This is a genomic window from Brevibacterium sp. NPDC049920 (genome assembly GCF_040656435.1).
GTDB classification, from domain to species: Bacteria; Actinomycetota; Actinomycetes; order Actinomycetales; family Brevibacteriaceae; genus Brevibacterium; species Brevibacterium pityocampae.
Window position 1 is genome coordinate 194,509 of record NZ_JBFAMF010000006.1, and the last position, 55,764, is coordinate 250,272.

General features: G+C 70.7%; 49 protein-coding genes, 3 pseudogenes and 1 riboswitch (1 of these 53 only partly in view). Of the genes and pseudogenes, 26 read left to right on the forward strand and 26 right to left on the reverse strand.

The genetic code is table 11. From position 1 onward, the window contains the following. Nucleotides 1–203 precede the first annotated feature (203 nt). Together AB0I45_RS08095 and AB0I45_RS08100 are read right to left on the reverse strand one after the other, a co-directional pair. Entirely contained in the window at nucleotides 204–1,028 is an 825-nt protein-coding gene (locus tag AB0I45_RS08095) for a hypothetical protein (protein WP_345029511.1), read from the reverse strand. Between the two features lie 26 nt (nucleotides 1,029–1,054). Next, nucleotides 1,055–1,387 carry a hypothetical protein gene (locus AB0I45_RS08100; RefSeq protein ID WP_345029507.1) on the reverse strand — a complete coding sequence of 111 codons (333 nt, stop codon included), beginning with the start codon at nucleotides 1,385–1,387 and terminating at the stop codon, nucleotides 1,055–1,057. 427 nt (nucleotides 1,388–1,814) lie between these two features. Between AB0I45_RS08100 and AB0I45_RS08105 the strand changes: the two genes are divergently transcribed. From AB0I45_RS08105 to AB0I45_RS08115, 3 genes are all read left to right on the forward strand, one after another. Beyond that, complete coding sequence (locus AB0I45_RS08105; RefSeq protein ID WP_137318802.1) at nucleotides 1,815–2,009, forward strand: DUF3073 domain-containing protein; 195 nt, start codon at nucleotides 1,815–1,817, stop codon at nucleotides 2,007–2,009. A gap of 124 nt (nucleotides 2,010–2,133) precedes the next feature. Beyond that, nucleotides 2,134–2,760, forward strand: coding sequence for a hypothetical protein (locus tag AB0I45_RS08110; protein WP_345029504.1), 627 nt, complete (start codon nucleotides 2,134–2,136; stop codon nucleotides 2,758–2,760). Beyond that, entirely contained in the window at nucleotides 2,757–3,335 is a 579-nt protein-coding gene (locus tag AB0I45_RS08115; RefSeq protein WP_345029502.1) for an OmpA family protein, read from the forward strand. The genes AB0I45_RS08110 and AB0I45_RS08115 overlap by 4 nt, the downstream gene beginning before the upstream one ends. 90 nt (nucleotides 3,336–3,425) lie before the next feature. On the opposite strand, the gene purM is transcribed toward AB0I45_RS08115, so the two are convergent. From purM to AB0I45_RS08145, 6 genes are all read right to left on the reverse strand, one after another. After that, nucleotides 3,426–4,526 (reverse strand): phosphoribosylformylglycinamidine cyclo-ligase, encoded by a 1,101-nt coding sequence (purM, locus tag AB0I45_RS08120; RefSeq protein WP_345029500.1) that lies wholly within the window; start codon nucleotides 4,524–4,526, stop codon nucleotides 3,426–3,428. Nucleotide 4,527: 1 nt separating this feature from the next. Continuing rightward, nucleotides 4,528–6,060 carry an amidophosphoribosyltransferase gene (gene purF / locus AB0I45_RS08125; RefSeq protein ID WP_345029498.1) on the reverse strand — a complete coding sequence of 511 codons (1,533 nt, stop codon included), beginning with the start codon at nucleotides 6,058–6,060 and terminating at the stop codon, nucleotides 4,528–4,530. Then, the gene (locus AB0I45_RS08130) at nucleotides 6,017–6,436 is read right to left on the reverse strand and encodes a hypothetical protein (RefSeq protein WP_345029496.1); all 420 of its coding nucleotides are present in this window, start codon (nucleotides 6,434–6,436) and stop codon (nucleotides 6,017–6,019) included. Before AB0I45_RS08130 ends, purF begins: the two co-directional genes overlap by 44 nt. Nucleotides 6,437–6,539: 103 nt before the next feature. Then, entirely contained in the window at nucleotides 6,540–7,982 is a 1,443-nt protein-coding gene (locus AB0I45_RS08135) for an aldehyde dehydrogenase family protein (RefSeq protein ID WP_345029493.1), read from the reverse strand. A gap of 131 nt (nucleotides 7,983–8,113) precedes the next feature. After that, nucleotides 8,114–8,512, reverse strand: coding sequence for a sterol carrier family protein (locus AB0I45_RS08140; protein WP_137318795.1), 399 nt, complete (start codon nucleotides 8,510–8,512; stop codon nucleotides 8,114–8,116). Continuing rightward, nucleotides 8,509–9,558 (reverse strand): asparaginase, encoded by a 1,050-nt coding sequence (locus tag AB0I45_RS08145; RefSeq protein ID WP_345029491.1) that lies wholly within the window; start codon nucleotides 9,556–9,558, stop codon nucleotides 8,509–8,511. Before AB0I45_RS08145 ends, AB0I45_RS08140 begins: the two co-directional genes overlap by 4 nt. Nucleotides 9,559–9,632: 74 nt before the next feature. Here AB0I45_RS08145 and purD point away from each other — a divergent pair, with 74 nt between their 5' ends. From purD to AB0I45_RS08160, 3 genes are read left to right on the forward strand one after another with little or no spacing between them, the layout of a single operon-like run. Then, nucleotides 9,633–10,946, forward strand: a complete 1,314-nt coding sequence (gene purD, locus AB0I45_RS08150; protein WP_345029488.1) for a phosphoribosylamine--glycine ligase — start codon at nucleotides 9,633–9,635, stop codon at nucleotides 10,944–10,946. A 52-nt stretch (nucleotides 10,947–10,998) separates the two neighbouring features. Continuing rightward, the gene (locus AB0I45_RS08155; RefSeq protein ID WP_345029485.1) at nucleotides 10,999–11,901 is read left to right on the forward strand and encodes a phosphoribosylaminoimidazolesuccinocarboxamide synthase; all 903 of its coding nucleotides are present in this window, start codon (nucleotides 10,999–11,001) and stop codon (nucleotides 11,899–11,901) included. Between the two features lie 31 nt (nucleotides 11,902–11,932). After that, a complete protein-coding gene (locus AB0I45_RS08160) occupies nucleotides 11,933–12,418 on the forward strand; it encodes a hypothetical protein (RefSeq protein ID WP_345029482.1) in 486 nt (161 codons plus the stop codon). Nucleotides 12,419–12,495: 77 nt separating this feature from the next. On the opposite strand, the gene AB0I45_RS08165 is transcribed toward AB0I45_RS08160, so the two are convergent. Both AB0I45_RS08165 and AB0I45_RS08170 read right to left on the reverse strand, forming a co-directional pair. Then, the gene (locus tag AB0I45_RS08165; protein ID WP_345029480.1) at nucleotides 12,496–13,023 is read right to left on the reverse strand and encodes a hypothetical protein; all 528 of its coding nucleotides are present in this window, start codon (nucleotides 13,021–13,023) and stop codon (nucleotides 12,496–12,498) included. Between the two features lie 126 nt (nucleotides 13,024–13,149). Then, nucleotides 13,150–13,764 carry a hypothetical protein gene (locus AB0I45_RS08170; RefSeq protein WP_345029478.1) on the reverse strand — a complete coding sequence of 205 codons (615 nt, stop codon included), beginning with the start codon at nucleotides 13,762–13,764 and terminating at the stop codon, nucleotides 13,150–13,152. Nucleotides 13,765–14,115: 351 nt separating this feature from the next. Here AB0I45_RS08170 and purS point away from each other — a divergent pair, with 351 nt between their 5' ends. From purS to AB0I45_RS08205, 7 genes are all read left to right on the forward strand, one after another. Then, nucleotides 14,116–14,454 carry a phosphoribosylformylglycinamidine synthase subunit PurS gene (purS, locus tag AB0I45_RS08175; protein ID WP_345029476.1) on the forward strand — a complete coding sequence of 113 codons (339 nt, stop codon included), beginning with the start codon at nucleotides 14,116–14,118 and terminating at the stop codon, nucleotides 14,452–14,454. A 38-nt stretch (nucleotides 14,455–14,492) separates the two neighbouring features. Then, the gene (gene purQ, locus AB0I45_RS08180) at nucleotides 14,493–15,233 is read left to right on the forward strand and encodes a phosphoribosylformylglycinamidine synthase subunit PurQ (RefSeq protein WP_345029797.1); all 741 of its coding nucleotides are present in this window, start codon (nucleotides 14,493–14,495) and stop codon (nucleotides 15,231–15,233) included. Between the two features lie 77 nt (nucleotides 15,234–15,310). After that, nucleotides 15,311–16,507, forward strand: coding sequence for a DUF6882 domain-containing protein (locus tag AB0I45_RS08185; RefSeq protein WP_345029474.1), 1,197 nt, complete (start codon nucleotides 15,311–15,313; stop codon nucleotides 16,505–16,507). 91 nt (nucleotides 16,508–16,598) lie between these two features. Beyond that, nucleotides 16,599–16,665: riboswitch (guanidine-III (ykkC-III) riboswitch) on the forward strand. 12 nt (nucleotides 16,666–16,677) lie between these two features. After that, the gene (locus AB0I45_RS08190; protein ID WP_137318788.1) at nucleotides 16,678–16,992 is read left to right on the forward strand and encodes a multidrug efflux SMR transporter; all 315 of its coding nucleotides are present in this window, start codon (nucleotides 16,678–16,680) and stop codon (nucleotides 16,990–16,992) included. Then, complete coding sequence (locus AB0I45_RS08195; RefSeq protein ID WP_137318787.1) at nucleotides 16,993–17,379, forward strand: multidrug efflux SMR transporter; 387 nt, start codon at nucleotides 16,993–16,995, stop codon at nucleotides 17,377–17,379. A gap of 72 nt (nucleotides 17,380–17,451) precedes the next feature. Further along, nucleotides 17,452–18,120, forward strand: a complete 669-nt coding sequence (locus AB0I45_RS08200) for a hypothetical protein (protein WP_247423557.1) — start codon at nucleotides 17,452–17,454, stop codon at nucleotides 18,118–18,120. Continuing rightward, a complete protein-coding gene (locus AB0I45_RS08205; protein ID WP_247423558.1) occupies nucleotides 18,117–18,968 on the forward strand; it encodes a glycosyltransferase family A protein in 852 nt (283 codons plus the stop codon). The genes AB0I45_RS08200 and AB0I45_RS08205 overlap by 4 nt, the downstream gene beginning before the upstream one ends. Before the next feature lie 153 nt (nucleotides 18,969–19,121). Here the strand turns inward: AB0I45_RS08205 and AB0I45_RS08210 are convergent, their stop codons facing one another. Both AB0I45_RS08210 and AB0I45_RS08215 read right to left on the reverse strand, forming a co-directional pair. Then, nucleotides 19,122–20,051 (reverse strand): rhodanese-related sulfurtransferase, encoded by a 930-nt coding sequence (locus tag AB0I45_RS08210; protein WP_345029469.1) that lies wholly within the window; start codon nucleotides 20,049–20,051, stop codon nucleotides 19,122–19,124. Between the two features lie 54 nt (nucleotides 20,052–20,105). Then, nucleotides 20,106–21,155, reverse strand: a complete 1,050-nt coding sequence (locus AB0I45_RS08215) for a Glu/Leu/Phe/Val dehydrogenase dimerization domain-containing protein (RefSeq protein ID WP_345029465.1) — start codon at nucleotides 21,153–21,155, stop codon at nucleotides 20,106–20,108. Between the two features lie 250 nt (nucleotides 21,156–21,405). Here AB0I45_RS08215 and purL point away from each other — a divergent pair, with 250 nt between their 5' ends. Next, a complete protein-coding gene (gene purL / locus AB0I45_RS08220; RefSeq protein WP_137318784.1) occupies nucleotides 21,406–23,733 on the forward strand; it encodes a phosphoribosylformylglycinamidine synthase subunit PurL in 2,328 nt (775 codons plus the stop codon). Nucleotides 23,734–23,918: 185 nt separating this feature from the next. Here purL and AB0I45_RS08225 read toward each other — a convergent pair whose 3' ends face one another. Further along, on the reverse strand, nucleotides 23,919–25,724 hold the full coding sequence (locus tag AB0I45_RS08225; protein ID WP_345029463.1) for a BCCT family transporter: 1,806 nt from the start codon (nucleotides 25,722–25,724) through the stop codon (nucleotides 23,919–23,921). A gap of 498 nt (nucleotides 25,725–26,222) precedes the next feature. On the opposite strand from AB0I45_RS08225, the gene AB0I45_RS08230 reads away from it, so the two are divergent. Next, nucleotides 26,223–27,311, forward strand: coding sequence for a hypothetical protein (locus tag AB0I45_RS08230; RefSeq protein WP_345029461.1), 1,089 nt, complete (start codon nucleotides 26,223–26,225; stop codon nucleotides 27,309–27,311). A 157-nt stretch (nucleotides 27,312–27,468) separates the two neighbouring features. Here the strand turns inward: AB0I45_RS08230 and AB0I45_RS08235 are convergent, their stop codons facing one another. Next, the gene (locus AB0I45_RS08235; protein ID WP_345029459.1) at nucleotides 27,469–27,879 is read right to left on the reverse strand and encodes an SdpI family protein; all 411 of its coding nucleotides are present in this window, start codon (nucleotides 27,877–27,879) and stop codon (nucleotides 27,469–27,471) included. Between the two features lie 29 nt (nucleotides 27,880–27,908). Further along, nucleotides 27,909–30,365 (reverse strand): S9 family peptidase, encoded by a 2,457-nt coding sequence (locus AB0I45_RS08240; RefSeq protein WP_345029457.1) that lies wholly within the window; start codon nucleotides 30,363–30,365, stop codon nucleotides 27,909–27,911. Nucleotides 30,366–30,463: 98 nt separating this feature from the next. Here AB0I45_RS08240 and AB0I45_RS08245 point away from each other — a divergent pair, with 98 nt between their 5' ends. After that, the gene (locus AB0I45_RS08245; RefSeq protein WP_345029455.1) at nucleotides 30,464–30,655 is read left to right on the forward strand and encodes a hypothetical protein; all 192 of its coding nucleotides are present in this window, start codon (nucleotides 30,464–30,466) and stop codon (nucleotides 30,653–30,655) included. A gap of 196 nt (nucleotides 30,656–30,851) precedes the next feature. Then, the gene (locus AB0I45_RS08250; RefSeq protein WP_345029795.1) at nucleotides 30,852–31,391 is read left to right on the forward strand and encodes a DinB family protein; all 540 of its coding nucleotides are present in this window, start codon (nucleotides 30,852–30,854) and stop codon (nucleotides 31,389–31,391) included. 79 nt (nucleotides 31,392–31,470) lie between these two features. Here AB0I45_RS08250 and AB0I45_RS08255 read toward each other — a convergent pair whose 3' ends face one another. Beyond that, nucleotides 31,471–32,124: a GntR family transcriptional regulator gene (locus AB0I45_RS08255; protein WP_345029453.1), complete on the reverse strand. Its 654-nt coding sequence runs from the start codon at nucleotides 32,122–32,124 to the stop codon at nucleotides 31,471–31,473. 135 nt (nucleotides 32,125–32,259) lie between these two features. Here AB0I45_RS08255 and AB0I45_RS08260 point away from each other — a divergent pair, with 135 nt between their 5' ends. The 5 genes and pseudogenes from AB0I45_RS08260 to purU form a co-directional block, all read left to right on the forward strand. After that, entirely contained in the window at nucleotides 32,260–33,477 is a 1,218-nt protein-coding gene (locus AB0I45_RS08260; protein ID WP_345029451.1) for a sarcosine oxidase subunit beta family protein, read from the forward strand. Nucleotides 33,478–33,509: 32 nt separating this feature from the next. Continuing rightward, nucleotides 33,510–34,013: a sarcosine oxidase subunit delta family protein gene (locus AB0I45_RS08265; RefSeq protein ID WP_345029449.1), complete on the forward strand. Its 504-nt coding sequence runs from the start codon at nucleotides 33,510–33,512 to the stop codon at nucleotides 34,011–34,013. Then, nucleotides 34,010–37,081 (forward strand): annotated as a pseudogene (locus AB0I45_RS08270) (FAD-dependent oxidoreductase); the annotation flags it as partial. The gene AB0I45_RS08265 and the pseudogene AB0I45_RS08270, both read left to right, overlap by 4 nt. Nucleotides 37,082–37,564: 483 nt before the next feature. Further along, nucleotides 37,565–37,930: pseudogene (locus AB0I45_RS08275) on the forward strand (sarcosine oxidase subunit gamma family protein); the annotation flags it as partial. 2 nt (nucleotides 37,931–37,932) lie between these two features. Then, nucleotides 37,933–38,793, forward strand: a pseudogene (gene purU, locus AB0I45_RS08280) (formyltetrahydrofolate deformylase); the annotation flags it as partial. A 41-nt stretch (nucleotides 38,794–38,834) separates the two neighbouring features. Here purU and AB0I45_RS08285 read toward each other — a convergent pair. Next, nucleotides 38,835–40,421 carry a ribonuclease J gene (locus tag AB0I45_RS08285; RefSeq protein ID WP_254668923.1) on the reverse strand — a complete coding sequence of 529 codons (1,587 nt, stop codon included), beginning with the start codon at nucleotides 40,419–40,421 and terminating at the stop codon, nucleotides 38,835–38,837. 417 nt (nucleotides 40,422–40,838) lie between these two features. Here AB0I45_RS08285 and AB0I45_RS08290 point away from each other — a divergent pair, with 417 nt between their 5' ends. Continuing rightward, on the forward strand, nucleotides 40,839–42,056 hold the full coding sequence (locus tag AB0I45_RS08290; RefSeq protein WP_137318774.1) for a cobalamin-independent methionine synthase II family protein: 1,218 nt from the start codon (nucleotides 40,839–40,841) through the stop codon (nucleotides 42,054–42,056). Nucleotides 42,057–42,274: 218 nt separating this feature from the next. Here AB0I45_RS08290 and AB0I45_RS08295 read toward each other — a convergent pair whose 3' ends face one another. From AB0I45_RS08295 to AB0I45_RS08315, 5 genes are read right to left on the reverse strand one after another with little or no spacing between them, the layout of a single operon-like run. Next, on the reverse strand, nucleotides 42,275–43,510 hold the full coding sequence (locus AB0I45_RS08295; protein ID WP_345029446.1) for an LLM class flavin-dependent oxidoreductase: 1,236 nt from the start codon (nucleotides 43,508–43,510) through the stop codon (nucleotides 42,275–42,277). An 11-nt stretch (nucleotides 43,511–43,521) separates the two neighbouring features. Next, nucleotides 43,522–44,451, reverse strand: a complete 930-nt coding sequence (locus AB0I45_RS08300) for an ATP-binding cassette domain-containing protein (protein ID WP_345029444.1) — start codon at nucleotides 44,449–44,451, stop codon at nucleotides 43,522–43,524. Then, complete coding sequence (locus AB0I45_RS08305) at nucleotides 44,448–46,304, reverse strand: dipeptide/oligopeptide/nickel ABC transporter permease/ATP-binding protein (RefSeq protein ID WP_345029437.1); 1,857 nt, start codon at nucleotides 46,302–46,304, stop codon at nucleotides 44,448–44,450. Before AB0I45_RS08305 ends, AB0I45_RS08300 begins: the two co-directional genes overlap by 4 nt. Then, on the reverse strand, nucleotides 46,301–47,320 hold the full coding sequence (locus tag AB0I45_RS08310) for an ABC transporter permease (RefSeq protein WP_247423586.1): 1,020 nt from the start codon (nucleotides 47,318–47,320) through the stop codon (nucleotides 46,301–46,303). Before AB0I45_RS08310 ends, AB0I45_RS08305 begins: the two co-directional genes overlap by 4 nt. Then, on the reverse strand, nucleotides 47,317–48,876 hold the full coding sequence (locus tag AB0I45_RS08315) for an ABC transporter substrate-binding protein (protein WP_345029432.1): 1,560 nt from the start codon (nucleotides 48,874–48,876) through the stop codon (nucleotides 47,317–47,319). Before AB0I45_RS08315 ends, AB0I45_RS08310 begins: the two co-directional genes overlap by 4 nt. Before the next feature lie 299 nt (nucleotides 48,877–49,175). Here AB0I45_RS08315 and AB0I45_RS08320 point away from each other — a divergent pair, with 299 nt between their 5' ends. The 3 genes from AB0I45_RS08320 (at nucleotide 49,176) to AB0I45_RS08330 (ending at nucleotide 52,559) form a co-directional block, all read left to right on the forward strand. Beyond that, on the forward strand, nucleotides 49,176–50,594 hold the full coding sequence (locus AB0I45_RS08320; RefSeq protein ID WP_345029429.1) for an aminotransferase class V-fold PLP-dependent enzyme: 1,419 nt from the start codon (nucleotides 49,176–49,178) through the stop codon (nucleotides 50,592–50,594). 20 nt (nucleotides 50,595–50,614) lie between these two features. Then, entirely contained in the window at nucleotides 50,615–51,727 is a 1,113-nt protein-coding gene (locus tag AB0I45_RS08325) for an LLM class flavin-dependent oxidoreductase (protein WP_295690927.1), read from the forward strand. Between the two features lie 130 nt (nucleotides 51,728–51,857). After that, the gene (locus AB0I45_RS08330) at nucleotides 51,858–52,559 is read left to right on the forward strand and encodes a hypothetical protein (protein WP_247423594.1); all 702 of its coding nucleotides are present in this window, start codon (nucleotides 51,858–51,860) and stop codon (nucleotides 52,557–52,559) included. Between the two features lie 169 nt (nucleotides 52,560–52,728). On the opposite strand, the gene AB0I45_RS08335 is transcribed toward AB0I45_RS08330, so the two are convergent. From AB0I45_RS08335 to AB0I45_RS08350, 4 genes are all read right to left on the reverse strand, one after another. After that, complete coding sequence (locus tag AB0I45_RS08335; RefSeq protein WP_247423596.1) at nucleotides 52,729–54,015, reverse strand: adenylosuccinate synthase; 1,287 nt, start codon at nucleotides 54,013–54,015, stop codon at nucleotides 52,729–52,731. Between the two features lie 58 nt (nucleotides 54,016–54,073). Next, nucleotides 54,074–54,913, reverse strand: coding sequence for a type II CAAX endopeptidase family protein (locus AB0I45_RS08340; RefSeq protein ID WP_360317732.1), 840 nt, complete (start codon nucleotides 54,911–54,913; stop codon nucleotides 54,074–54,076). Nucleotides 54,914–55,034: 121 nt separating this feature from the next. Further along, nucleotides 55,035–55,499 carry a DUF3151 domain-containing protein gene (locus AB0I45_RS08345; RefSeq protein WP_137318764.1) on the reverse strand — a complete coding sequence of 155 codons (465 nt, stop codon included), beginning with the start codon at nucleotides 55,497–55,499 and terminating at the stop codon, nucleotides 55,035–55,037. A 78-nt stretch (nucleotides 55,500–55,577) separates the two neighbouring features. Next, nucleotides 55,578–55,764: the 3' portion of a hypothetical protein gene (locus tag AB0I45_RS08350; protein WP_247423603.1), read on the reverse strand. 689 nt of this gene lie beyond the right edge of the window; 187 of the gene's 876 nt are visible here — the last part of the coding sequence; its start codon lies beyond the right edge, outside the window; the stop codon is at nucleotides 55,578–55,580.

Sequence of the window (55,764 nt, forward strand, 5' to 3'; positions counted from 1 at the left end):
CAGCGGCATCGATCTCACCGGCCCCTTCCAGGAAGCCGTTGATTCGATCTTCGCCAACTGACCCCCACCCCTCGAACACCCACCATCCCCGAAAGGCACCCGGTCCCCCGGGTGCCTTTCGCATTCACCTGTGCTTCCTCACCACCCGATCGAGTCGTAAGCGGCACCCGGCTGGTTCTACTCGGAACACCGGACCGCCCGGCTCAGCTGCTGCGGGCGTAGAGCCCGAGCATCTCCCACATCCGGGTGTAGCGGGTGAAGGCCGCTCCCGCGCCCTCGCGGTCGTCGGCGTCGAGGCTGTCTACCCAGTCCGCGACGAGCTCCGCCCCGGTGTCCGGCCACAGCACCTCGCTCATCCCGCCGAGGTCGAGCTCGAGGATCGAATTCATGTCGAACCCGTCGAGCCACTCGGAGAACATCTCCGTCGACTCGACGACGCTGACGAGCTTCGACTTCTCCTTGATGACCTCGAGCGCCCAGTCGACGCGGGAGGAGGCGGTGAGGATCGGCGTGCGGATGCGGATCCGGAAGCCTTCGTCACCCTCGCCGATGTCGTCGCTGATGACCTGGTCGCGCTGCGGGTCGAGGGCGAGCCACCACACGGGCGACACGTCCCACGCCGAGGTGCGGGTGAACACGCGGGTGTCGGGGTCGTCCTGCATCCATTCGACCCGGTGGGCGGCCGCCCGGCGGCGGGCGGCCTTGGGCACGATGAGGTCGAGCTCGCCGCGGGTGCTGTTCTCCGCGAGCGCCTCGAGCGCATGCCACGACCGGATGTCGTCCTGCACCGGGCACACCCGGTCGAACTCGTCGCCGGCGTCGGCGGCGGGCATGAAGATCGGCGTCCCGCGGTAGGAGTCGGCCACCGGGTCCGGCGGGATGCTGATGAGGCGGATGTCGGCGTCGGCGGCGACGAGTCCGGCGATCGCGTCGCGGTTGTCCGACACCGGGAAGTCGGCAAACTCCGGGTGCACCACGCACGGCTCGAACACCCGCAGCCTGATCTCGAAGTCACGCTCGTAGGCCATGGCCCAACCCTATGCGAGAACCGCGCTCAGCGAGCCTTCCACCACCGCAGGTCCCCGTCCGCCGTCTCCTCGACGGCGACCCGGACCGGCTCCGGCAGGTCGAACCGGAAGCCTCCGGACTTCGCAGCCTGGGCCGCCTGCCGCCGCAGCTCACCGGTCGGCAGGTTGAAACGGGGATTGAGGGTGTCGTAGATCGTCGACCCGAACAGCTGTCGGAGCACCACGCTCGGCAGCGCATCCACGACCCTGTTGTCCGCCATCCGCTCACCGACCCGGGTCCGCTCCCGGATCACCGGGGCCGCACTCAGCAGGCTGTCGTCGCCACGCAGTCGCGGGTTGCGCGCGTAGTGCACGATCACCGCGACGATCTCCCCGTCCCAGACGCACAGCGGGCCGGAGCACGGGGAGGAGGAAGCGCCGGCCCGGAGCGAGCAGGGCGGCAAGGGCGAAGATGCCGATGAAGACGATCATTCCCACGTCCAGCGCCATCGCTCAGCCCCACAGCGAGAGCGCACCAAGTGCTCCCAGGCGCAGCAGGACGAGGTATCGCTTCCGGGAATAACAGGTTCGGGGGTGCATGATTCCGCAGTGTAGACCGCTCCGTCGAACCGCCGTGCGCCCTGTGGAAGCCGACCGCACAGGCCACCGCACACTGTCCACAAGGCCGTCCGAGGAATGGCACATCCTATCCCGACCGGGTAGGATTCCGGGGTAGAGATGACAACCAAGATGCCGGGGTTCGCGCACAGTCGCGTCCTGGACCGACGACAGAGGGGGTCGACGCCTGTGGGTCGCGGCCGCGCTAAGGCGAAGCAGATCAAGGTTGCCCGTAAGCTCAAGTACTACAGCCCGGAGACCGACCTGACTGCTCTGCAGAGGGAACTCGGCGGATCGACGTCCGAGGAGGACGGCGACCCCTTCGACGAGGAGCCCGACTACTCCGAGTACGCCGACAAGTACAACGACATCGACGACGACTGAGCATTCGTCCGTCCACCTGACACGCTCCGACTCCGACCCGGCGGTTCCCCGACCGCCACGAGGATGGCCCGCTCCCTCCGAAACCCGTCCGAATCACTCTCCCCTTGAGCGAAAGCATTCCCCGATGCGCAGAATCCCCTCGGTCCGACCCACCACCGCGATCGCGTCCCTCGCACTCGTCCTGAGCCTCGGCGCCTGCTCGCTCGGATCCGACGACACCGTTGCCGACAAGCGTTCACCCGACGACACCTCGGTAGCCGGTGAGTCCCCCTCCGCAGCACCGTCCGGTGAGCCCGGCTCGCCGGAGTCCGCCGGACTGGACCCGAACAACCTTCCCGAGCCGGTAGCGTCCGCGACGGTCCCCGCCCGCGCCGGAGAAGGCGATCAATCCGATGCGACGATGACCGTCGAGCTCCTCGGCCTGTCCCGCGAGGGCAGGACCGTCGTCGGACAGTTCGCCTTCACCATCGATGCCGCCGCCGGCTCCGAACCCAACCATCTCTACCACTATCTCGGCAACAGCGGGTGGGCGCCGTTCTTCATCGACAACACGAACCTCAAGCGCCACCGGGTGCTCAGCGACTCCAGCGGTGTGATCCGCGCCCAGACCGACTACCAGGGCGGGAAGTTCGGCCCAGGGCAGACGTTCTACGCGTTCGCGGTCTTCGCAGCACCACCGGAGGACGTCACCGAGGTCGACGTCGCCATGGTGGACGGGGCGCCGCTCGCTACCGGGATCACCATCCAGTGAGCGCCGCACACGACTTCCGCACCCCGTTCCTCGGCGCTGCCGCGGCTGCACTGCTCGTCCTCACCGGGGCGGGCAGTGCTGCGATGGCCTCCCCGACGACCCTGGCGGATGTGGGGGAACCGAGCCAGACCGAGCTCGACGACAGCATCGACGACCTCGACGAGAACACGACCGACCTCCTCGAGAACACCGCCGAGGTCGAGACCACGGAGACGGACGGGTCGGAGACGACGATCTCGCTCTCGTCCGACATCCTCTTCGACTTCGATTCCTCGACGGTCAAGGACGCCGCGAAGACCAGGATCCGGGAGCTCGTCGCCGACATCCCGGACGGCGCCCGCATCGAGGTCCACGGCCACACCGATTCGAAGGGCGACGACGACTACAACCAGTCGCTGTCCGAGGACCGGGCGCAGGCGGTCGCCGATGTCATCTCCGATGAACGGTCCGACGTCGAGCTCGATGTCGAAGGATACGGCGAGACCCAGCCGGTGGCCCCCAATGAATCCCGCGGCGAGGACGATCCCGACGGTCGGGCTGAGAACCGGCGGGTCGAGATCGCCTACGAGGGCTGAGCGACCGCCCGCACCCAGCGCAACTGATCCCCGTTCCGCGCGGACCTGTGGTCGCGCAGCACGGCAGACCCAGCAGCCGAAGGCGGCGCCTCAGTCGAGGAGGATCGCAGCTCCGCCGTCGACGCCCTTGGCGCCCTGCACGTAGTACTCGTCCCCGGCCAGCGCACGGTCGTCGGCGGTGACCTCACCGAGCACCCAGGCACCGTCCACCGCGGCGAGCACGGCGTCGACGGACTCCCGATCGACCACGAGGACCATGCCGACTCCGAGGTTCCATGTGCGCTCGCGGTCGATGCGCGGCACGGAGCCGAGCTCGCCGAGGACGTCGAACACCGCCGGCACCGTCCAGGTGGAGCGGCACATGGTGGCGAGCAGTCCCTGCGGGAGCACGCGCGCGATGTTCGCCGACAGCCCGCCGCCGGTGACGTGCGACATCGCGTGCACCGCGTCGGGCTGTGCGGCGAGCAGCTCGAGCAGCGGTCCGGAGTAGACGGTCGTCGGGACGAGGATCTCCTCACCCAACGTCCGGCCGAACTCGGGCACCTCACGATCGAGGCCCCACCCGGCGTCGGCGATGATGCGCCGCACCAGGGAGTAGCCGTTGGAGTGCAGGCCCGAGGACGGCAGGCCGACGAGCACGTCACCGGCGCTCACGCGGTGCGCGCCGAGCACGCGAGAGGCCTCGACCACACCGGTCGCCGCACCGGCGACGTCGTACTCGTCGACCCCGAGCAGGCCGGGGTGCTCGGCGGTCTCCCCGCCCACGAGCGCGACCCCGGCCGAGGCGCACGCCTCGGCGATGCCGCGCACGATGTCGGCGATCCGCTCCGGCACCACCCGTCCGCAGGCGATGTAGTCGGTCATGATGAGAGGCGTCGCCCCGCACACGACGATGTCGTCGACGACCATGCCGACGAGGTCGAAGCCGATGGTGTGGTGGATGTCGAGGGCCTGCGCGATCGCGACCTTGGTGCCCACCCCGTCGGTCGAGGCCGCGAGCTGGGGCCGCTCGTAGTCCTTGAGCATGGAGACGTCGAAGAGTCCGGCGAAACCGCCGAAGTCCCCGACGACATTCGGGCCGTGGGTGGCCGACACGGCGGCCTTCATGAGCTCGACGGCCCGGTCGCCGGCCTCGACGTCGACGCCTGCGGAGGCGTAGGTGGTGCCCTGTGCTGCGCTGTCCTCGGTCATGTCAGCAGCTCCTCTCCGGCGCCTGGCTGTCCGGGATCCTGATCGGGTACTCCCCGGAGAAGCAGGCGGTGCACAGCTCGCTGCGCTCCTGCTGGGTCGCGGAGATCATCCCGTCGAGCGAGATGTAGCCGAGCGAGTCTGCGCCGAGCGACTGGCAGATCTCGTCGGTGGTGAGTCCGTTGGCGATGAGCTCGGCACGGGTCGCGAAGTCGATGCCGTAGAAGCACGGCCACTTGACCGGCGGGGAGGAGATGCGGATGTGGATCTCCCGGGCGCCGGCCTCGCGGAGCATCCGCACGAGGGCGCGCTGGGTGTTGCCGCGGACGATCGAGTCGTCGACGACGACGAGCCGCTTGCCCTCGATGTTCTCCCGCAGCGGGTTGAGCTTGAGGCGGATGCCGAGCTGCCGGATCGTCTGCGAGGGCTGGATGAAGGTGCGGCCCACGTAGGCGTTCTTCATCAACCCCTGCCCGAACGGGATCCCCGACTCCTCCGCGTAGCCCACGGCAGCCGGCGTCCCGGATTCCGGGGTGGCGATGACCATGTCCGCGTCGACTGGGTACTCGCGGGCGAGCACCCGGCCCATCTCCGTGCGGGCGGAGTGCACGGTCTTGCCGGCGAGGATGCTGTCCGGGCGGGCGAGGTAGACGTACTCGAACACGCAGCGGGCGAGCTCGGGCTCGGCGAAGGTGTACGAGCGCAGGCCGTCCTCGTCGATCGCGATGAGCTCGCCGGGTTCGACGGCGCGCACGAACGAGGCGCCGACGATGTCGAGCGCGGCGGTCTCGCTCGCGACCACCCAGCCGCGGTCGAGCCGGCCGAGAGCGAGCGGGCGCACGCCGTGGCGGTCGCGGGCGGCGTAGAGCGTGTGCTCGTCCATGAACACGAGGCTGAAGGCGCCCTCGAGCTTGGGGAAGAGCTCGAGCGCGACCTCGGTGAGGTTCTCCCCCGTGCCGGAGGCGAGCAGCTCGGTGATGAGCGAGGTGTCGTTCGAGGAGTCGCGGTGGCCGCGGGTGCGATTGGTCTTCTGCGTCGCCTGCTTGACGGTCTCCTGCCGCACCTCCTGCCGGGTGTCGGCGAGCTCCTGGAGCTCGAGGAAGTTCGTCAGGTTGCCGTTGTGGCCGAGGGCCACCGTGCCGAAGCGGGTGGGCCCGAGCGTCGGCTGCGCGTTCTCCCACGTCGAGGAGCCGGTGGTGGAGTAGCGGGTGTGGCCGACGGCCATGTGCCCGGGCAGCGTCTCGAGGTCGTTCTCGTCGAACACCTGGGACACGAGTCCCATGTCCCGGTAGACGATGATCTGTTCGCCGTTGCTCGCCGCGATCCCGGCCGATTCCTGGCCCCGGTGCTGGAGGGCGTAGAGGCCGTAGTAGACGAGTTTGGACACCTCCTCGCCCGGTGCCCAGACCCCGAACACACCGCATTCGTCCTGCGGCTTCTTGTCCTGGGGGTCGATTTCGTGAGTCAGCTGTCCGTCTGCGCGTGCCACGCCGTCATTGTCCCACAGTGCGCGGGGCCTCGGGGCCGCGACCGGCATCCGGGCCGGGCCCCTCCGCGGGCGCCTCGGGAGCGTTCGGGGCGGCATCCGCGGCCGAGGCGGGTGTCGAGGAGTCCGCGGCACGGCGCCGCTCCGGCTCGTACTCGGCGCCCACGGCGAAGGTGCGGGCGCGCTTGACGCTGCGCCGGTCGACGAGGAGCGCGACGATCGCGCCGAGGAAACCGCCGATGATCCCCACCACGACCATGAGCATCCAGACTGCCGAGCCCTGCGTGACCTGGGTGGTGAGGGCGCTCGTGTCCACGGGCAGGAGGCTGAGGACCAGTCCCACGGTCATGCCGAGGACGACCCCGACGATGATGAATGCCGAATACCGTGGACTCCGTCTCACCGAGACGTCGATGGTGTCCTTCATGAACTCCCCTGGGCTGCCGTCGTGTGCGCCCCCGAGTCTAGTCCACCGGGCTCGGCGAGCTCGTCGGTGCACCGGTCTCCGCGGGCCCGTCGGCACCGCCGGCTCAGAGCTTGATGACGACGGTCTTGGTCTGGGTGTACTCGTCGAAGGCCTCGATCGACTTCTCGCGCCCGTAGCCGGATTTCTTGAAGCCGCCGAAGGGCAGCTCGACTCCGCCGCCGGCGCCGTAGGTGTTGACGAACACCTGGCCGGCCTCGATCGCCGCGGCCATTCGGTGCGCCCGGCCCACGTCCCGCGTCCACACCGCGGACACGAGCCCGTAGTCGGTGCCGTTGGCGAGCGCGATCGCCTGCTCCTCGTCGTCGAACTCGGTGGCGACGACGACGGGGCCGAACACCTCCTCGCGGGCGATCTCCGCGGCCGGGTCGACGTTGTCGACGAGCGTCGGGGAGAAGAACGCGCCCCCGGCCAGGTCCTCGCCGAGGTCGCTCGGCGCGCTGCCGCCGGTAATGATCTCACCGCCGCTGAGCCGGTCGAAGAAGCCGGCCACGCGCTCCTGCTGCTTGACGGACACGAGCGGGCCGAGCATCGGGTCATCGGCCCCGCGGCCGATGCTCACCTTCCCGAACTCCGCGGCCATCTTCTCCACCACCTCGGCGTGCACATCCCGGTGGACGAGCAGGCGCGCGCCGGCCGAGCATGTCTGCCCGGCGTTCTGGAGGATCGACCGCACGAGGCTCGGGATCGCGGCGTCGACGTCGGCGTCGGCGAACACGACGTTCGCAGACTTGCCGCCGAGCTCGAGCACGGTGGGCACCACGCGGTCGGCCGCGGCGTGGGCGATGAGCGAGCCGGTGGCGGTCGAGCCGACGAACCCGAGGTGGGCCACCCCGTCGTGCGCGGCGAGCGCGGCCCCGGCCTCGGAACCGAGCCCGGTGACGACGTTGAAGGCGCCGGCAGGCACCCCGGCGCGGTGGACGAGCTCGGCGAGGCGCACGGTGGTGCGCGGGGTCTCGTCCGCGGGCTTCGCCACCGCGCAGTTGCCGGTGGCGAGCGAGGAGGCGGCGGCCCGGCCGATGAGCTGGAGCGGATAGTTCCACGCGACGATGTGCCCCGTCACGCCGTAGGGCTCGCGGCGGGTGTAGGCGTGCATGCCCGGGTCGAAGGGGATCGTCTGCCCGTAGTACGACTCGATGGTGTGCCCGTAGAACTCGAAGTAGCGGGCGCAGGTGTCGGCGTCCGCGTAGGCCTGGGTGAGCGGCTTGCCGGTGTCCTCGGTCTCGAGGCGGGCCAGTGTGTCGCGGTCCTCGCGGACGAGCCGGGCGATCTCGACGAGGAACCGCGAGCGCTGCTCCGGCGAGGTGTTCCGCCACTCGCGCTGGGCGCGGGCGGCGGCCGTCACGGCCCGGTCGACGTCCTCCGCGGTTCCCCGGGAGACCCCGCCGAGCGCCCGGTTGGTCGCCGGGTCGATGTTGTCGTAGGTGTCCCGGGCGGGCACGGAGCGGCCGTCGATGAACGAGGAGGTCGGAGTCGTCTGCGCAGTCATGGCCTCATTGTCCTCGCGCACCCGGGGCGCGGGCAACGACCCGCCGCATGCTGGACGGGCGGGCCGGGCCGCACGGTTCGGTTCGGTTCGGAGCGAGGCCTCGCGGGCCGGCAGCCGCCCCGGAGCCGCGCTCAGCTCGGGAAGAGCTCGGCGGCGTCGAACAGCGGGGTCACCGCGGTGAGGTCCGCGCGCGTGCCCGAGGCGCTCATGCGTCCGGCGGCGAGCGCGGCGGCGAAGTCCGTCTCCCCCACCGCGACCTCGAGCCAGGCCTCGGGGTCCGCCTCGACGACGTTGGGCGGGGTGCCGCGGGTGTGGCGGGGACCGGCGATGCACTGGGTGACGCCGAAGGGCGGGATCCGCACCTCGACGGAGTTGCCCTCGTTGCGCGCGGCGAGCTCCTCGAGCGTGAACCGCACGGCGGTGGCCAGCGTGGTGCGCGGGGCGGGTGCGGCGCCGGTGCGGCGGGCCTGCACCCAGGCGACGAGCGCCTCGTGCCCGGCGGCCGGGTCGATGCGGCGGCGGATGCTCATCGCCGGCCCAGCTGCTCTGCGGCGGTCAGCACGGCCGAGGAGGAGCGCAGCGCGCCGACGACCGCGGGCTCCCCGTCGCCGCCGATCCCCCCGGTCACCCGGTGGTCGAGCTCGGCGAGCACCGGCACGACCTGCTCGGCGGGCAGGGCGCCGGCGGTGACGAGGAGCTCGAGCGCGACCATCGTCGTCGGCCGGCTCGAGCCGTCGAGGCACTTGACGGCGACCGCGTGGCCGCCCGGGGTGCCCATGACCATGACGCCCTCGGCGCCGAACTTCGCGAGGATGCCGAGCTTCTCGATGACGACGGAGTTCGGTCGGCCGTGCCCCTCGATGGCCCACGGGTGGGCGAGCACGGCATCGCGCAGGGTGCGCGCGTGCTCGGTGGTGCCGGCGGCGAGCCGCCCGATCCCGGCCGCCAGCCGGGTCAGCGGCAGCGCGTGGACCGGGGCCCCGCAGCCGTCGACCCCGACGAAGTCGGACGAGCCCCCGCAGTACTCAGCGACGGTCGCCGCGACCTGCCGCTGCACCGCGGAATCCGGGTCGAGGTAGGCGGCGGTGTCGTGGCCGCCGAGCTGCTGGGCCATGAGGAACGCCGCGTGCTTGCCCGAGCAGTTGAAGTGGAGCGGGGACACCAGGGTGCCGTCCTTGCGCACCCGCATCCGGTCGCCGCGGTCCGCGGGCGCGACGGCCGGGCACTGCAGGTCCTCGGGCCCCAGGCCCACGGAGTCGAGCATCCCGGCGACGACCTCGACATGGCCCTCCTCCGCCCGGTGGGATGCCGTGGCGAGCACGAGGGACTCTCCCGCCAGCGGCACACCCATCTCCAGGCAGGCGAGCGCCTGGAGGGGCTTGAGGCTCGAGCGGGTGAGGACCGGCTCCGCGGGCGCGCCGAGCTCGATGAGCGGGGCGCCGTCGGGGTCGACGACGACGGCGGAGCCGAGGTGGCGCGACTCGACGAAGCCGGAGCGCTCGATGACGGCGAGCTCGACGGCCGCCGCGGCGGAGAAGGTCTCGGAGGTCGGGGGGTGCGTGCTCTGTGGGCTCATGGGTCCACACTATCGGCGGGCGCCGCCGGCCGTCCGACGCCCGGTTCGGGAGCCCGCCGTACTAGTCTGGGGGCGTGAAGGTTCTCGTCATCGGGCCCGGTGCCCGCGAACACGCCCTGGCCGCCGCGCTGTCCCGCGATCCGCAGGTCGACGCCGTCATCGCCGCGCCCGGCAACCCGGGCATCGGGCTGCTGTGCGAGACCCGGCCGCTCGACGCCACCGACCCGCATGCTGCGGTCGCGCTCGCCGAGGAGCTCGACGTCGACCTCGTCGTCGTCGGTCCCGAGGCCCCGCTCGTCGCCGGAGTGGCCGATGCGCTGCGCGCCGCCTCCTTCGCGGTGTTCGGCCCCGGCCAGGAGGCCGCGGCGCTCGAGGGCTCGAAGGCCTACGCCAAGGACGTCATGGAGGCCGCCGGCGTGCCCACCGCCGCCGCCGTCGTCGCCACCACCGTGGACGAGGCCGCCGCCGCACTCGATCGGTTCGGCGCCCCGCACGTCGTCAAGGCCGACGGGCTCGCCGCCGGCAAGGGCGTCGTCGTCACCGAGGACCGCGCCGCCGCGCTCGCCCACGCCGAATCCTGCCTGAGCGTGTCCGACCGGGTCGTCATCGAGGACCACTTGTCCGGGCCGGAGGTGTCCCTGTTCGTGCTGTGCGACGGCACCACCGCCGTCCCGCTCGAGCCCGCCCAGGACTTCAAGCGCATCCATGACGGCGACGCCGGCCCGAACACCGGCGGCATGGGCGCCTACTCGCCGCTGCCGTGGGCCCCGCCCGGGATGGTCGAGGAGATCGTCGCCCGCGTCGCCCAGCCGGTCGTCGACGAGATGGCCCGCCGCGGCGCCCCGTTCGTCGGCCTCCTCTACTGCGGGCTCGCGCTCACCCCGAAGGGCCTCCGGGTCATCGAGTTCAACGTGCGGTTCGGCGACCCGGAGACCCAGTCCGTGCTCGCCCGGCTCGAGACTCCGCTCGCCCAGGCGCTGCTCGCCGCCGCGGAGGGCCGCCTGGCGGTCTTCGGACCACTCTCCTGGTCGCGCGAGGCCGCGGTCACCGTGGTCCTGGCGGCCGCGGGCTACCCCGAGGCGCCGCGCACCGGGGACCCGATCGCAGGGCTCGAGGAGGCCGCCGCGCTGCCCGGCGTCATGGTTCTCCACGCCGGCACCGCCACCTCGCCCGCGGGCGAGGTCGTCACCGCCGGCGGGCGCGTGCTCTCCGTCGTCGCCACCGGGGAGGACCTCGCCGCCGCCCGCGAACGCGCCTACGAGGCCGTGGGCCTGATCTCCTGGGACGGCGAGCAGCACCGCACCGACATCGCGCGTGCGGCCGCGGCCGGAGAGGTCGCCGTCCCGGCCGGGAGTTCCGCACCCGGCGGGGACTCCGACCCCACCTGATACCCCCGCCGCCGGCGCACTCCGGCACCGCATCCGACCCGAAGGAACGCCCATGATCGACACCGAGCACCCCGACATCCCCGACTGGACGCACGTGTACTCGGGCAAGGTGCGCGACATCTACGTCCCGGCCTCCGTCGGCACACTCGAGGGCGCCGACCGGATCCTCATGGTCGCCTCGGACCGGATCTCCGCCTACGACCACGTGCTCGCCTCGGAGATCCCGGACAAGGGCGTCGTCCTCACGGGGCTCACCCTGTGGTGGTTCGACCAGCTCGCCGACGTCATCGGCAACCACGTGACCTCGACCGAGGTGCCTGCCGAGGTGGCCGGGCGCGGCATGGTGTGCCGGCCGCTCGACATGTTCCCCATCGAGTGCGTGGCCCGCGGCTACCTCACCGGGTCCGGCCTCGCCGACTACCGGCGCACCGGCGCGGTGTGCGGGGTCCGCCTGCCCGCCGGGCTCGGGGAGTCCGACAAGCTCGAACCGGCGATCTTCACCCCGGCGACGAAGGCGCAGATCGGCGACCACGACGAGAACATCGGCTTCGACCGGGCCGCGGAGATCGTCGGAGCCGCGGAGGCCGAGGAGCTGCGCGACGTCACCCTGCGGATCTACACCCGCGCGGAGGAGATCGCCCGCGAGCGCGGCATCATCCTCGCCGACACGAAGTTCGAGTTCGGGCGCGGCCCGGGCGGCACGATCCTGCTCGCCGACGAGGTGCTCACCCCGGATTCCTCCCGCTTCTGGGACGCCGCGGCCTACGCGCCCGGCCGGGTCCAGGTGAGCTTCGACAAGCAGTTCGTCCGCGACTGGCTGACCTCCGAGGCCTCCGGCTGGGACAAGGACTCCGGGGACGCCCCGCCGGAGCTGCCCGCGGAGATCATCGAGAAGACGCGCGCCCGCTACGTCGAGGCCTTCGAGCGCATCACCGGCGAGACCTTCCCCCTCTGAGCGGTCCCGGGAGCCGACGATGAGAACGGTGATGTTCGTATGCACCGGCAACACGTGCCGCTCCCCCTTCGCCGAGCGCCTCGCAGCCCTCCTCGACCCCTCCACCCGGTACACGAGCACCGGCACCCACCTGCTCGCCGACCTCGGCATCGACCCCGCGATGGCGGCGTGCCTGACCCGGCTCGGCGCCTCGACGGCGGGTTTCACCCCCACGCAGCTCGACGCGGACCGCGCGGCCGGGGCCGATCTCCTCGTCTGCCTCACCCGCTCCCACCGTGACTTCGTCGTGGACACCTGGCCGGAGGCGGCCGCCCGGACCGTCGTGCTGCGCCCCTACGCGGAGCTCGCCGCCGCCGGAACGGTCGAGGCCTGGGACCCGCCGGGCGCGTGCGTCGAGGTCCCGACGCGCGGATACCTCGACGATATCGCCGACCCCTACCGGCTGGGCCGCGACGAGGCCGAGCGCGCGGCGGCGGAGATCGAAACCGCGCTGCGCACGGTGCTCGGGCTGGGGTGACACAGCAGCTCGGCGACGGAGGTTCTCGTGCTGCCGGCGGGTTCAGACGGTCGGTGGGCACGGCGCACCGCGCGGGATCACGGTGAGGCCAGGTGCGCAACGAGGAACACGGCGAGCACTTCGCGCTTGTCCGGTGCTCGCTCCACCAGCCCATCGAGCCACTGCCGGATGGTGACGTCCGGAATGGTGGGATTCACCGGAAGGGACAGGTCGAGCTTCGGCGATGAGAAGAACGCGGCATAGAGCTGTCGTCTGTCCTCGTCCGCGTCGGCCCGCGTCAGGGCGGCCAGGTGGATGACGAGCCGGCCGCGCCGCCCGCGATAGTTGACGCTCGCCCCGGCATCGACCAGGCGCTGCGCAAGCTCGCCGTCGTGCTCTCCGAGCCTGCGGTGCGCGCCCAGCAGGATCGAGAGCGTCGACTGCCCGGAGGCGACCGGGGAGGCGTCGGCTCCGTCATCGAGGAGCCGGCGGGAGATCTCCCACCGCGCCTCCGCATCGCGATTGCCGAGCGCTTCGACGAGCAGCTCGGACGTCGCGTTCCCGTCGTACTCGGCGGAGAAGGCGGAGAGGTCGCCGTCCTTCGCTGATCGCTTCGCAGTGGGCACGGGGATCTCACCTCCGCCAGAGCACGAGCGGGTGCGGACGACCCGGCTGACCCGGCTGACACGGCCGATACGGTCGCGCAGCTGCGCGTCCTGGTATCGGCCGCTCCAGGGTGCCCGACACCGCGGTCACTGCTCGAGGTAGGTGAGGACGGCGCCGGCGAGTTCTCGCGCCCGCTCCCGTGTGTCGGCGCCCCCGGTCGCTGCGGCGGTGACCACCAGTGTGCCGCTGCGTACGACGACCTGCGACACCTCGCCCTCTTCCGACGAGGCGGCCTGCGTCATCGTGCTGTGGATACCGACGGCGCTGTCGGCACCGTCGACCTCGACGTCGAATCCTTCGATGGTGGATTCGGAGACAGGCTCGCCATCGTGCAGAAGGCGCATCTCAGGACATTCCGCGACCATGCCGGAGAACATCGATTCATGGGACTCCGCATCGGAGCCCGCAGCATGGCTCGAGATATCGACGCGCATTCCGCCTTTGGCGCTGAGACCAGCGACGGTCGGCGCCTCGGTGCCGTCGAGCGAGCTCAGCGCATCGTCGAAGAATGCTGCACACGATTCCGGCTCGATCTCCGGACGCTGTTCCTGACTTCCGAACTGGGCGAATCCGAGCGTGGATTCGGCGAAGGTGAAGTCATCGAACTCATTGAAGGTGAATCCGTTCGCTGCCGCGAGCAGGTCGCTCGTCGACCCGAACTGGTGGGCGCCGGCACCGGAATCGGCACCAGGTGTGGTCATCGCGGTCTCCTCTGCCGATGTGCCCGGGTCGTTCGGTTCGGTCCCGTCGGGACCCCCGGCGGAGCATCCGACGAGCGCCAAGGACAGTGCCGCAACGGCTGCGCCGCACCTTACGATTCTCCGCATCCTGTCGTCTTCTCCTCGGGTTCGACATCATCGGGCTGTCTGCTGTCTCGACTGTATCGGATGCTCCTGCGGCAGGCTCCGAGATCGGAACGGGTTGTGTCCGGCACCGGTGCCGGACACCGCGCTCCCGACGATCCTCGGCGTTGGTAGACTCGCTGGTGTTCGGCGCGCGATCGGGGCGCGCCATCCAGCGGTCCGCCGCACCTGCGAGATTCAAGGAGCACCATGGGACGTGTCGTCGTCGAAGTCATGCCGAAGCCGGAGATCCTCGACCCCCAGGGCAAGGCGATCGGCTCGGGCCTCGACCGCTTGGGGCTCACCGCCTTCACCGATGTCCGCCAGGGCAAGCGGTTCGAGCTCACGGTCGACGGCGAGGTCACCGAGGAGATCCTCGCGCAGGCCCGCGAGGCCGCCTCGACGCTCCTGTCCAACCCGGTGATCGAGGACGTCGTCGCGGTCGAAGCGGCCCCCGACGCCCCCGAGCCCGCCCACCCGGGCACCCCGGTGGGCGCTGCCTCGGACTCCGTCGCGGAGGCGAACGACGATCCGGCCGGTTCCCGGTGAGCGGCGACCGCAGCCGGTACACCGCCGGCGGACCCCTCATCGGTGCCGCCGAGTCCACCACGACGCTGCCCGGCGCCGAGGGCGCTCGCGTGGGCGTGGTGACGTTCCCCGGCACGCTCGACGACCGCGACGCTGCCCGCGCCGTCACCCTGTCCGGTGCTCGTGCCGTGCCCCTGTGGCACGCCGACACCTCGCTCTCCGACGTCGACTCCGTGATCCTGCCCGGCGGCTTCTCCTACGGCGACTACCTGCGCTGCGGGGCGATCGCCCGCTTCGCCCCGATCATGGACGCCGTCATCGACGCCGCGCACGGCGGGATGCCGGTACTCGGCATCTGCAACGGGTTCCAGGTGCTGTGCGAGGCCCACCTGCTGCCCGGTGCGCTCGTCCGCAACGACACCCAGCAGTTCATCTGCCGCGACCAGGTGCTCCGGGTGGAGAACGCCGGCACCGCGTGGACGAACAGCTTCACCGAGGGCCAGGAGATCATCATCCCGCTGAAGAACGGCGAGGGCGGCTTCATGGCCTCCGAGCCCGTGCTCGACGAGCTCGAGGGGACCGGCCGCGTGGTGGTCCGCTACGTGGGCAGCAACCCGAACGGCTCGCGCCGCGACATCGCCGGGATCACCAACGAGCGCGGCAACGTCGTCGGCCTCATGCCCCACCCCGAGCACGCCGTGGAACCCGGCTTCGGGCCGGACACCGCGGACGGTCTGCGCAGCGGGGTGGACGGCCAGGGCTTCTTCACCTCGGTCATCCGCACCCTCGTCAACGCCTGAACCCGGGCCCGGGCCGTGCCCGGACGCGGGACTCCGGGTGCCGAGCTCCGCCCCGGTGAGTCCAGTACCCTGAGATCATGAGCGATTCTCTGCAGAGCCTCGTCAACCGGGCCATCTTCTTCTCCACCGAGATGCAGACGCGATTCGGCCTGCGGATCGCCGACGCCGAGTGGGAGGTCGACTTCTCCGAGAACCCGCGGCTGGCGTTCACCGGCGAGCACCCGCTCACGCTCACCGCGCACCTCATCGGCACCGAGGCGGATTCCCCGCGCACCTGGCACTGGGGCTGGGACAACGTCAACGAGTTCCCCGAGCCCGTCGTCGCGCGCTCGCACGAGGTCCGCAGGCTCGGCGCCGCGCGGGGCATCGGTGAGCTCACCACCGACGAGTTCGACTCCGACGACGAGCTGCCGCTGCGGCTCGTCCTCGCCGCCAAGGAGCTCACCGGAATCTGGGCGCACTACCCGGCGGCCGCCGGCGGGGGCACCGTCGTGTGGATGCTCGTCGAGTCCCCGGAGCTCGCGCTCGACGCACCGGATATCAAGTCCCTCGTCCGGTCGATGGCCCAGGGCCTCACCGAGACCACGGTGACCGACCACGTCGAGGCCCTCCAGGCCTATGCGGAGCACCGCGGATTCCCGCTCGTCATGCGTCCGGACGGCACCCTGCGGGTCCTCGCCGCCGACGGCTGGGCCGACGTCACCGTCGACGAGCAGCGCCGCATCACCAACTGCCAGGTCCACTCCCCGCTCGAGGGCGAGGCCGCCGAGGAGTTCGCCGCCGCACGGTCCGCCGTCTCCGGGGAGCCCGGAGCGACCTCCGAAGGCACTGTCCCGGCACCCGCCCCGACCCCGGCCGAGGCGCCGGCCGAGACCTCCGCCCCGGTCGAGTCCCCTGTCGAGGAATCTGCCGAAGCACCGGCCGCACCCGAACCGGTCGAACCCGCTCCGGCACCCACCGCGCCCGAACCCGTCGAACCGGCACCGGACGTCGAGCAGCCGGCCGAGGACACCGCGCCCGCTCCGGAATCCCCGGCTGCGGAGACCGCCCCGGCGCCCGAGCCGTCCACCGCCGCCGAGGCGCCCGCCCCGGAGCCGCAGCCGGAACCGCGCCCGGCCCCGGTCGAGCCCTCCGCACCGGAACCCGCTCCGGAACCGGCCGACAGCGCACCCCGCCCCGCTCCCGAACCGACCGCGGATCGCCCCGCGGATGCCCCGGCCGAGGACGCGGAGCCGCGCAAGAAGGGCTTCTTCCGCAAGCTGTTCGGCCGCTGAGGCGAGCGTGTCCGCGCGGGTCGTCCAGCACTCCCGGTCGAGCGGCCCGGCCGCGCGTTGCCGCCCCGGACCGGGATCGGTATCCTGAGTCATGGAGCCCGGCACCAGGGCTCGCGGACGAGGGAGCAGTACCCGCACCACGACAAGACTGACTCATAGGAGAGTTCGTCATGGCGTGGTTCGTCCTCATCGTCTCCGGCATGCTCGAGGCCGTCTGGGCCTCCGCGCTGTCGGCCTCGCACGGCTTCAGACGCTGGAAGCCCACTCTCCTCTTCATCGTCTCCGTCACGCTGAGCATGGCCGGCCTCGCCTGGGCGATGACCTCGCTGCCCACCGGGACCGCGTACGCGGTGTGGGTGGGGATCGGCGCCTCGCTCACGGTGCTCTGGGGATTCGTCACCGGGCAGGAGCGCGCGACCGTCGCACGCGTGCTGCTCCTCGTCCTCCTCATCGGTTCCGTCGCCGGCCTCAAGGCGGTGAGCTGAATGCCGTGGCTCGTCCTGCTCCTCAGCGCTGTCTTCGAAGCCGTCTGGGCCACCGCGCTCGGCATGTCCGACGGCTTCCGCGCACTTCTGCCCACCGTCGTGTTCGCCGTCGCCGCCGTCATCAGCATGCTCGGCCTCGGCTGGGCGGCCAAGCACATCCCGATCGGCACCGCCTACGCCGTGTGGACAGGAGTGGGCGCCGCACTCACCGTGGGCTGGGCGATGGCCACCGGCACCGAGGCGATCTCAACCGGGAAGATCGTCTTCATGTGCGGGATCATCGGCGCGGTGATCGGGCTCAAGCTCGTCCCGAGTCCCCGGGCCGCGCCCGCTCCGGGAGCGTCGGACGAGGCACCGACCGCCGACGGTCCGGCGCAGAGCGGCTGAGCCGCTGAACGCGCTGGCCGCTGCGTGACCGAGCCGCTCAGCGTGCGCCGCCGGCACCGATAGACTGTCAAGATGACTTGTCCCGAATCCTCCTGGGCCGAGGTGCAGGGACGCTGGTGGTCGACGGACGTCCTCCGCATCCTCGCGGTCCTCAGCGTGCCGCTGGCCTGGTGGTACGCCGGGGTCGCCTCGGGCGCGTGCCTGTTCCTCGTGCTCGGTGGGGTGACGCTGCTGCGCTTCCTCGTGCTGCCCCGGCTGGTCGATGCCCTGTGCCAGCTGACCTTCCTCGCCGCCGCCTGGGCCGCGGTGACCGGCCTCTACCAGAACTTCTCCTGGCTCGACATCCCGGCGCACGCCCTCGCCACCGCCGCCGCCGTGCTCATCGCGTGGCGGCTCGTCATGCTCCGCGACCCGGCCCACCGGGTGCGCCCCGATCGCTCCGGCGCGCCTGCAGAATCCGCCCCTCCGGCCGCGCATGGGCCGAGAGACGGCGCTGTCCGCCCTCCCCTGCCGTGGTGGTCGCTGCTCTGGCACCTGCTCGCCCTGTCCGCGCTGCTGAGCGTGCTGTGGGAGTTCGGCGAGTGGGCTGGATTCGTCTTCATCTCCGAGGAGATCGGCGTCGGCTACCACGACACGATCGGCGACCTCGCCGCCGGGACGCTCGGCGGCGGGCTCCTCGCACTGCCCCTCGCCCTCGGGCTCGAGCGCGAGGCCGCCTCGCACGCGGGGGCCGACGAATGAGCCCGTCCGACCCGCCGCGCGGCACCGCCCCGCCGTCGCCCCGTGGCGGCGCCGCTCCGGCGCCGAGCACAGACGACTCCGGGGTCTCCGTCGTCATCCCGGTGCTCGACGACGCCGAGACGCTCGCCGGCTGCCTCGCCGCCCTCACCTCCCAGACGCGGCCGCCGCTCGAGATCATCGTCGTCGACAACTCCCCGCCCGGGCCCGCGGATCCCGCGATATCGGCGGTGGCCCGGAGCGTCGGCGCGCGCGTGGTGCGGGAGGTCAGGCCGGGGGTCGCGGCCGCCTCGGCAGCCGGCTACGACGCTGCGCACGGGACGATCCTCGCCCGCCTCGACGCCGATTCCCGTCCTGCCCCGGACTGGGTGGCGACGGTCGTCGCGGAGATCGAGGGGCGCAACCTCCACGCGGTGACGGGCCCCGGCTGCTTCTACGACATCCCCGGGCTGCGCGGGCGGATCGCCTCGGCGGCGTACCACTCCTCGCTCCAGCTCGGGGTCGGCGCGGCGATGGGCAACGTCCCGCTGTGGGGTTCGACGATGGCGGTGCGCCGCGGGGTGTGGCTGCACGTCCGCCACCGGACCCATTCGACGGATCCCGCGGTGCACGACGACCTCGATCTCGCGTTCGCGCTCGGCCCGCTCGCGCGGATCGGCTGGAGCCGGGGCATGGCGGTCGGGGTCGAGGGCCGGACCTTCGGCTCGGCCCGGGCGCTCGCCTCGCGCGTGCGGCGGACCCTCTACACGTGCCGGCTGCACTGGGACCGGCAGAGCGCGGGCGAGCGCCTGCTCTGCGGTCTCACCCGCGGGCGCCTCTTCCGGAAGCCGGAGATCGCCCTCCTGTCATGAGTCTGCGCCCCGTGCGGTGAGTGCGCCTGCCGGGGATCGAACACTGCCAGCACCCCGGTCCTCTCTGCCGAACCGCGCGATATCCGAATCCGAGCGCGCAATTGCGCGCCGCCCCTCGGATACCCCGCAGTACGGCGAGGTGCGTCCGGCCGCTCAGCGCGAGGGCGCCTCGGCGCCGGTGATCGCCGATCCCGCGGCACCGGCGGGCACGCACTCTCCGCAGTGCGGGTGAAGTCCCGACTCCGTACACGCGGCGCAGCGGAGGAAGAGCTTCCGGCACTCCTCGTTCGCGCAGTTGACGAACAGCGGCGTGGGCTTCGCGCATTCGGCGCAGCGCCCCAGCGACTCCGCGCCCTCGCCGAACTCCATGTGCATGCGCTTGTCGAATACGTAGAGCGATCCGTCCCACAGGCCGGAGTTGCCGAACGATTCGCCGTAGCGGACGATCCCGCCCTCGAGCTGGTACACCTCGGAGAAGCCCCGGTTCTTCATGAGCACGCTGAGCACCTCACACCGGATCCCGCCGGTGCAGTAGGTCACCACGGGCCGGTCCTTGAGCTCGGCGTACCGGCCGGACTCGATCTCCGCGATGAAATCGCGGGTGGTGTCCGTGTCGGGCACGATCGCACCCTTGAACCGTCCGATCTGCGCTTCCATCGCATTGCGTCCGTCGAAGAACACGACCTCGTCGCCGCGCTCCTCGATGAGACGGTGCAGCCGTCCGGGCGTCAGGTGCTCGCCGCCGCCCTGCACCCCGTCTGCGGTGACGGTGATCTCGTCCGGGGCGTGGAAGGTCACGAGCTCGGGGCGCACCTTGACGCTGAGCCGGGGGAAGTCGTCGCCGGTCCCGGTAGACCACTTGATGTCGGCGTCCCGGAAGGGTGCGTAGCTGCGGGTGGACCGCACATAGCGCTTGACGTCGTCGATCTCGCCGCCGAGCGTGGCGTTGATGCCCTGGTGGGAGACGATGACCCGCCCCTTGAGCCCGCAGCCCTCGGCGAGCGCGTGCTGCCACAGGCGGACCGCCTCCGGGTCGGACAGCGGGGTGAAGACGTAGAAGAGCACGATCTTGGTCAGCGACATAGGCTCATTCTAGGGAGGGTGCGCGGATCGGATCCCCCGGCTCCCGCCTGCCCCTCAGCTCCGAGCGGCGGCCATGCGCTCCCGAGCGATCTCCTCGGCCACCTCCGCACTCGACCGGTCCTCGCGCTCGGCCTGCTCGAGCACGGCTCGCACCCGGTCGAAGAGCGTGAGGACGGTCTCCCGCGAGGACTCGAGCGTGGGATCGGAGTAGATCATCGTCGCCGCCGCCATCACCCCGCCGGCGTTGGCGAGGAAGTCCGGCACGAAGGTGATGCCGTGCTCCCGCAGGATCCGGCCGTGCTCCGGGGCGGCGAGCTGGTTGTTCGCGATCCCGCTGACGAGCCGGGCGGAGATCTCCCCCACCGTCGCGTCGTTGATCACCGCGCCGAGCGCGCAGGGAGCGAACACATCGACGTCCTGGGAGTGGATGACGTCCGGGTCGACCGCCATGGCGCCGTAGGCCTCGACCACGGCGGCGACGGCGTCCGGGGAGACGTCGGCGACGACGAGCTCCGCCCCGGCCTCGTAGAGCAGCCGGGAGAGCTCCCGGCCGGTGCCGCCGAGCCCCTGCACCGCGACCCGCAGCCCCACGAGGTCGGTCCGGTCCCACACGTGGGCGACCCCGGCGCGCAGCGCGGTGAACGCCCCGAGCGCGGTGAACTGGGAGGCGGTGACGCCGGTGGGGAACTGGCTGGCCCGGGCGAAGATGTAGTCGCACTCCTCGGCGAGGACATCGGCGTCCTCCGGCCCGACACCGACGTCGATCGCGGTCCAGAAGCGCCCGCCGAGCGTCTGCACGTGCCGGGAGAAGGCGCGCAGCACCTCGGCCTTGTCGGGCCGGCGCGGGTCGGCGATGATCACGCACTTGCCGCCGCCGAGCGGGAGGCCGGCGATCGCGTTCTTGTAGCTCATCCCGCGCGACAGGCGCAGGACGTCGGTGAGAGCATCCTCCTCCGTGGCGTAGGGGTGCATCCGGCAGCCGCCGGCGGCCGGGCCGAGCGCGGTGTCGTGGATGGCGATGATCGCGCGGAGGTCGGTGGCCGGGTCGTGGCAGAACACGACCTGCTCGTGGTGGTCGAACTCGGGGTGGGTGAAGATGTTCACGGCGGCTCCTTCGCAGCGGGCGGGACGGCGGCCGGATCGACGTCCCGGGCCGCAGGCGGGCGATGCGTCCGACGTTACCGCCCACCGGCGCGTGCCACGATCCCGCGCGCCTGGGTCGTCGGGCCCACGACGGCCGGGTACCGGGGCGCTCCGACGGGCGATGTCCGAGGCGCGGTCGACCGGCGCCCCCGCGCCCGGCGGCGGTACGATGGACACGGCGCTGTCTTCACGAAAGGACCACCCCAGGATCATGACGAACACGCACTCGGCACCGGCGGACAAGAAGGTCAGGGAGACGGTCGACTTCGCCGCCGCGAACCCCGATGTCGAGCAGCCGTTCGCGGAGCTCGGGCTCAAGGAGAACGAGTACGCGAGCATCAGGGAGATCCTCGGCCGGCGCCCCACCTCGGCGGAGCTCGCGATGTACTCCGTCATGTGGTCCGAGCACTGCTCCTACAAGTCCTCCAAGGTCCACCTGCGCAAGTTCGGCGACTACGTCACCGACGACATGAAGAAGAACCTGCTCGTGGGCATCGGCGAGAACGCCGGCGTCGTCGACATCGGCGACGACTGGGCGGTGACCTTCAAGGTCGAGAGCCACAACCACCCCTCCTACGTCGAGCCCTACCAGGGCGCGGCCACCGGCGTGGGCGGCATCGTGCGCGACATCATCTCCATGGGGGCGCGCCCCGTCGCGGTCATGGACCAGCTGCGCTTCGGCGCGATCGACCACCCGGACACCGCCCGCGTGGTCCACGGCGTCGTCGCCGGGGTGGGCGGCTACGGCAACTGCCTGGGCCTGCCGAACATCGGCGGCGAGGTCGTCTTCGACTCCGTCTACCAGGGCAACCCGCTCGTCAACGCGCTCGCCGTGGGAGTGCTGCGCCACGACGACATCCGGCTGGCCAACGCCTCGGGCGTGGGCAACAAGGTCGTGCTGTTCGGGGCGCGCACCGGTGGCGACGGGATCGGCGGCGCCTCGATCCTCGCCTCGGAGTCCTTCGATGACACCAAGCCGTCCAAGCGCCCGGCCGTGCAGGTGGGCGACCCGTTCGCGGAGAAGGTCCTCATCGAGTGCTGCCTCGAGCTGTTCGCCGCCGAGGTCGTCGAGGGCATCCAGGACCTCGGCGCCGCCGGCATCTCCTGCGCCACCTCCGAGCTCGCCTCCAACGGCGAGGGCGGCATGCACATCGCGCTCGACGACGTGCTGCTGCGCGACCCCTCGCTCACGCCGGAGGAGATCCTCATGAGCGAATCCCAGGAGCGGATGATGGCGGTCGTCACCCCCGAGAAGCTCGAGGAGTTCCTCGCGATCACCACCAAGTGGGACGTCGAGACGAGCGTGCTCGGCGAGGTCACCGACACCGGCCGGCTCGTCATCGAATGGCACGGCGACATCATCGTCGACGTGCCGCCGCGCTCCGTGGCCCACGACGGCCCGGTCTACGAGCGCCCCTACCACGAGCCCTCGTGGACGGAGGCCACCCGCGCGGACTCCGTCGCCGCCGCCGGCCTCACCCGCCCGGAGTCGGACGAGGAGCTGCGCGCCACGCTGCTGAGACTCCTCGGCTCCCCCAACCTCGCCTCGAAGTCCTGGGTGACGAACCAGTACGACCGCTATGTGCAGGGCAACACCGCACTCGCGTTCCCCGACGACGCCGGCGTCATCCGGGTCGACGAGGAGACCGGGCTCGGCGTGGCGATCGCGACCGACGCCAACGGCCGCTACTGCTACCTCGACCCCGCACGCGGGGCGCAGCTCGCGCTCGCCGAGGCACACCGCAACGTCGCCACCTCCGGCGCCCGGCCGCTCGCCGTCACCGACTGCCTCAACTTCGGCTCGCCGGAGGACCCGGAGATCATGTGGCAGTTCGCGCAGGCCGTCGAGGGTCTGGCCGCCGGCTGCCAGGAGCTCGGCATCCCCGTCACCGGCGGCAACGTGTCGCTGTACAACCAGACCGGCGGCGTCGCCATCCACCCGACCCCGGTGGTCGGCGTGCTCGGCGTGTTCGACGACGTCACCCGCGCCACCCCGGCGGGCTGGAAGGACGCCGGCCAGACGATCTACCTGCTCGGCACCACCGCCGAGGAGCTCGACGGCTCGGCGTGGGCCGATGTCGTCCACGGCCACCTCGGCGGCGTGCCCCCGGAGTTCCGGCCGGACACGGAGAAGGAGCTCGCCGACATCCTCATCAACGCCTCGCGCGACGGCATGATCGACGCCGCGCACGACCTCTCCGAGGGCGGGCTCGCACAGGCCCTGGCCGAGGCGTGCCTGCGCCGCGGCACGGGTGCGCGGGTATGGCTCGACGAGGTCGCCCAGCGCGACGGCGTCGACCTCTTCACGCTCCTGTTCTCAGAGTCGACGGCACGTGCGATCGTCGCCGTCCCCCGCTCCGAGGAGGTCCGCTTCAAGGACATGTGCACCGCACGCGCCTTCCCGTTCGCGCGGATCGGCATGACCGACGCCGGTGAGGGCAACACCGGTGCGGTGCTCGAGCTCGTCGACCGCTTCACCATCCCGGTCACCGAGCTCCGCACCGCCCACGAGGCGACGCTGCCGCAGCACTTCGGCTGAGAGGCGGGCGCGGCGGAGGCTGCTGCTCTCGAGCTCGAAACGCCCATCGACCTGCCGCTTTTGCTCGGAACGCCCATCGACCTGCCACTCGTGCTCGAATCCGGACGTGGATATCGAGCACGAGTGACAGGTCGATGCAGGTGCAGCGCCGTTGAACTGAGCTGCGCTGCGACTCGGCCGTAGGCTCAGTCCTCAGCGCGGCCGTAGGTGATCTTGGCGCTGCCGGTCCGGGACGAGATGGTGCCCTCGGGCAGCCGGCGCCTCCGCCCCGGGCTGTCGTCGGCAGCGCTCGCGTCCACCTCGTCGACGTAGGGGTCGGCCATGACCGGCACTTCGTCGGCAGCCTCGGGATCGACCACCGTGTCCGAGGTGTCGTGCTCGTCCTCGTCCTGCCGGCGCGCGTACTCCTCGGGCGGGAGGACCTTCTTCCAGTGCCGGGTGCGCATGGGCGGCAGCTCGCCGGCGTCCTCACGCAGCGCGCGGTACAGGGCGTACATCTGGAAGTAGCCCATGATGAAGAACGGGAGCCCGACGAGGATGATCGTCTTCTCGAGCGCCTCGAGCCCGCCGGTGCCGGAGAACACGAGCAGGGTGGCGGTGATGATGCCGATCGACAGGGCCCAGAAGATGCGCTGACCGAGCGGGTTGAAGTCCTCGTGGCCGTTGGCCATGGTGTCGGTGATGAGCGCTGCGGAGTCGACCGAGGTGACGAAGAAGACGACGACGAGCACGATCGCGACGATGGATACGAAGAACGGCAACGGGTAGTGCTCGAGGAACGCGAACAGGGCTCCCGGGATGTCGCCGTCGGTGACCACGCGGTCGACGAGGCCGCCCTCGCCGTTGAGCTCGATGTCGAACGACGCGAAGCCGAAGATCCCGAACCAGATCACCGAGAAGCCGGCGGGCACCGCGAGCACACCGGACACGAACTGGCGGATGGTGCGGCCCTTGGAGATCCGGGCGATGAAGATCCCGACGAACGGCGACCAGGTGATGGTCCACGCCCAGTAGAAGACGGTCCAGCCGCTCTGCCAGCCGGTGTCGGCGAAGGTGTCGTTCCACAGGGCGAGCTCGGGCAGGTTGACGAGGTAGCTGCCGAACGCCTCGATCGTGCCCTTGAGGAGGAACAGGGTGGGGCCGGCGATGACGATGAAGATCAGCAGGCAGATGGCGACGATGATGTTCGCGTTCGACAGCACCTTGATGCCCTTGTCGAGACCGAGCGACACGGAGATCAGCGCGACGCCCGTGACGACGCCGATGATGATGAGCTGCCAGCCGGCGTTCTCCGGGATGCCGAACAGCTGCGACAGACCGCCGTTGATCTGCAGGGTGCCCAGGCCGATCGACACGGCGATGCCGAACACCGTGCCGACGATCGCGACGATGTCGATGGTCTTGCCGATCGGGCCGTGAATGCGCTCGCCGAGGATGGGCTGGAAGATCGAGCTCACGCGCGGCGGCAGGTTGCGCTTGTGGATGAAGTAGGCGAAGCACAGGGCCGGCAGCGTGAAGATCGTCCAGGTGTGGAGCGTGAAGTGGTAGAGCGTGAAGTTCATCGCGTCGACGGCCGCGGCCGGGGTGCCGGCCTCAATCCCGAGCGAGGCTCCGCGCGGCGGCTCCCCGAAGTGGCTGATCGGCTCGGCGACACCCCAGAACATGAGGATCGTGCCGATGCCGGCGGCGAACAGCATCGAGAACCAGGCGAGGCCGCTGTGCTCGGGCGGCTCATCGTCGGGCCCGAGCTTGACCCGCCCGAACCGGCCGACGGCGATGAAGATCAGGAAGGCGAGGAAGATCGTGACCCCGAGGATGTAGAACCACCCGAACTGCGCGAGCAGCCAGTCGGAGGCGGAGGTGACCGCGGCGTCGAGCGGTTCGGTGAAGGCGATCGTCGCGATGACGAAGAGGACGATCACCCCCGCGGCACCGAAGAAGATCGCCGGCGAGGTGCGCAGGCGCAGGGTGTCGTGCAGTCGGGTCAGCATCGGGCTCGTCTCCTTGAGTCTGGTGCGGGGACTGCCGAGGCGTGCTGCGACGCCCACCCCGGGGACGGCCCGGGCCCCGGACCGCGCATTCAAGGCTACTGAATGGTCACGGCGATGCAAGCGCACAAGGGCACCTGCCGAACCCAGCGGGCGGAACCCGCGCCGCGCCGCCGACCCGGTGTAGCACGGCAGTTCTCCAATGCAGCTCTTTCTGCCCAGAGCCATGGATTCTCACCTGGTTCCCCTTCGTTGCGAGTGAATTCAGCTGTTGATCCGCGAAACTGCTGCATCCCGTCATGAGGCCATCCGCAGAGCAGGGGGTGCGCGGGAGAGTCCCGGTCGATACGGAGTGCGGTTGTCATCTGCGCCGATGTCCGGGATGCGCGCCCGGTCACAGGAGAGCGCACTTCGGGTCACAGGGCGCACGCACCGGGCGGCCTCGTCCACAGGACGCCGCGCAGGATTCCCGGGCATGGCATCCGACGCCACCCTCGACCCATGACTCTCATCGCCTCCACCCGCTGGCTCCGCTCGATCGGGATCCGTGACGCCGCGCTCGGATCCGCGCGGAAGTGCTGCTTCTCGGTCGTCCTCACCGGTGTCGGAATCATCACCCGTGACTGCCCCGCTCACCCCTCGATCTCCCGGCTCCTCACCGCCGCGGACCGCGAGGTGCACCGCGTCCTGCGCACCATTCCCGCCTATGAGGTCGAAGCGCTCAAGCGCCGGATCCTCCTCGAGGCCTTCGACCTCACCGCGCACGGGCTCGCAGCCTCGTCCTCCGGAGTGCCGGTGCTGTCGCACACCTCGGCGGCGCAGGTGCTCGGCCTCGCGTTCGCGGTGCCCGCGGAGCCGGTCGTCGAAGCACAGCGGGAGGGCCGACGATTCACCAATCGTCGCCTCCGGCTCCATCCGCTCGCCGCACCGGAGCTCCATCGGGTCCGCGCACCCGCCCGTGGACTGCTCCGCCCCGGCGCGCTCTCCGGAGCAGAGCCGGACGAACCGGATGTCCATCTGCCCGAGGGGTTCATCCCGCTTCCCGGTTCGGCTCCCGGCACCGTGCGGCCGGCGCGGTCCCGAGCGGTGACGAGCGTCCCGTGGACAGTGCTCGACGTCGCGCTCGAGCACGGACTCGACCTCGGATTCCCGATGGCCGAGGACGCGCTCCACCGTGGCCTGCTCACCCCGGCCGAGCTGCGGGAGGCGCAGGTACTGCATCCCCACGGTCACCGACGACGCGCGCTGCGCCTCCTCGTCGAGCTCGCCTCTGCAGTCTCGGAGAGCGCCGGCGAATCACTGACGAAGCTGCGGCTCCACCAGATCGGGCACCTGGCCCGCTTCGAGCAGCAGGTCGAGGTGTACGACGAGGAGGGGTTCATCGCCCGTCTCGACTTCGCCGACTCCGCGTCACGGACGGCCGTCGAGTTCGACGGACACGAGAAGTACCACCTCGCCGGGGACCCGCACGCAGCGCTGAGGCGTCAGTGGCGCAAGGAGCAGCGGCTGCGGAAGCTCCGGTGGTCGGTGCACCGCGTCGAATGGGCCGAGCTGTTCGACCTCGACCGCTTCATCGCCGCAGTCCTCTGAGCGCCGGCACCCCGCCCCGCACATTCCGCCTCGATGCAGCTCATCCTGCAAGCGACAATCGAGTATCCGCCCGCAGAGGCCGGCCGGGCGGATATTCGGTCGGCTCCCGCAGAAACAATCGCATCCACCCGGAGGTCCCCGGGTGGGCCGGCGTTCGTCAGCGGGCGGCGATGTGGGCGAAGATGCGCGCCATCGCGATGATGAAGACCTCGATGGCGAGGCCGACGAGGCCGACCGCGAAGCCGACCATCGCACCGCCCCAGAGCGTGCCGGCGATCCCGCCGAGCACGGCGAGCACCATGACGGCCGGCATCGCGCGGACATAGATCATCGCCGCCTGGTGCCCGAGCTGCCAGGCCTCCGGCGAGCGCAGGGTCGCCGAGGTGCGGATCCCGCCGCTGCCCTCAGGCCCGAGGCGACCGTCGGCGGCGGCCTTGATCGGCCGATGGACCACGACGCCCAGGGCCACCACGGCAACGAACAGCACGAGGAGCCCGGCCAGCGCCCCGAGCCCGAGCCCCGGGGCCTCGGGGACACCGAGGGCGAGCGGTGCGGCTGCGGCGCTCACTGCGGACGCACTCGCGACGGGTGGCCCGGTCACCGCTCACCCTCCGCATTTCCGGCAGGAGACGAACCACCCTCGGCGAGTCCGAGCACGTCGAGTGTCCAGGCGAAGTCGAAGGCGGTCTCGCGCCACGCGTCGTAGCGGCCCGAGGCGCCGCCGTGCCCGGCGGCCATTTCCGTCTTGAGGAGGGCGTCCGCCCCGACCTCGCGCAGCCGGGCCACCCACTTGGCCGGCTCGACGTAGAGCACGCGGGTGTCGTTGAGCGAGGTGATCGCGAGGATCCGCGGGTACTTCTGCTCGGTGACGTTCTCGTACGGCGAGTAGTCCCGCATGTACGCGTAGACCTCCGGATCGTGGAGCGGGTCGCCCCATTCGTCCCACTCGATGACGGTGAGCGGCAGCTCCGGCATGAGGATCGAGGTCAGCGCGTCGACGAAGGGGACGTGCGCGCTGATCCCGGCGAACCGGTCCGGGGCCATGTTCGCGACCGCACCCATGAGCAGCCCGCCGGCGGAGCCGCCCATCGCGACCATCCGCTCCGGCACCGCACGGCCGGCGGCGATGAGGTGGTCGGCGGCGGCGATGAAGTCGGTGAAGGTGTTCGTCTTCGTCAGCGTCCGCCCCTCCTCATACCAGTGGCGACCCATCTCGCCGCCGCCGCGCACGTGGGCGATCGCGTAGACGACGCCCCGGTCGAGCAGCGAGAGCCGGGCGACGGAGAAGTACGGGTCCATGCTCGCCTCGTAGGAGCCGTAGCCGTAGAGCAGGGTCGGCGCAGGCCCTTCGGCCGGAACTGCATCGGTGCGCCACACCAGCGACACCGGGATCTCCGTGCCGTCGGCGGCGCGCGCCCACACGAGGTCCTGCTCGTAGACGGCGACATCGACACCGCCGAGCACCGGCTGCCGCTTGAGGACTGTGCGCTCCCCGCTCGCGACGTCGTACTCGAACACCACCGAGGGCGTCACCATAGAGGTGTAGCCCAGGCGCAGGCGCGGCTGCGTCCATTCCGGGTTCGCGCCGACACCCATGGTGCCGATCGGTTCGTCCGCGGCCACCTCGACCATCTCCGAGTACGGGGAGTGCGGCAGGCCCTCGAGCGAGCGCCCGGTGTGAGCGTCGGGCACGGGCTCGGATTCCGGGCGCGGCGGGACCGGGCTCCCTGCGGCGAGCGCGACGCCCGCGGCAGAGCCGTCCCGCGCCTGCCCCGCATCCGTCGCCGAGGCGCCCCGCGCCTCGGCTCCGGCCGCGTCGACACGCCGCCCGGCACCCACCTCGGCCCCGGTCTGCTCGTCCCCGCGCTGGGACTCGGCGCCGAGCCCCGAGTCCCCGCGGTCGGCGACGAGCTCCTCCGGGCTCTCGTCGCGCACGGCGATGACCCCGACCCGGGCAAAGCCGCCCTCGCGGTAGGACACGGCGAGGAACGAACGGAACGCGTCGATCTCCTCGATCCTCCTGCCCTCGATCTCCGTGAGCACGGCGCGGCCCTCGGACTCGGGGTCGCTGACGGGGACGTCGGTGATCTCGAAGTCCGCCCGGTCGCGGTTGTGGACGATGAGGAACCGGTCCTCGCCGCTGATGATCGCGTGCTCGACGGAGTACTCGACACCTTCCCGGCGCGGCCACACCGGGCGCGGGGTGCCGGTGGGGTCGAGCGCGTCGAGGTACCAGTACCCGGTGGTGATCTTCGAGGCGGTGACGAAGAAGAGGTAGCGCTCCGAACGGCTCACGCCCATCCCGACGAAGTACTTCTCGTCCTCCTCGGCGAACACGCAGACGTCGTCAGCGGCAGGCGAGCCCACGCGGTGGCGCCACACCCGGTCCGGGCGCCAGGCGTCGTCGACGGTGGTGTAGAAGACGTACTCGCCGCTGACGTCGAAGCATGCCCCGGCGAAGGTGTTCGGGATCTCGTCGGGCAGGTCCTCCCCGGTGGTGAGGTCGCGGATGCGCAGGGTGTAGCGCTCGTCGCCGGCGGTGTCCGCCGCCCAGGCCAGGCGGGTGCCGTCCGGGGACACCGAGTAGGAGCCGAGGGAGAAGAAGTCGCAGCCGTCGGCTTCGACATTCGAGTCGAGCACGACCTGCTCACCGGGCAGCTCCCCGCCCCCGCTGATGTCCGGCGGGGTCCAGTCGTCGGGACCTGACACCGGGACCCGGCAGCGCGCCGCGTAGTCCTTGCCCGCGGTGGTCCGGGAGAAGTACCACCAGTCGCCGCGGCGCACGGGCACGGAGAGGTCGCTCTCCTTCACCCGGGCGCGGATCTCTTCGAAGATGTCCTCGCGCAGACCGGCGAGGTGGTCGGTGCGGGCGGCGGTGTAGGCGTTCTCCGCCTCGAGGTGGGCGATGACCTGCGCGGACTCCTTGTCCCGCAGCCATTCGTAGTGGTCGACGAAGGTGTCGCCGTGGTGGGTGCGCTCGTGCGGCACGCGCGCGGCGACCGGCGGCGCGGGGACGGAGGCGGCAGGGGACGGGGAGTGCTGCGGTGCTGTCATACCCTCACCCTATCGAGCACCGCGGACAGCACCCGAGTTCAGACAACTCACATTGTGGCGTGGAAGAGTCGGTGGCCCGACGACGAAAGGTGAGTGCCATGGGAATCCTCAGCCGCATCCTCAACGGAGCCACGAACACCCGCGGAGGCCGCCGAGGCGGTCGCCCGATGGGCCGCAGCGGAGGGACCGGTGGCGGTCTGCTCGGCATGCTGCGCCGTGGCGCCTCCGACCCGAACACCCGCCGCAAGGCGAAGCAGGCCGTGCGCGGGCTCCGCAACCGCCGCCGCTGAGCCGCAGCGCTCCAGCGCACGCCCAGCGCCCCCCGCGCCGGGGCCGGACACCGTCCGGTCCCGGCGCGCTCGCGTTCGCGGCGCGCGCTCCTGGGCCCGAAGCGCTCGGTCCCTCACCCCAGTGCTCGTCCTTCCCCGTGTCCGTGACGCGGCGTACGGTGGATCAATGGATTGGACGGAGTAGCTCGTCGACCAGATCGACCTCCACTGGAGGACGCAGGCCCGCCAGCGGTTGACCGGGTTGAGCGACGCCGAATACTTCTGGGAGCCGGTGCCCGACGTGTGGACGCTGCGCCCACGGGCCGAGGCCCGCCCGTTCCCCACCCCTGAAGGGGACCGGATGGCCGGGGCGGGTGCGCTCGTCATCGATTTCGCCCATCCGCCGCCGGAGCCCGAACCGGTGACGACGATCGCGTGGCGGCTCGGCCACATCGTCGTCGGGGTCCTGCTCGCCCGCGTCGCCGGCCACTTCGGCGGTCGGCCCGTCGACTACTTCACCCACACCTACGCGGAGACCGCGGACAGCGCACTCGCCCAGCTCGACGATGCCTATGCGCAGTGGCTCGCCGGCATCCGCGCGCTCGACGCGAAGGCGCTCGCCGCCCCGTGCGGACCGGCCGAGGGCCCCTGGGCGGAGCGTTCGATGGCCACCCTCGTGCTCCACATCAATCGGGAGCTCATCCACCACCTGGCCGAGATCGCGCTGCTCCGCGATCTTCATCTCCGCACCACCTGACCCACGTGAGATCGCGCGGGCCCGTTCCACTGATCGGAGGTGCCGCTCGGACGAGTGGCCTCGGCACGCCGACACCGGCTCAGAGACTCTCCCGCACCCGCTGCTCGAAGCTGCGGACGTGCTCGGCGGCGATCCGCGCGGCGGCCTCCTCGTCACCGGCCGCGATCGCCCGAAGCAGGTCCTCGTGCTCGTGGACGTGGCCGGCGAGGTGCGGCAGCCGGTCGAGCACGAGGCTCCAGATCCGGGTCGCCAGGTTGTCGAGCCGCACGAGGACGTCGGCGAGGTGGGCGCTGCCGGAGGCCCGGTACACGAAGCGGTGGATGTCGAGGTCGGCGGCGAGGAGCTCGCGCCGTGTGCTGTCTGCGCCGAGCGAATCCAGCCGCTCGAGCAGGTGCTCGGCACCCGAGCGCACCTCGGCGGCGGTGTTCCGCGCAGCCCGCCGGGCGGCGACCGGTTCGAGGTGGATGCGCACCTCGGCGATCTCTGCGAGGTCAGTGATGTCGACACCGGTGGCGAAAGTGCCGCGACGCGGATAGCTCACGACGAGGTGCTCGGCCTCGAGCCGCTTGAGCGCCTCGCGCACGGGGGTCCGGCCGACGCCCAGCTCCTCGGCGATCGCCGCCTCGTTCACCGGGTCGCCGGGCCGGATGTCGAGCATGATGAGCCGATCGCGCAGCACCGCGTAGCTGTGCTCGGCGAGCGAGCGATGGCCGTTCGCCTCCGCTGTCGTCATCCCACTCCCCTTCCTCCCGGATCCCCCACCGGGAACCTTCCCGGGAACCGTTGACACCCGCCTGATCCCGATCCTATGCTGATCGCACTCTGATATATCAGTAGTCGACGCTACCTCAGCCGATCGGAGCCTGCAATGGCCGACGCTCTCCCCCAGCATCCCGATTTCCTGTGGCGCAATCCCGAACCGCGCGCCTCCTACGACGCGGTGATCGTCGGCGGCGGCGGACACGGTCTCGCCACCGCCTACTACCTCGCGGTGAATCACGGCATCACGAACACCGCAGTGCTCGAGAAGGGGTGGCTGGCCGGGGGAAACATGGCCCGCAACACCGCGATCATCCGCTCGAACTACCTGTGGGACGAATCCGCCGCGATCTACGAGCACTCGCTCAAGCTCTGGGAGGAGCTGCCTGCCGCCCTCGACTACGACTTCCTCTTCTCCCAGCGCGGGGTGATGAACCTCGCGCACACCCTGGGCGACGTCCGCGAGGGCACCCGCCGGGTGGGCGCCAACGTCCTCAACGGCGTCGACGCCGAATGGCTCGACCCGCAGCAGGTCAAAGAGCTGTGCCCGATCATCAACATCGCCGACGACCTCCGCTACCCCGTCATGGGGGCGACCTACCAGCCGCGCGGCGGCATCGCCAAGCACGACCACGTCGCCTGGGCGCTCGCCCGGCAGTGCGATGCGATGGGCGTCGACATCATCCAGAACTGCGAGGTCGAGGGGTTCCTCACCGCAGGAGACCGCGTCACCGGGGTGGAGACGAACCGTGGAAGGATCGCCACCGGCACCGTCGGCATGGCCGTCGCCGGGGACAGCTGGGACCTCGCACAGCGCGCGGGCATCCGCCTGCCGATCCAGTCCCACCCGCTCCAGGCGCTCGTGTCCGAGCTGTTCGAACCCGTCCACCCCACGGTCGTCATGTCCAACCACGTGCACGTCTACGTCTCGCAGGCGCACAAGGGGGAGCTCGTCATGGGTGCCGGGGTGGACGGCTACACCGGGTTCGGGCGGCGTGGGAGCTTCCACATCATCGAGGAGCAGCTCGCCGCGGCCGTCGAGCTGTTCCCGATCTTCGCCCGCGCGCACGTGCTCCGCACCTGGGGCGGGATCGTCGACGTCACCCTCGACGCCTCGCCGATCATCAGCCCCACCCCGCTCGAGGGGTTCTACGTCAACGCCGGCTGGGGCACCGGCGGGTTCAAGGGCACCCCGGCCTCCGGGTACACCTTCGCCCACACCATCGCCACCGGCAGCCCGCACCCGCTCAACGCGCCCTTCACGCTCGACCGCTTCGAGACCGGGCACCTCATCGACGAGCACGGCGCCGCCGGCGTCGCGCACTGACCCCACCGCCGCCCCAGCCACCTGGAGACTGCATGCTGCTCATCGAATGCCCGTACTGCGGGCCGCGCGACGAGACCGAATACCGTCACGGCGGGCAGGCCCACGTCCCCTACCCCGCCGACCCGGAGGCGCTGAGCGACCGGGAGTGGGCGGAGTACCTCTTCTACCGCGACAACCCGCGCGGCATGCTCGCCGAGCGCTGGCTCCACACCGCCGGCTGCCGCCGTTGGTTCAATACCATCCGCGACACCGAGACCTACGAGATCTCCGCCGTCTACCCGATCGGCGCCCCGCGCCCGGACACCGCGGCCGAGGCGCCACCCGGGTCCGCGGCCGCACTCTCCCCGGCGCACCACGCCAAGGGCGACCCCGCGGCCCGCGCGATCGCCTCCTCCGGCTCCCACGCCCGGACCGCCACCGCCCACACGGCTCCCGCCTCAGCGGGCTCGCCGGCCGGCGGGTCCGCCGCGGGAGACCCGGCCGCGCCCGGGGGATCCCCCGCATCCCACCCGACCTCCGAGGGAGACGAGCGATGACCCCCGCACCCGCGAACAGCCCCGCCCGCGGCCCGCACCGGCTCCCGGCCGCCGCCGTCCCGCACGCCCGGATCGACCGGGACACCGCGTTGACCTTCGAGCTCGCCGGCCGCACGCTCACCGGCCACCCCGGGGACACGCTCGCCTCCGCAGCACTCGGCGCCGGCCTCATCCGCTGCGGCGACTCCCTCTACCGGAACCGCCCGCGCGGCATCATGGCCGCCGGGGTCGAGGAACCCAACGCCCTCGTCACCGTGGCCGCCCGCCGCCCCGGCGAGGTCGACGAGTCGATGCTCACCGCCACCACGGTCGAGCTCATCGAGGGCCTACGGGCCGACTGGGTCTCCGGACAGGGCGTGCTCGACCCACGGACGGACGAGGCGGAGTACGACCACGTGCACATCCATACCGACGTCCTCGTCGTCGGCGCCGGGCCCGCCGGGCTGGCCGCGGCCCTGGCGGCCGCCCGCACCGGGGCGCGCGTCGTCCTCGCAGACGACCAGCCCGAGCCCGGTGGCGCACTGCTGTCCACCCGGGAGGAGCGGGTCGCGGGACGGCCGGCGGCGGACTGGATCTCCGCGACCGTCGACGAGTTCGACGCCGCCCCGGAATCGACCCGCCTGCAGCGCACCTCCGCCGTCGGCAGCTACGACTCGAACCATGTCGTCGCCGTGGAGAGGCGCACCGACCACCTCGCGGGCCCGGTGCCCGCCGGCGTCTCCCGCGAGCGCGTGCATCACATCCGCGCCCGGCAGGTGGTGCTCGCCACCGGTGCGCACGAGCGGCCGATCGTGTTCCGCGGCAACGACCGGCCGGGCATCGTGCTCGCCGGTGCCGCCCGCGCCTATCTCAACCGCTGGGGCGTTGCCGTCGGGCACCGCGTCGTCGTCGCGACGACGAACGACTCCGCCTACGCGGCCGCCGCGGACCTCCACGCCGCCGGGGTCGAGGTCGTCGCGCTCGTCGACTCCCGGCCCACCGCGGGCCCCGCCGCCGCCCGGGTGAGCGCCGCGCTCGGCCTCCCGGTGCACCTCGGCTCCGCGGTGACGGAGACGGCAGGCGACGCCGACGGCCACCTGTCCGGCGTCATCGTCCATGCGCTCGACGACGCGGGCGACCTGGTGGGTGAGCCGCTCGGGTTCGACGCCGATGCGCTCGCGGTGTCCGGCGGGTGGAGCCCGGCCGTGCACCTCCACAGCCAACGCGGCCCGGTCGTGTGGGACCCGAGGCTCGCGGCGTTCGTCCCGAGCACGCCGGTCCGCGACCAGCACCTCGCCGGGGCGCTCCGCGGCACCCTCGACACCGAAGCGGCGGTGGCCGAGGGGGCGAAGGCGGGTGCTCGCGCGGCCGCAGCTGCCGGATTCGCCGCCGAGGCGACGGTGGGCAGCGACGTCGGTGCGCCGCAATCGGACACCGCAGCCGCAGCAGACGCGCCGGAGTCCGATGCAACCGGCACACCGGACCAGGACACCGCCCCCGTCCGCCCGCTGTGGCTCGTCCCCGCCGGGCCGGCGAACCCCGCCGGGCCGTTCAATCCCACCGCCGGCGGTGACTTCGACCCGGCGGACCTCGACGAGCACTTCGTCGATCTCCAGCGCGACCAGACCGTCGCGGACATCCTGCGCGCCACCGGGGCCGGCATGCGCAGCGTCGAGCACATCAAGCGCTACACCTCGATCGGCACCGCGCACGACCAGGGCCGTACGAGCGGCCTCGCCGCGATCGGCGTCATCGCGCAGATCATCGGGGTGGACGGCCCGGGAGAGATCGGCACCACCCGGTTCCGAGCCCCGGCCACCCCGGTGTCCTTCGCCGCGCTCGCCGGCCGGCGCCGCGGCGAGCTGTTCGAACCCGCCCGGGTCACCTCGATCCACCCCTGGCACGTGGCCCACGGCGCGGAGTTCGAGGACGTCGGCCAGTGGAAGCGCCCCCGGTACTTCCCGCGCCCCGGGGAGGACATGGATGCCGCGGTGCTGCGCGAGTGCGCCGCCGTCCGGGAGTCCGTGGGCTTCATGGACGCCTCGACGCTCGGCACGATCGACGTGCGCGGGACCGATGCCGCGGAGTTCCTCAACCGGATCTACACGAACGGCTACACGAAGCTCGGCATCGGCAGGGCCCGCTACGGGGTGATGTGCACCCCGGACGGGATGATCTTCGACGACGGCACGGTGTTCCGGATCGCCGCTGACCACTTCGTGCTCACCACGACCACCGGCGGGGCCGCGGCCGTGCTCGACTGGCTCGAGGAATGGCTGCAGACCGAATGGCCGGAGCTCGACGTCGTGTGCACCTCGGTGACCGAACAGCTCGCCACCGTCGCGGTCGTCGGCCCGCAGTCGCGTGCGGTCGTCGGCGCGCTGGCTCCGGACCTCGACGTGTCCCGGGAGGCGTTCCCCTTCATGGCCATCGCGGACACGGTGCTCGCCGGCGGCATTCCGGCGCGGGTGTGTCGGATCTCGTTCTCCGGCGAGCTGGCCTTCGAGCTCAATGTCGAGGCGTGGCACGGCCTGGCCCTGTGGGATGCCGTCGCCCAGGCGGGCGCCGAGTTCGACATCACCCCCTACGGCACGGAGACCATGCACGTGCTCCGCGCGGAGAAGGGCTTCATCATCGTCGGGCAGGACACCGACGGCACGGTCACCCCGCAGGACGCCGGGATGGAGTGGATCGTGTCCACGAAGAAGGACTTCATCGGCAAGCGCTCGTACTCCCGCGCCGACAATCTGCGCGAGGACCGCAAGCAGCTGGTCGCCGTGCTTCCGGTCGACCGGTCCCTGGAACTGACCGAGGGCGCGCAGCTGATCGCAGCGGGCAGGGAGATTCCACCAGGGGTGCGCTCAGGGGCTGGGACGGTGTCCCCGGAAGCCCACCCGGTGCCGATGGAGGGTCACGTCACCTCCGCCTACCGCAGCGCAGCACTCGAGCGCACCTTCGGTCTGGCGCTGGTGAAGAACGGCCGGGCGCGAATCGGCGAGACGCTGCAGGCCTACCACGACGGTCGGCTCGCCGAGGTGGTCGTCGCCGAACCCGTGCTCTACGACCCTGCGGGCAGCCGGCGCGATGGGGAGGAGCAGCCGGGGAGCGGCCGGAGTGACCGGCGCGACAGTGTCCTCGACCTGGACCGGCGTCCCCGCAACGTGCGCCGGAGTCCGCTCGCCCACCTCGCCGACGTGCTCGCGCAGACCGAAGCGGCGGCCGGAGGCGCGGCCGGCGTGCGGCTCCGCGAGGTGCCGTTCCTGACGATGGTCGGGATCCGAGTGCGCCCGGGATCAGCCGGGGCACGCGCCATCGAAACGGCCGCGGGCCTCCCCCTTCCCGCGACGGTCGGTCGGGTGACCGGCACCGCTCCCGAGGCGGCGGGCGTCTCACTCACGTCCGGCACGTCAGGGGCCGGTTCCGCTCCCGAGGCGGCGGGCGTCTCACTCACCTCCGGCACGTCAGAGGCCGGTTCCATTCCCGAGGCGGCGGGCGCCGTGGCGGGTTCCGGTCCGGCCGGAACGGCGCGGGGCGCAGAGCACTGGGCTCGCGCCTCGGGAATGGCGATGATCTGGCTGGCGCCCGACGAGTTCCTCGCGGTCGCCGGCCCGGACCAGCCGGTGGCCGAGGTGCTGCGCACCGCGCTCGGCGAAGCGCCTGGCTCGGTGGTCGAGCTGTCGGCCAATCGCACGGTCATCGAGCTGGTGGGGCCGCAGGCGCGGCAGGTGCTGCAGAAGGGCTGTCACGTCGACCTGCATCCGCGGGCCTTCCCCGTGGGCGCGGCGGTGTCGACGCTGCTGGGACCGGTCCAGCTCATCGTGTGGCGGACGGGCGAGGACAGGTACTGGCTGATGCCGCGGTCGTCCTTCGCGGACTATCTGGCGGGCTGGCTCCTCGACGCCGTGCGAGAATTCAATCCGACGCCGGAAGGAGCTTGACCATGTCGGACCACACTGAGCACATTCTGACCTTCGCCTGCCCGGAGAAGCTGGGCATCGTCCACTCGATCACCGAGGTGCTCGTCCAGCAGCGCCAGGAGATCATCGACCTCAAGCAGTTCGGCGACCGGAATTCCCAGCGCTTCTTCCTGCGCGTGCACTTCGCCTGCGAGGGTGGTTCGGCGGTGTCGACACAGGCGCCGCGGGAGGCATTCGCGCCCCTGGCGGAGCAGTACCGGGCGTAGCTCACGGTGGAGCCGAAGGGCCGGAAGCGGCGCGTGCTGCTCATGGTGTCGAAGTCCGAGCACTGCCTCAATGACCTGATGTTCCGCGCCCGCGTGGGCGAGCTGCCGATCGAGGTCGTGGCCGTGGTGTCCAATCACGACGATCACCGCGACCTCGTCGAATGGCATGGGATCCCCTACCACCACATCCCCGTCACTCCGGCCACCAAGCCGCAGGCCGAGGCGGAGCTGCTGAAGCTGCGGGAGCGGTACGACGTGGAGCTCGTGGTGCTGGCCCGGTACATGCAGGTGCTCAGCAGCCGGCTCGTCGAGGACATGGCGGGCGAGGTCATCAACATCCATCACTCGTTCCTGCCGAGCTTCAAGGGCGCCCGTCCCTACCACCAGGCGTACGAGAAGGGTGTGAAGACCGTCGGCGCCACCGCCCACTACGTCAACGCCGAGCTCGACGAGGGCCCGATCATCGCTCAGCAGGTGGTGGAGGTCGACCACACCTTCGACGCCGCCGACCTCGCCGCCGCCGGCCGCGACACCGAGCGCAAGGCGCTGGCGAACGCGGTCAAATGGCACTGCGAGGGGCGTGTCTTCCTCAACGGCAACCGGACTGTGGTGCTGAAGCAGGCCCGGCGCTCAGCACCCGGTCGTGCTGAGCGCCCGAATCAGGCGTCGATGACGACGGCAGTGATCAGCGGCGCCCTGCGGTAGGCGCGCTCCAGGTGGCGGCTCACGGTGTCGACGATGAGCTTCTCGAGCTCGTCGATGTCGTCGATCTTCGACGCGTCAGGCGAGGCGAGGGCCTTCTTGACCTTCTCCGCGGCGCCCTTGAAGATCTGCGGGTCCTGGATGAAGCCCTTGGTCATGAACTCGAGCGGTTCGGTGAGCGTGTTCGTGTCGGGATCGACGATCGCCACGATCGTCACCGCGCCGCCCTCCTGGAGCAGCCTGCGCTCGACGAGCGTCTCCTCGGTGACCTTGCCGACCATGTGGCCGTCCACGTAGACCAGCCCGGCCTCGACCTTGCCCGAGACCTTGGCCTGGCCCTTGACGAGATCGACGGTGGTGCCGTCGCCGACGACGAGCACGCGCTCACGCGGCGCCCCGGTCCTCGCGGCGAGCTCGGCGTTGGCGTGGAGGTGCTTCGACTCCCCGTGCACCGGCATCACATGCTTGGGTCGCACGATGTTGTAGCAGTAGACGAGCTCTCCGGCCGAGGCGTGACCGGACACGTGGACCTGGGCGTTGCCCTTGTGCACGACCTTGACTCCGAGGTCGGTGAACTTGTTGATGATTCCGTAGATGGCGTTCTCATTGCCGGGGACCATCGAGCTGGCCATCAGGACGGTGTCGTCCCGATCGAGCTTGATCTGGTGGGTCCCGGACGCCATGCGCGACAGCGCCGCCATCGGCTCACCCTGCGAGCCGGTGCACACCAGCGCGATCTTGTTGTCGGGCATCGACTGCAGCTTCTTGAAGTTCACGATCAGGCCGCGCGGGATCTTCAGATATCCCAGCTCACGGGCGATGCCCATGTTCCTGACCATCGAGCGGCCCACGAACGCGACCTTCCGACCACTGGCATGGGCGGCGTCGAGGACCTGCTGGATCCGGTGGACGTGGCTGGCGAAGCTGGAGACGATGATCCGCTTGGGAGCGGTGGCGAACACCTTCTCGATCGCGGGGTTGAGCTCGCGCTCGGAGACGGTGAAGCCGGGCACCTCGGCGTTGGTGGAGTCGGTGAGGAAGAGGTCGACACCCTCCTCGCCCAACCGAGCGAAATGCCGCAGGTCGGTGATCCGGTTGTCCAGCGGGAACTGGTCCATCTTGAAGTCGCCGGTGTGCAGCACGAGCCCGGCACGAGTGCGGATGGCCACAGCAAGGCTGTCCGGAATCGAGTGGTTGACCGCGACGAATTCCAGCTCGAAGGGTCCGACCTTGTGGGTGTCCTCGGCCTCGACGTGGACGGTGGAGGGAGTGATCCGGTGCTCGGTGAGCTTGGCCGTGATGAAGGCCAGGGTCAGCTGCGAGCCGATCAGCGGGATGTCCGGCCGCTCCTTGAGCAGGTACGGCACTCCGCCGATGTGGTCCTCATGGCCGTGCGTGAGCACGATGCCCACCACATCCTGGAGCCGGTGGCGGATGGAGGTGAAGTCGGGCAGGATCACGTCGATGCCGGGCTGGTGCTCTTCGGGGAACAGCACCCCGCAGTCGACGATGAGGAGCTTGCCCTCGTGTTCGAAGACGGTCATGTTGCGCCCGATCTCACCCAGGCCACCCAGCGGGGTGATCCTCAGGCCCCCTGGTGTGAGGGCGGGCGGGGACGTCTGCTTGCGGGAGGAACGAGCCAAAGAATCACGCTTTCATCATCGGTGGGGAAACAGTGGGGTGGTGCAATGTCTTGGGACCCGCGGCCGGCCGAAGAGTGAGCGCCGAGCGGGAAGTCTGCATCGATCTTACCTGCGACCGCCGGTCGAGAGTTCAGGAGTGGTGATTCTGCAGACCTCGCTCCCGCATGCCTGTTCCGAGTCGCTCCATTGCGGGGTGTGACGTCGTGTGAAATCGGGCGTCAGCATGTGACGGCCTTCACGTCGGAGCACCGCGTTTCGTGCTGATCTGGTCCTACCCACGAAAAACCTAGCCGGGTAACCGGGTTGAAGGAGACAGACATGTCCGCAGGAATTCGCACTTCGCACGCCGGGTCGCTGCCGCGCACCCCCAAGCTCATCGATGCCAACGCCGCCAAGGCTGACGCAGCGGTGTCGGACGCAGAGTTCGGCGACCTCCTCGAAGCCAGCGTCGTCGACATCGTGCAGAAGCAGAAGGATCTCGGCATCACCGAGCCGAACGACGGCGAGTTCGGCCACGACATGGCCGCGCAGTTCGACTACGGCGCGTGGTGGCACTACTCCTTCAACCGCACCGGCGGCCTGAAGATCTCAGGCCAGGGCCTGTGGGAGCTGCCCGCCCAGCGGAGCGAGCCGGGCAACGTGCGCCTGACCAGCTTCCAGGACCGTCGCGACCGGAACCTCTTCCCCGCCGCCTACAGCGATCCGACCGCCGGCACCGACACCGGCACACAACCGGGGTTCCCGCAGGCCGTCGGTCCGATCTCCTACATCGGCCACGAACAGGTCAAGCGCGACATCGCCAACGTCAAGAAGGGCCTGGAAGCCGCCGGGTACGACCCTGCCCGCGGGTTCCTCAACTCGCTGTCGCCCGCCTCGGCGGCGCGGATCGAGAACAAGCACTATGAGAGCTATGAGGACTTCGTGTGGGCCTGGGCCGACGTTCTCCGCGAGGAGTACCTGGCGATCACCGAGGCGGGCCTCATCGTGCAGATCGACGACCCCTCACTGGCGGAGAACTTCGACCAGATCAACCCCGAGCCTTCGATCGCGGACTACCGCACGTTCACGCAGCTGAGCATCGACGCCCTCAACCACGCCCTGCGCGGCATCGACCCGCAGCAGGTCCGAATTCACACCTGCTGGGGATCCTGGCATGGACCGCACGTCACCGATCTGCCGTTCTCGGCGATCGTCGATCAGGTCCTGACCATCAACGCTGCCGGGATCACCTTCGAGGCGGCGAACGTACGTCACGAGCACGAGTGGAAGATCTGGCAGGAGACGACTCTTCCGGATGGCAAGTACATCATCCCCGGCATCGTGTCCCATTCGACGAACGTCGTCGAACACCCCGAGCTCGTCGCCGATCGGATCACCCGATTCGCAGAGCTCGTCGGGCCCGAGAATGTCGTCGCCTCCACCGACTGCGGTCTGGGCGGACGCGTCCACCCGGAGATCGCGCTGGCCAAGCTCGAGTCGCTGACGCAGGGCGCGGAGATCGCCACGCAGCGTCTGCGCCAGCGGGCTGTGGTCTGACGGGCAGCCGCTGTCGCGGGTCTGAATCCCACGGCAGCGGCGCAGCGCCTGAGGCGGCGGCCGGAGTTCTTCTCCGGCCGCCGCCTCAGGCGTTGCGGGTGGTGTCAGCTCTTCCGGGGTTCGGTCGCGACCCCGGCACGCTGGGTCGAGACTGAAGTCCCGAAATCCAAGAATCGATCTCGGGACTTCAGTCTCGACTGAGGACAGGGCCGGTAGCCTCAGGAACGCAGCCCAGCGGATGCGGTCCTGGCACTGCTGTCGACACTGGCGCGGCTGCCGGCACCAGCACTGCTGCCGACGATGGCACTGCCCGGGTTGCTGCTGTCAGCAGCGACGCCGTTGCCGGCACCGCAGCCCACGCTGAGCCGCGCCACGATTCCCGCCCGCAGATGTGGAATCAGGTGCTCGCCCCAATCCTGGACGTCCCCGAGCTGATCGAATCCGCGGATCAGGAAGTTCTGCACTCCCAGATGCCAGTACTCGAGCAGCGAGTCGGCCACCTGCTGGCCCGTTCCCACATGACCACTCGAGTTGCCCTGCGGCCCCATGAGCTTCGTGATGCCGAACCACAGTCGCTCGTCGTGGACGTCGCGCTGGTGGGCCAGACGCTGCAGTCGATCGGCCGACTCCGCTGTTCGCTCGTCGGAGGCCTTGTGCCGCAGCCGCAGCGGATTGTCCTCGGCGCCGGCGGCCTTGTTGTGCGCCGCCTGCTCAAGGTAGGCCTCGGCTTTGGCCCATGCCTCATCCTCCGTCACCCCGACGACCGGACGGGTCGACATCGAGAACGACAGCCCGTGGTTGCCGGTGCGCTCCGCGACGGCGCGGATCGCAGCAATGCGATCAGCGACCTGTGCTTTCGGCTCACCGAACAGGGCATAGACATCGGCGTGCTCGCCGCCGACTCGCACCGCATCCTCCGACAGCCCGCCGAACCACAGCGGGATGCCGCCAGGGTGGACGGGGTGCACCGCGCTGTTGGCGTCGGCGACTCGGTAGAAGTCTCCGGCGTAGTCGAAGGGCTCGGACGAGTTGAGGGCCTTCCGCAGCACCTGCATGAATTCGGCTGTTCGGGAATAGCGCTCGGGCTTGGTCGAATAGTCGCCGTCGCGGGCCTGCTCGGCATCGGAGCCGCCGGAGATGTGGTGGACCGCGACCCTGCCGCCACCACTGAGGTGGTCGAGCGTGGCGAGCTTCCGTCCGAGGACGGTGGGTGCCACGAAACCGGGCCGGTGGGCGATGAGCACGCCGAGGCGTTCGGTCGCCTGCAGCACCGCCGAGGCGATCGCGAACCCGTCGGGGGACGCTGAGGAGTATCCGATGAGGACCCGGTCGAAGCCGGCTTCCTCGTGGGCACGTGCGAAGTCCCGAATCCATCCGGGATCGACGGCCGGACCGGTGACCGGGTCGGTCTCCGAGCCTCGCTGGGACGAGATCATTCCGAGGATTTCTGCCATTGTCGTCTCCTTCAGAGTGGGGTTGCGGTTGCGCCGCTGATCGTCGGGATCGCGGCGATGAGCTTGCGCGTGTATGGATGCTGAGGCGCGCCGAGAACCTCCGCCGCGGGGCCGGACTCCACGATCGTGCCGTCATTGAGCACGAGCACCCGGTCGGCGATCGACCCCAGCGAGGACAGGTCGTGGGAGATCAGGAGCATTCCAGTGCCCGCGTCGGCGGTGGCGCGCAGCGTGTCGACGACTTCGCTCCGGCTCGAGGCGTCGAGGGCCGACACCGGCTCATCGCACACGAGGAGTCGCGGCTGGACGGCGAGCGCCCGCGCTATCGCGACTCTTTGCCGCTGGCCGCCCGACAGCGCGCCGGGCCGTCTCCCCCACAGCTGCTCGGGAAGGCCGACGGCGTGAAGCGCCCGGTGGGCGGGCGCCTCGGCGGAGTTCTTGCCGAAGGTCTCGGTCGCACCTTCGAGCACGGAGCGCAGGACCGTGAAGCGGGCATCGAGGCTGCGCAGCGGATCCTGGAACACGTACTGCGCGTGGCCCTCGCGGCGGAACCGACGCCACTGCCGGTGCGTGAGGCCCTCGACCCGCTGGCCGTCCACCTCGAGCGTGCCCCCGGAGATCGACACCGCGCCGAGCACGGCTCGGCCCAGCGTCGTCTTGCCCGAGCCGGACTCGCCGATCAGTCCGACGATCTCGCCGGGGGCGACCTCGAAGGAGATCCCGTGCAGCACCTCAAGGGGGCCGAATCGGACGCTCAGGTCCTCGACGGCCAGGACGGGGGTGCAATGCGAGGGAGTCGCGTCGAGTCTGGCTCTCGTTCCTTCTCGGTTCGGGCTGGGGCTCGCGGTCTGGATCGGGCTCGGGGTCCCCGCCGAGTTCTGGTCCGGCAGCGGAGTCTGCGTGGTGGTCGGGTTCTTCGAAATGGTCGGAGTCTGCGTCATGGTCGGATTGTCCCCTGGTCGTTGCGGTGCGGGTCGGAGTCTGGAAACTGGTCCGTCGCGACTGCCTCGATGCCGAACCGGCTGTGGTCGGCGAGCAGCGTCTGCGTGTACGGGTGGCGAGGGGTGGTGAGGAGCTGTCCGGTCGGCCCGTGCTCGACGACCTCACCGTCACGGAAGACGTAGAGGTATTCGCAGCTGTGCGCGAGCACCGCGAGGTCGTGGGAGATCATCAGCACCGTGAGGTCGTGGGATTCGCGCAGTCGCCGGATCAGGGCGAGCACCTCGGCCTGCACGGTGACGTCGAGGGCCGTGGTGGCCTCGTCAGCAACGAGCAGGTCGGGTTCGCCGCTCACGGCGATCGCCAGCAGGATCCGCTGCAGCATTCCGCCGGACAGTTCGTGCACGTACTGGCCCGCCACCCGTTCGGGGTCCTGCAGCCCGACGTGGGAGAAGAGCTCGGCACGGCGGGCAGCTGCGGCCTTCCGACTGAGCCCGAGAGCACTGCGCAGCGCCTCGTCGACCTGCGAGCCGACAGTCAAGTGCGGGCTGAACCAGGTGGCCGGGTCCTGGAACACCGCGCCGATCCGCTTGCCGTGAAGGTCCTGCCACTGGTTCTTCGCCGAGGCGCCGGCCCGGTTGACAAGGTCCGTGCCGTCGAAGGAGATCCTGCCCTCCGTCATAGCCACTCCATCGGGCAGCACGCCGAGCAGCGCCTTGCAGGTCATCGACTTGCCGGAACCTGACTCGCCGAGGATGCCCACGCTCGTGCACTTCGGCACCCGCAGGCTGATCCCGCGGACCAGCTCGGCACCGGACGGAGCCTGCACGTGGAGATTCTCGATGTTGACCAGGTCCTGGCCGGAGCGCGATGGGCCCGGCCCTGCATGAGAGAGCTCCTGGCCGGAGAGCGAGGCGCGGACGGGTGCATCGTCCGGTGCACCGCCTGCCACTCGCCGGTCGATCACCTCGGCGTCGGCCCCCCGCCCGTCCACGGGCGCATCATCGGTACTGCCCTCGCCGGCCGGCTCGTCTTCGGCACCCCGCGCAGGAAGGTCCCGGATGTGATCGGCGAGGATCCCGAGCGCGGCGACGGAGAGCATGATCGCCAGCGCGGGCGCGACCGGATTGAACGGGCGGATCGCGAGATAGGAAAGGTCGGCCGAGAGCATTCCGCCCCAGGTCGGAGTCGGCGGCTGCACTCCGACGCCGAGGAACGTCAGGCTGGCCACCACGAGCAGGCTCCCGGCCAGCACGCTCGCCGAGGTCACCAGCAGCACCGGCACGATCCGCGGCACCACGTGGGCCAGTACGAGCTTGGGAATCGGAACGCCGAACAGTCGCGCGGCATCCACGTACTGGGTATGCGCGATCTCGATGACGACAGCCCGGACCACCCGGAAGAAGGTCGGGGAGGCGAGGATGCCCACGGCGACCATCGCCGCGTGGATGCTGTTGCCCAGCAGCGCGCCGATCGCGACGGCGAAGGTGATGAAGGGCAGCGCCATGAACGAGTCGAACACCCGCTCGAGCACCCAGCGGATCCCGCGTGGGGCGAACACCGATGCCACGGCGGAAACCGTGCCGAGCAGCAGCGCGATGACGACCGCCTCGAGCGCGGCGAGCACCGACAGCCGTGTGCCGGCCAGCAGTCGGGAGAGGATGTCGCGGCCGAGGTAGTCGGTGCCCAGCCAGTGCGCCGCTGAGGGCGCCGCCAGGACCTGCGAGGTGTCCTGGGCGAGCGGATCGGAGGGAGCGAGCACGGAGCCCAACGCGGTGACCACGGCCACGAGGATCAGCACCGCGAGCGCGACGGCCGCGGTGGGGCGGCTCAGCAGAGTTCGGACGGCGATCACAGGGAGCTCCTCTCGGTGGCGGGGGTGGTCCGGGCCGGGGTTGCCTGAGCCGGGGTGGTCCGGGCCGGGGTGGTCCGGGCCGCGGGATTCAGCGCGAGGATGAGCAGGTCGACGATGAGCGTGCTGATGAGCACCACGACGACGGTCACCATGACCGCGCCGAGCACCACGGGCTGGTCCCCCTGCATCGCGCCGTCGTACGCCATCAGGCCGAGTCCCGGCAGGGAGAAGATCTGCTCGGCGATGATCGCTCCGCCGATCAGCCGCGGCACCTGGATCCCCAGTGCTGCCAGCGCAGGTCCGGAGGCGTGGGGCAGCGCGTGCCGGAACAGGATCCGAGCCGGGGACAGCCCGCGCAGGCGGGCGCCGATCACGAGGTTCTCCTCGTACGTCCGCACGAGCGCGGTGCGCAGCTGACGTGCGATGTCGGCGGCCGCCTCGAGCGACAGGGCGATCGCCGGCAGGATGATCGACGCCAGCCAGCCGCCCGGGCTCCGCTCGAAGGGCACATAGCCGCCGGTGGGAAGGAAGGGCAGCGCCACCCCGAACAACAGGATCAGGCCGATCGACACCACGAACGGCGGCAGCGTGGCCAGCGTGGATGCTGCCAGCGTCACCAGGCGGTCGACCCAGCTGTCGCGCAGCAGGGCTGCCGCGATCCCCGCCGAGGCGCCCAGCACCACGGCGATCACCAGGGCCAGTCCCGCGATGGACAGGCTCACCGGCATCCGGTCCGTGATCGTCGTCAGCACCGGGATGCCGGTGAACCAACTGGTGCCGAGGTCGCCCTGCACCGCCTGGGCGATCCAGGATCCGAACTGGACGAGGAGGGGGCGGTCGCGACCGAGCTCGTGGTTGAGCTCCGCGACGGCTTCGGGGGTGGCGGCCTCGCCGAGGAGGATATCGGCCGGCTCCTGCTTGGCGAACGCGCTCAGCAGGAAGGTGATCCCCGCAGTGGCGAACAGCACCGGCACGGCGCGGCCCAGGCCGTGCAGCACCCAGATTGCAGCGCTCATGAGCGGACCCCCACTCCTTCGAATCGCTGGGTGTGGATGCAGTGCGTGAAGCCCGTGACGCGGTCGTTCAGCGCGTGCGCGCGGTTCCAGTTGACGAGCCACGCGTGCGGTGAGGCCCCGCTGACGGCAGCGCGGGTGGCTGCCTGCAGATGCGGCAGGTAGTCGGGTGACTCTAGCGGGGTGCGGCGCACCCGCTCGAGTGCAGTTGTGAACTCCTCGGGGGCCTGCTGGGAGATGTTCATCCAGCCGCCCTCGCTGTAGAGCACCTCGAGCGCCTGCACCGGAGACTCCCGGCCGGAGAACGAGTACATGTAGAGCGTGTACGAGTGGGCGGCCTTCTGGCCGGCGCCCGGCGGGGCGATCTCCAGGCGTAGGTCGAAGCCGGCTTCGGCCACCTGGGCCTGGACCGCCTCGGCGATCTTCCGGCTGGTGTCGTTGCCGGCATCCCCGATGACGTGGAACGTGACGGAGATGCCGTCGGGGTGGCCCGCCTCGGCGAGCAGGCGGTGGGCCTCCTCCGGGTCGTGGTCCCAGCGCCGGTGGAGTTCGGGGTCGTAGCCCTGCACGCCGCGGGAGAAGGGCTGCCAGTCCGGCTCCCCGTGGCCGAACAGCGGACCTTCGATGATCCCCTCCCGGTCGATGGCGCGGTTGAAGGCCTCGACGACGCGGGGATCGTCGAAGGGAGCGTGCCGATTGTTGACCTCGATGGTGTGGACGTTGAAGCAGGTGCCGCCAATCACGGAGAACCCGGACTGCTCGAGGGGAAGGATCTGGGAGTCGTCGACGTGGGCGAGGTCGTATTGGCCGGAGCGGAGCCCGGCGTAGGCAACCGCTTCAGCGGGGCGGGGCACCACCTGCAGCTCGTCGAGGAGGATCTCCGCGGCGTTCCAGTGATTCGGGTTGCGGCGCAGTGTGGCGTGCGAGCCCGGCACGTACTCGGCGAGCACGAATGGGCCGGCACCCACCGGCGCGATGTTGAGCTCAGCCCCTGATTCGATCGCGGCCGGGGACACGAGATGGCCGATGAGTCCTGCGAGCAGCAGGGGCAGCTGATAGCTGACCTCGGCCAGGTGGAGCGTGACATCGGTGGCGGAGTCCGCGGTGATGTCCTGGATGATCGCCAGGGATTGCCCGCTCGTCGCACCGGGCAGGTCCCGGCTGCGTTCGAGGCCGGCCTTGACGGCTGCGGCGTCGACCGGGGTGCCGTCGCTGTAGGTCAGGTTCGGGCGCAGATGGAAGGTGACAGCGTCGCCGGTGCCGTTGTAGGTCCAGGACTCGGCGAGGTCCGGCTGCAGCGCACCGTCCGGACCCAACCGGGTCAGCCCGGAGTAGACCAGCGACAGGACATGCACGTCGTAGCCGATCCCCTTCGCGGAATCCCACGTGGTCGGCAGCCGCCAGCCCCAGGTGAGCCGGCCCAGCTGCCCGTCCCCCGCCTCGCCGGCCGCGCTCACCTGCTGCCGGGGCGGAGCACACCCGGCACCGAGCAGGGCGGTGCCGATCACCGCCGCGGACAGGCGGGCGAAGGCGCTGCGGGATATCAGCTGCTGGGACATGGACCCTCCTCGTGGTGATCGTGATCGCGGAAGCACGGCGGGTTCTGCTCGGCCCTGGAATCCAATGTGCTGAATCCGGGAGTGCGGACGTCGTGCTGGAGTCGTGCTGAATCCGGGCGTCGTTCGGAGCTGGATTTGATGGTCACGGTGGCACGTCCGCCCGCCGGAGACCGTGCCTCCGGTCACACTGCATCGCGCACGTTCACGGGCTGACGCGGAAGTTCACAATCCGCAACGACGATTCGACCCCGCGGCTGAGCGTGCCCGACTATGACTGCAGACACACGAGAGGACGCACCATGTCAGCCATCGCCCGAGCAGGGTCAGAAAACACGCCGGCCGGCGCCGGGCTCGCTCCGGCGACCCGGCAGATCCACGTCGGCTATACCCCGGGGACACCCCAGAACACGGTCGCCGTGCCGATCTACCAGTCAGCCGCATATGAGTTCGAGAGCTTTGCCGCCGCCCGCGACACCTTCGCGCTGCGCCGCCCCGGCAACATCTACAGCCGCAACGGCAACCCCACCAACGCCGTCCTCGAGCGGCGGGTGGCGGATCTCGAAGGGGGCGCGGGAGCAGTCGCCCTGGGCTCCGGGCAGGCGGCCGTGGCCGTCGCGCTCCTCACCCTGGTCGCCGCCGCCGGGCCGGGCTCGGCGCGCGGGCCGGGCATGCCTCACCACATCGTGGCGTCGAACAAGCTGTACGGCGGTACCAGCGACCTGCTGGGTGACACCTTCGCGGACCTCGGCATCGAGGTGACGTTCGTCGACCCGCTCGACCTCGCGGCGTGGGAGGCCGCGCTGCGCGAAACCACCCGCGCAGTCTTCCTCGAGTCGATCGGCAACCCGATCCTCACGGTGCCCGACATCGCCGCGATCGCGGATCTCGCCCACTCCCGAGGCGTGCCAGTGGTCATCGACAACACGATGGCCACCCCCGTCCTGCTCCGGCCCATCGAGCTGGGCGCCGACATCGTGGTCCATTCGGCGACCAAATATCTCGGCGGGCACGGCACCTCGATCGCAGGCGTGATCGTCGACGCGGGCACCTTCGACTTCACCGCCGAGGCGCCCCGCTGGCCCCGGCTCACCCGGCCCTACCACCGGTTCGGCGACATCGTGTTCACCGAGGAGTTCGACGGCAGCGGCGGCCGCACGCCGTTCCTCGTGCTGGCACGCGCCAAGGCCGTCCATGACCTCGGTCCGACGCTGTCACCGTTCAACGCCGCACAGATCATCCAGGGCATCGAGACCCTGGAGCTGCGGATCCGGCGTCAGACGCAGACGGCATTCGAGCTTGCGGAGTTCCTCGTCGAGCAGCCGCAGGTCGCACGAGTCCATCATCCGGGGCTGCCCGGCCACCCCGAGCACGCGCTGGCCGGCCGGCTGCTGCCCGAAGGCCTCGGCAGCGTCTTCGCCTTCGACCTAGCCGTCGACCCGGTTCAGGTGGAGACCTTCGTCGATGCGCTCGAGCTGTTCGCGCTCGTGGCCAACATCGGCGACACCCGCTCGCTAGTCGTCCACCCCGCGACCATGACGCACTCGCGCCTCGACGAGGCGGGCCGGGCTGGGGCCGGAATCGAACTCACCACTGTCCGCCTGTCGATCGGGCTCGAGGATCCGGCGGATCTGCGCCGTGACCTCGCCGCCGCATTGGCGGCCCTCACTCCGGCTGCGGCCGCCTCGGCCACCGACCACTCCCCCGCCCTGGCTCACTGAAGCCCCACTGAAGGAGAACTATGCGATTCGGCTACTGGACCCCCGTCTACGGCGGCTTTCTGCGCAACGTCGGCGACGAGGGGATGCCCGCGACCTGGGACTACATCCGCACCATCAGCACCCAGGCCGACCGGCTGGGCTTCGAGCTCACCCTCGTCCCGGAGCTCTACCTCAATGACCGCAAGGGCGTGAATGAGCCCAGCCTGGAGGCATGGTCGCTGGCGACCGCGATCGCCGCGGTCACGGAGAAGCTGGAGATCCTCACCGCGATCCGCCCCGGCTACCACAACCCGCAGGTGACGGCGAAGCGACTGTCCACCCTGGCCGACGTCTCGAACGACCGGTTCTCGCTCAACGTCGTCGCGGCGTGGTGGGAGGAAGAGGCCAAGCAGTTCGGCGGAGTCTTCCCCTCCCACGACGACCGGTACGTCCACTGCACCGAGTTCGTCGACGCCCTCCGCGGGCTGTGGACCCAGAACCCGTACAGCCAGCACGGGCGGTACTTCAGCTTCGAGGACACCGTGGTCGAGCCGAAGCCGGCGAAGACCCCGAAGATCTACGCCGGCGGAGAATCGGAGGGCGGCCGCGAGGCGATCGCCGGCTTCGCCGACTCCTACGTCACCCATGGCGGCACCGTCGAGGAGCTGCGGGAGAAGGCCGCCGACGTGAATGCGCGCCGCTTCCGCCTGCAGGGCGCGCCGTTCGAGACCATCGGGATGAGCGCCTACGTCATCGTCCGCGACACGGAGGCCGAGGCGCGGGCTGAGCTCGAGCGCATCACCACCGTCGACCCGAACTCGCCCGGCTACGCCTCGTTCGAGGAGTTCGTGGCCCACTCGAAGCTCGATGTCGAAGTCTCCAAGCGGGAGTATTCGGTGGGTACCCGCGCGCTGCGCCCGGAGCTGGTCGGCACGCCCGAACAGGTCGCGGAGAAGATCGCCGCGTACCGCGCCGCCGGAGTCAATCTGCTGCTGATCCAGGCGTCGCCGCTCCATGAGGAGCTCGAGCGGATCGCCTCGGACCTCATCCCGCTCGTGCGCGAGATCGAGGCGGGTGCGGAGTCCCAGACGTCGGTCGGGGCAGGAGCGAAGCCGGCCGGCGCGGAAGCCGATCGCGCTGCCACACGAGTCTGATCCGCACGTCCTCCGCAACCGTCCGCACATTCTGAAAGGAACCCCCATGACAGTCACCTCATCGACGAGCACCGTCACCACCACCGCCATCGAGATCAAGCCCGGAGCCAACCCTCGCGGCACGGTCACCATGATCGCCGGCCGTGGCGAGGCCGCCTCCGTCTACGACAGGTTCGCCGGCCGCATCGCCTATGACGCCTACCCGGTCCGCGTCGTGACCGGGGCGGCTGCGGACCCCCAGGCAGCGGCCGAGGCGGTCCACGCCGTTCTCAACGATCCCGAGCTGCCCACTCCGCACTTCCTTGTCGGCTCGGATGCCGGCGGGGTCCTCGCCCTCGACCTCGCAGCCGATGAAGCGCCAGTCGCCGGCGTGGTCATCGCGGGCCTTCCGGTGGCGCCGTCACCGGCCGCGACTGACGGGACTACCGCCTCGGACGCGGGTTCCACGCCGGCTGCTGATGCCAGTGGGACTGTGCTGGATCCCGAGGCGCAGATCGGCCGGCGCTCCACCTGCCCGGTGCACCAGTCAGTGCTCAGGCAGCCGGAGAACCTGGACCCTGCGGCACTGTCGACGCCGCTGCCGGCCAGCCTGTCCCTGCCGGCGCCGGAGTCGGTGAAGGTTCCGGTCCTCGGCGTCTACGGTGAGTCCGATGACGTGGTCGACGTGAACGCAGGCACCGCATGGCTGACTCGCGTGCCGGGTGCGGCTGTCGTCCGGACTGCCGACGGCGCCCATGACGCGCTCAACGACCGCTCGCATCGCAGCGTCGCTGCTCGGATCGTCCAGTTCCTCGAGGACATCAAGAACGACGGCAGTCCGATTCTGCGGTGAACGCGTCGAATCATTCACCGTCGAACGGGGCGCCGATCGCTGGCTGAGCGGCCGGCGCCCTTCTGCTGAACGGCGAGCAGGCGAGAAAGTCCCAGGGTCTGAGATCAGAACCCTGGGACTTCTGGTTCCAGCGAGCAGCACTCGTGCCGCCGCAGCCGGCAGCCGACACTCAGTCCAGCAGGTCGTGGCGGACGATCGACTGCTCGCGGTCCGGGCCGACGCCGATCACCGAGATCCGGCAGCCGGACATCGCTTCGAGCGCGAGGACGTACTTCTGCGCGTTCTCCGGCAGGTCCTCGAAGGTGCGGGCGCCGGTGATGTCCTCGGTCCAGCCATCGAAGTGCTCGAAGATCGGGGTGGCGTGGTGGAAGTCTGACTGGCTCATGGGCATCTGGTCGTGGCGGACGCCGTCGACGTCGTAGGCCACGCATACCGGGATCTGCTCGATGCCGGTGAGGACGTCGAGCTTGGTGAGCACGTAGTCGGTGAAGCCGTTGACGCGGCTGGCGTAGCGCGCGATGACGGCGTCGTACCAGCCGCAGCGCCGGGCCCGGCCGGTGTTGACGCCGAACTCCCCGCCGGTCTTCTGCAGGTGGACGCCCATGTCGTCGAACAGCTCGGTGGGGAACGGGCCGGAGCCCACGCGGGTGGTGTAGGCCTTGATGATGCCCACGACCCGCGAAACCCGGGTGGGACCGATGCCGGAGCCCACGACCGCACCGCCGGCGGTCGGGTTCGAGGAGGTGACGAAGGGGTAGGTGCCGTGGTCGACGTCGAGCATGGTCGCCTGGCCGCCCTCCATGACGACGACCTCGCCGGCGTCGAGCGCCTCGTTGAGCAGGAGCGAGGTGTCGGCGACCATCGGCCGCAGGCGGTCGACGTACTGGAGGAAGTGCTCGACGATCTCCTCGGTCTCGACAGCGCGGCGGTTGTAGACCTTGAGGAGGAGCTCATTCTTCTGCCGCAGTGCTCCCTCGACCTTCTGCCGCAGGATCGACTCGTCGAAGATGTCCTGGACCCGGATGCCCAGGCGCCCCACCTTGTCCTGGTAGGTCGGCCCGATGCCGCGGCCGGTGGTGCCGATCGCGCGCTTGCCGAGGAAGCGCTCGGTGACCTTGTCGAGCACCTGGTGGTACGGGGCGACGAGGTGGGCGTCGGCGGAGATCCGCAGCTTCGAGGTGTCCGCGCCGCGGGACTCGAGCATCTCGATCTCCTCGAACAGCGCCTCAAGGTTGACGACGACGCCGTTGCCGATCACCGGGGTCACCGAGGGTGAGAGGATGCCGGCCGGCAGGAGCTTGAGCTCGTACTTCTCCCCGCCGACGACGACAGTGTGCCCGGCGTTGTTGCCGCCGTTGGGTTTGACCACGTAGTCGACACGGGTGCCGAGGATATCGGTGGTCTTGCCCTTGCCTTCATCGCCCCATTGGGCGCCGACGACCACGAGTGCTGGCATGTGTTCTCATCACCTTGGTTTGTCCGGGCAGCCTGCTCCCAGGCCTGACCCCGCCAGTCTACCGGCGGTCCGGGGCGCCTCCGCCACCGGCGGGCTGCGCACTGTCGGCCGGCGCCGCGCCCCTGCGGTCGTGCGGGAGCAGGGCGCGCAGGCCGCGGGCGCAGAGGTACACCCAGAGCGGGCAGCCGAGGACGAGGATCCAGATGAGCGGGGAGACCGAGGCGTCGCCCCGGCCGAACACGAGCACCTGCCCGAACGCCGCCCAGCTCTGCAGGGCGTGGGCGATCATGGCGGCGGTCATCGACCCGGTGAGCACGTACACGATGCCGAACGCGGCGCCGGTGATGAGGTAGGAGATCGCCTCGACCCCGGTGAGGGACCCGCCGAGGTGCGGGAAGGCGAACATCACCGCGCTGACGAGGATGCCGAGCACCGCGCCCAGCCCGGCCCGGCCGCCGCGGGCGAGGTGGTCGTGGATCGGCCGCAGCACGGCACCGCGGTAGAGGATCTCCTCGCAGACGGGGGCGCCGATCACGCTCGCGATGACGACCATCGCGGCCGGCAGGAGAGGGCCGTCGAGCTTCATCTCCGCGAAGATCTCCGTGGCACTGTCGGTGTCCTGCCCGGGCACCAGGGAGAAGAGCCAGAACAGCAGGTGGGTGACGGCGAAGACGACGAAGACGATGATCGCGTCGCGGCCGCTCAGCCCGCGCCGCAGCCCGAGGTCCTCGACCGTCGGCAGCTTCCGCGCGACGAGGGCGATGGCGCCGAGGGCGAGCGCGACGATGGCGACGAACTGCACCGGCATGAGCAGCGAGCTCAAGGCCTCCCTGGCGGCCTGGCTCCCGGCCAGTCCGCTGAGGACCGCGACGGTCGAGCCGACGATGAGCGCGGGCATGACGACGACCGCACACCAGGCCTTCCAGGTCGTCAGGTGCGCACGAAGTCCGTTCTGCAGGGGGACAGAGTACGTTACCGAGGAGTAACTCGCCGAGTCCGCAGCCGGCGTAACGCTCCGCTCAGCGGAGGTCGGCGGCGATGCGGTCGATCGCCTCGGGGTCGGACTCGCGGAGGAACTTCTCCACCCGCGCGGCCTCCTCGGCCTCGCCGATCGATGCGGCCGCCCGGCCGAGTGCGTAGAGCGCGCGGAGGAAACCGCGGTTGACCTCGTGGGAGTAAGGGATCGGGCCGGCGCCGCGCCAGCCCGCCTGCCGGAGCGCATCGAGGCCGCGGTGGTACCCCACCCGGGCGTAGGCGTAGGAATCGACCTTGCGGCCCTCGTCGAACGCCTCGTCTGCGAGCAGCGCCCAGGCGAGCGAGCTCGCGGGCAGGTCGTGGGCGACGTCGAGGGGCTCCTCGCCGGCGTCGATCCGGCTCCTCGCCTCGACGTCGGGGTGGTCCTCGGGCAGGTGCGTGGGCTGCGGGCCGAGCTGCGAGGCGTCGAGGTTGCCGATGCTCACGGGGCTGCCGATGGGTTGTGACATGGTGTCGTTCTCCTCCGATGGGTGGTTCCCGCAGGTCGCGGGTGTCAGCGGGCGTGCGGTCCGCGCACGCGGCTCGTCTCAGTCAGTCTCCACGTTCGAGGGCTGGATGGCGAACGGATTCGCGCTCAGCGCACCGAAGGCCCCGCGCTCGGCGAGGTCGGCGAGCGCGCCCTCCGATTCCACTCCGGTCGCCCACATCTTCACCTCGGAGCCGAGCCAGGTGTCGAGCTCGTCAGAATCGGCGGGCACCGCGGCCATGCCGACA

What these genes read in the sequence shown, in the direction of transcription:
- AB0I45_RS08300 (WP_345029444.1), bottom strand. Translation starts at nt 44,451, where the DNA reads ATGACGCAGACTCCGACCATTTCGAAGAACCCGACCACCACGCAGACT.
- AB0I45_RS08345 (WP_137318764.1), bottom strand. Translation starts at nt 55,499, where the DNA reads ATGTCACAACCCATCGGCAGCCCCGTGAGCATCGGCAACCTCGACGCC.
- purF (WP_345029498.1), bottom strand. Translation starts at nt 6,060, where the DNA reads ATGCCGGTCGCGGCCCCGAGGCCCCGCGCACTGTGGGACAATGACGGC.
- AB0I45_RS08160 (WP_345029482.1), top strand. Translation starts at nt 11,933, where the DNA reads ATGTTCGTATGCACCGGCAACACGTGCCGCTCCCCCTTCGCCGAGCGC.
- AB0I45_RS08245 (WP_345029455.1), top strand. Translation starts at nt 30,464, where the DNA reads ATGGGAATCCTCAGCCGCATCCTCAACGGAGCCACGAACACCCGCGGA.
- AB0I45_RS08310 (WP_247423586.1), bottom strand. Translation starts at nt 47,320, where the DNA reads ATGAGCGCTGCAATCTGGGTGCTGCACGGCCTGGGCCGCGCCGTGCCG.
- AB0I45_RS08185 (WP_345029474.1), top strand. Translation starts at nt 15,311, where the DNA reads ATGAGCGATTCTCTGCAGAGCCTCGTCAACCGGGCCATCTTCTTCTCC.
- AB0I45_RS08240 (WP_345029457.1), bottom strand. Translation starts at nt 30,365, where the DNA reads ATGACAGCACCGCAGCACTCCCCGTCCCCTGCCGCCTCCGTCCCCGCG.
- AB0I45_RS08265 (WP_345029449.1), top strand. Translation starts at nt 33,510, where the DNA reads ATGCTGCTCATCGAATGCCCGTACTGCGGGCCGCGCGACGAGACCGAA.
- AB0I45_RS08140 (WP_137318795.1), bottom strand. Translation starts at nt 8,512, where the DNA reads ATGAGCATCCGCCGCCGCATCGACCCGGCCGCCGGGCACGAGGCGCTC.
- AB0I45_RS08145 (WP_345029491.1), bottom strand. Translation starts at nt 9,558, where the DNA reads ATGAGCCCACAGAGCACGCACCCCCCGACCTCCGAGACCTTCTCCGCC.
- AB0I45_RS08260 (WP_345029451.1), top strand. Translation starts at nt 32,260, where the DNA reads ATGGCCGACGCTCTCCCCCAGCATCCCGATTTCCTGTGGCGCAATCCC.
- AB0I45_RS08170 (WP_345029478.1), bottom strand. Translation starts at nt 13,764, where the DNA reads ATGACCACACCTGGTGCCGATTCCGGTGCCGGCGCCCACCAGTTCGGG.
- AB0I45_RS08230 (WP_345029461.1), top strand. Translation starts at nt 26,223, where the DNA reads ATGACTCTCATCGCCTCCACCCGCTGGCTCCGCTCGATCGGGATCCGT.
- AB0I45_RS08110 (WP_345029504.1), top strand. Translation starts at nt 2,134, where the DNA reads ATGCGCAGAATCCCCTCGGTCCGACCCACCACCGCGATCGCGTCCCTC.
- AB0I45_RS08190 (WP_137318788.1), top strand. Translation starts at nt 16,678, where the DNA reads ATGGCGTGGTTCGTCCTCATCGTCTCCGGCATGCTCGAGGCCGTCTGG.
- AB0I45_RS08255 (WP_345029453.1), bottom strand. Translation starts at nt 32,124, where the DNA reads ATGACGACAGCGGAGGCGAACGGCCATCGCTCGCTCGCCGAGCACAGC.
- AB0I45_RS08155 (WP_345029485.1), top strand. Translation starts at nt 10,999, where the DNA reads ATGATCGACACCGAGCACCCCGACATCCCCGACTGGACGCACGTGTAC.
- AB0I45_RS08330 (WP_247423594.1), top strand. Translation starts at nt 51,858, where the DNA reads ATGATCGCCGGCCGTGGCGAGGCCGCCTCCGTCTACGACAGGTTCGCC.
- AB0I45_RS08130 (WP_345029496.1), bottom strand. Translation starts at nt 6,436, where the DNA reads ATGAAGGACACCATCGACGTCTCGGTGAGACGGAGTCCACGGTATTCG.
- purS (WP_345029476.1), top strand. Translation starts at nt 14,116, where the DNA reads ATGGGACGTGTCGTCGTCGAAGTCATGCCGAAGCCGGAGATCCTCGAC.
- AB0I45_RS08340 (WP_360317732.1), bottom strand. Translation starts at nt 54,913, where the DNA reads ATGCCCGCGCTCATCGTCGGCTCGACCGTCGCGGTCCTCAGCGGACTG.
- AB0I45_RS08325 (WP_295690927.1), top strand. Translation starts at nt 50,615, where the DNA reads ATGCGATTCGGCTACTGGACCCCCGTCTACGGCGGCTTTCTGCGCAAC.
- AB0I45_RS08315 (WP_345029432.1), bottom strand. Translation starts at nt 48,876, where the DNA reads ATGTCCCAGCAGCTGATATCCCGCAGCGCCTTCGCCCGCCTGTCCGCG.
- AB0I45_RS08135 (WP_345029493.1), bottom strand. Translation starts at nt 7,982, where the DNA reads ATGACTGCGCAGACGACTCCGACCTCCTCGTTCATCGACGGCCGCTCC.
- AB0I45_RS08210 (WP_345029469.1), bottom strand. Translation starts at nt 20,051, where the DNA reads ATGTCGCTGACCAAGATCGTGCTCTTCTACGTCTTCACCCCGCTGTCC.
- AB0I45_RS08200 (WP_247423557.1), top strand. Translation starts at nt 17,452, where the DNA reads ATGACTTGTCCCGAATCCTCCTGGGCCGAGGTGCAGGGACGCTGGTGG.
- AB0I45_RS08320 (WP_345029429.1), top strand. Translation starts at nt 49,176, where the DNA reads ATGTCAGCCATCGCCCGAGCAGGGTCAGAAAACACGCCGGCCGGCGCC.
- AB0I45_RS08285 (WP_254668923.1), bottom strand. Translation starts at nt 40,421, where the DNA reads ATGACCGTCTTCGAACACGAGGGCAAGCTCCTCATCGTCGACTGCGGG.
- AB0I45_RS08205 (WP_247423558.1), top strand. Translation starts at nt 18,117, where the DNA reads ATGAGCCCGTCCGACCCGCCGCGCGGCACCGCCCCGCCGTCGCCCCGT.
- AB0I45_RS08295 (WP_345029446.1), bottom strand. Translation starts at nt 43,510, where the DNA reads ATGGCAGAAATCCTCGGAATGATCTCGTCCCAGCGAGGCTCGGAGACC.
- AB0I45_RS08290 (WP_137318774.1), top strand. Translation starts at nt 40,839, where the DNA reads ATGTCCGCAGGAATTCGCACTTCGCACGCCGGGTCGCTGCCGCGCACC.
- AB0I45_RS08225 (WP_345029463.1), bottom strand. Translation starts at nt 25,724, where the DNA reads ATGCTGACCCGACTGCACGACACCCTGCGCCTGCGCACCTCGCCGGCG.
- purM (WP_345029500.1), bottom strand. Translation starts at nt 4,526, where the DNA reads ATGACCGAGGACAGCGCAGCACAGGGCACCACCTACGCCTCCGCAGGC.
- AB0I45_RS08335 (WP_247423596.1), bottom strand. Translation starts at nt 54,015, where the DNA reads ATGCCAGCACTCGTGGTCGTCGGCGCCCAATGGGGCGATGAAGGCAAG.
- purL (WP_137318784.1), top strand. Translation starts at nt 21,406, where the DNA reads ATGACGAACACGCACTCGGCACCGGCGGACAAGAAGGTCAGGGAGACG.
- AB0I45_RS08095 (WP_345029511.1), bottom strand. Translation starts at nt 1,028, where the DNA reads ATGGCCTACGAGCGTGACTTCGAGATCAGGCTGCGGGTGTTCGAGCCG.
- AB0I45_RS08195 (WP_137318787.1), top strand. Translation starts at nt 16,993, where the DNA reads ATGCCGTGGCTCGTCCTGCTCCTCAGCGCTGTCTTCGAAGCCGTCTGG.